Source organism: Anaerovibrio slackiae (assembly GCF_009695585.1).
Classification (GTDB): Bacteria; Bacillota; Negativicutes; order Selenomonadales; family Selenomonadaceae; genus Anaerovibrio; species Anaerovibrio slackiae.
The window spans coordinates 1-57,671 of sequence record NZ_VUNR01000011.1 but is presented as its reverse complement, the minus strand read 5'-3'; the positions used below and the strand labels follow the sequence as shown (position 1 = coordinate 57,671).

At 46.4% G+C, this 57,671-nt stretch carries 54 protein-coding genes and 1 pseudogene (1 of these 55 running past the window's edge); 7 read left to right on the top strand and 48 right to left on the bottom strand.

Annotated elements, in window-relative coordinates:
- From xerA to FYJ84_RS06895, 36 genes and pseudogenes are all read right to left on the bottom strand, one after another.
- Positions 1 to 492 carry the 5' portion of a site-specific tyrosine recombinase/integron integrase gene (gene xerA, locus FYJ84_RS07065; protein ID WP_154406893.1) on the bottom strand. The gene continues 474 nt to the left of window position 1, outside the view, so 492 of the gene's 966 nt are visible here — the first part of the coding sequence; its start codon is at positions 490 to 492; its stop codon lies off the left edge, out of view.
- 56 nt (positions 493 to 548) lie between these two features.
- Complete coding sequence (locus FYJ84_RS07060; protein ID WP_154406892.1) at positions 549 to 1,253, bottom strand: HI0074 family nucleotidyltransferase substrate-binding subunit; 705 nt, start codon at positions 1,251 to 1,253, stop codon at positions 549 to 551.
- 15 nt (positions 1,254 to 1,268) lie between these two features.
- Positions 1,269 to 2,402 (bottom strand): restriction endonuclease subunit S, encoded by a 1,134-nt coding sequence (locus FYJ84_RS07055; RefSeq protein ID WP_205764140.1) that lies wholly within the window; start codon positions 2,400 to 2,402, stop codon positions 1,269 to 1,271.
- Positions 2,403 to 2,725: 323 nt separating this feature from the next.
- The gene (locus FYJ84_RS07050; RefSeq protein WP_235901388.1) at positions 2,726 to 3,955 is read right to left on the bottom strand and encodes an HsdM family class I SAM-dependent methyltransferase; all 1,230 of its coding nucleotides are present in this window, start codon (positions 3,953 to 3,955) and stop codon (positions 2,726 to 2,728) included.
- Between the two features lie 48 nt (positions 3,956 to 4,003).
- Positions 4,004 to 4,210: pseudogene (locus FYJ84_RS14645) on the bottom strand (type I restriction-modification system subunit M N-terminal domain-containing protein); the annotation flags it as partial.
- Between the two features lie 43 nt (positions 4,211 to 4,253).
- On the bottom strand, positions 4,254 to 4,448 hold the full coding sequence (locus FYJ84_RS07045; protein WP_154406890.1) for a PBECR4 domain-containing protein: 195 nt from the start codon (positions 4,446 to 4,448) through the stop codon (positions 4,254 to 4,256).
- Positions 4,449 to 4,838: 390 nt separating this feature from the next.
- On the bottom strand, positions 4,839 to 5,594 hold the full coding sequence (gene sdhB, locus FYJ84_RS07040) for a succinate dehydrogenase iron-sulfur subunit (RefSeq protein WP_154406889.1): 756 nt from the start codon (positions 5,592 to 5,594) through the stop codon (positions 4,839 to 4,841).
- 17 nt (positions 5,595 to 5,611) lie between these two features.
- Positions 5,612 to 7,363 carry a succinate dehydrogenase flavoprotein subunit gene (gene sdhA / locus FYJ84_RS07035; protein WP_154406919.1) on the bottom strand — a complete coding sequence of 584 codons (1,752 nt, stop codon included), beginning with the start codon at positions 7,361 to 7,363 and terminating at the stop codon, positions 5,612 to 5,614.
- Between the two features lie 117 nt (positions 7,364 to 7,480).
- Positions 7,481 to 8,101, bottom strand: coding sequence for a succinate dehydrogenase (locus tag FYJ84_RS07030; RefSeq protein ID WP_154406888.1), 621 nt, complete (start codon positions 8,099 to 8,101; stop codon positions 7,481 to 7,483).
- 39 nt (positions 8,102 to 8,140) lie between these two features.
- Positions 8,141 to 8,698, bottom strand: coding sequence for a Fe-S-containing hydro-lyase (locus FYJ84_RS07025; RefSeq protein WP_154406887.1), 558 nt, complete (start codon positions 8,696 to 8,698; stop codon positions 8,141 to 8,143).
- 17 nt (positions 8,699 to 8,715) lie between these two features.
- Complete coding sequence (locus FYJ84_RS07020) at positions 8,716 to 9,558, bottom strand: fumarate hydratase (protein WP_154406886.1); 843 nt, start codon at positions 9,556 to 9,558, stop codon at positions 8,716 to 8,718.
- A gap of 186 nt (positions 9,559 to 9,744) precedes the next feature.
- Positions 9,745 to 10,299, bottom strand: coding sequence for a YfcE family phosphodiesterase (locus FYJ84_RS07015; RefSeq protein ID WP_154406885.1), 555 nt, complete (start codon positions 10,297 to 10,299; stop codon positions 9,745 to 9,747).
- Positions 10,300 to 10,379: 80 nt separating this feature from the next.
- Complete coding sequence (gene rdgB, locus FYJ84_RS07010) at positions 10,380 to 11,015, bottom strand: RdgB/HAM1 family non-canonical purine NTP pyrophosphatase (protein WP_154406884.1); 636 nt, start codon at positions 11,013 to 11,015, stop codon at positions 10,380 to 10,382.
- Entirely contained in the window at positions 11,012 to 11,788 is a 777-nt protein-coding gene (rph, locus tag FYJ84_RS07005; RefSeq protein WP_154406883.1) for a ribonuclease PH, read from the bottom strand. The genes rdgB and rph overlap by 4 nt, the downstream gene beginning before the upstream one ends.
- Positions 11,789 to 11,967: 179 nt before the next feature.
- Positions 11,968 to 12,351 carry a fluoride efflux transporter CrcB gene (crcB, locus tag FYJ84_RS07000; protein WP_154406882.1) on the bottom strand — a complete coding sequence of 128 codons (384 nt, stop codon included), beginning with the start codon at positions 12,349 to 12,351 and terminating at the stop codon, positions 11,968 to 11,970.
- Between the two features lie 2 nt (positions 12,352 to 12,353).
- Positions 12,354 to 13,019 carry a F420-0:Gamma-glutamyl ligase gene (locus tag FYJ84_RS06995; protein ID WP_154406881.1) on the bottom strand — a complete coding sequence of 222 codons (666 nt, stop codon included), beginning with the start codon at positions 13,017 to 13,019 and terminating at the stop codon, positions 12,354 to 12,356.
- A 17-nt stretch (positions 13,020 to 13,036) separates the two neighbouring features.
- Complete coding sequence (locus FYJ84_RS06990) at positions 13,037 to 13,612, bottom strand: hypothetical protein (RefSeq protein ID WP_154406880.1); 576 nt, start codon at positions 13,610 to 13,612, stop codon at positions 13,037 to 13,039.
- Between the two features lie 92 nt (positions 13,613 to 13,704).
- Positions 13,705 to 14,112 carry an acyl-CoA thioesterase gene (locus FYJ84_RS06985; protein ID WP_154406918.1) on the bottom strand — a complete coding sequence of 136 codons (408 nt, stop codon included), beginning with the start codon at positions 14,110 to 14,112 and terminating at the stop codon, positions 13,705 to 13,707.
- 569 nt (positions 14,113 to 14,681) lie between these two features.
- Entirely contained in the window at positions 14,682 to 15,326 is a 645-nt protein-coding gene (locus tag FYJ84_RS06980; RefSeq protein ID WP_205764139.1) for a CAP domain-containing protein, read from the bottom strand.
- Between the two features lie 246 nt (positions 15,327 to 15,572).
- Complete coding sequence (locus FYJ84_RS06975; RefSeq protein WP_154406878.1) at positions 15,573 to 16,139, bottom strand: hypothetical protein; 567 nt, start codon at positions 16,137 to 16,139, stop codon at positions 15,573 to 15,575.
- Positions 16,140 to 16,190: 51 nt separating this feature from the next.
- Complete coding sequence (locus FYJ84_RS06970) at positions 16,191 to 17,069, bottom strand: hypothetical protein (protein ID WP_154406877.1); 879 nt, start codon at positions 17,067 to 17,069, stop codon at positions 16,191 to 16,193.
- A gap of 606 nt (positions 17,070 to 17,675) precedes the next feature.
- Positions 17,676 to 18,389: a CsgG/HfaB family protein gene (locus FYJ84_RS06965; protein WP_154406876.1), complete on the bottom strand. Its 714-nt coding sequence runs from the start codon at positions 18,387 to 18,389 to the stop codon at positions 17,676 to 17,678.
- The gene (locus tag FYJ84_RS06960; protein ID WP_154406875.1) at positions 18,382 to 19,155 is read right to left on the bottom strand and encodes a hypothetical protein; all 774 of its coding nucleotides are present in this window, start codon (positions 19,153 to 19,155) and stop codon (positions 18,382 to 18,384) included. The genes FYJ84_RS06965 and FYJ84_RS06960 overlap by 8 nt, the downstream gene beginning before the upstream one ends.
- Before the next feature lie 19 nt (positions 19,156 to 19,174).
- Entirely contained in the window at positions 19,175 to 20,041 is an 867-nt protein-coding gene (locus FYJ84_RS06955; RefSeq protein ID WP_154406874.1) for a hypothetical protein, read from the bottom strand.
- A 16-nt stretch (positions 20,042 to 20,057) separates the two neighbouring features.
- Positions 20,058 to 20,687 (bottom strand): CsgG/HfaB family protein, encoded by a 630-nt coding sequence (locus tag FYJ84_RS06950; protein ID WP_205764138.1) that lies wholly within the window; start codon positions 20,685 to 20,687, stop codon positions 20,058 to 20,060.
- A 5-nt stretch (positions 20,688 to 20,692) separates the two neighbouring features.
- Positions 20,693 to 21,487, bottom strand: coding sequence for a hypothetical protein (locus tag FYJ84_RS06945; RefSeq protein WP_154406872.1), 795 nt, complete (start codon positions 21,485 to 21,487; stop codon positions 20,693 to 20,695).
- Entirely contained in the window at positions 21,484 to 22,302 is an 819-nt protein-coding gene (locus FYJ84_RS06940) for a hypothetical protein (protein WP_154406871.1), read from the bottom strand. The genes FYJ84_RS06945 and FYJ84_RS06940 overlap by 4 nt, the downstream gene beginning before the upstream one ends.
- 10 nt (positions 22,303 to 22,312) lie before the next feature.
- Entirely contained in the window at positions 22,313 to 23,269 is a 957-nt protein-coding gene (locus tag FYJ84_RS06935; RefSeq protein WP_205764137.1) for a hypothetical protein, read from the bottom strand.
- A gap of 100 nt (positions 23,270 to 23,369) precedes the next feature.
- Positions 23,370 to 23,924 carry a CsgG/HfaB family protein gene (locus tag FYJ84_RS06930; RefSeq protein ID WP_205764136.1) on the bottom strand — a complete coding sequence of 185 codons (555 nt, stop codon included), beginning with the start codon at positions 23,922 to 23,924 and terminating at the stop codon, positions 23,370 to 23,372.
- 299 nt (positions 23,925 to 24,223) lie between these two features.
- Positions 24,224 to 24,691, bottom strand: a complete 468-nt coding sequence (locus FYJ84_RS06925) for a hypothetical protein (protein ID WP_205764135.1) — start codon at positions 24,689 to 24,691, stop codon at positions 24,224 to 24,226.
- A 352-nt stretch (positions 24,692 to 25,043) separates the two neighbouring features.
- A complete protein-coding gene (locus tag FYJ84_RS06920; protein WP_154406867.1) occupies positions 25,044 to 25,997 on the bottom strand; it encodes a hypothetical protein in 954 nt (317 codons plus the stop codon).
- 102 nt (positions 25,998 to 26,099) lie between these two features.
- The gene (locus tag FYJ84_RS06915) at positions 26,100 to 27,140 is read right to left on the bottom strand and encodes an autotransporter outer membrane beta-barrel domain-containing protein (RefSeq protein ID WP_154406866.1); all 1,041 of its coding nucleotides are present in this window, start codon (positions 27,138 to 27,140) and stop codon (positions 26,100 to 26,102) included.
- A complete protein-coding gene (locus tag FYJ84_RS06910) occupies positions 27,130 to 27,777 on the bottom strand; it encodes a CsgG/HfaB family protein (RefSeq protein WP_154406865.1) in 648 nt (215 codons plus the stop codon). Before FYJ84_RS06910 ends, FYJ84_RS06915 begins: the two co-directional genes overlap by 11 nt.
- Before the next feature lie 14 nt (positions 27,778 to 27,791).
- Positions 27,792 to 29,372: a dockerin type I repeat-containing protein gene (locus FYJ84_RS14460; RefSeq protein ID WP_205764134.1), complete on the bottom strand. Its 1,581-nt coding sequence runs from the start codon at positions 29,370 to 29,372 to the stop codon at positions 27,792 to 27,794.
- A 127-nt stretch (positions 29,373 to 29,499) separates the two neighbouring features.
- Positions 29,500 to 31,269 carry a CsgG/HfaB family protein gene (locus FYJ84_RS06900; protein WP_154406864.1) on the bottom strand — a complete coding sequence of 590 codons (1,770 nt, stop codon included), beginning with the start codon at positions 31,267 to 31,269 and terminating at the stop codon, positions 29,500 to 29,502.
- 13 nt (positions 31,270 to 31,282) lie between these two features.
- A complete protein-coding gene (locus tag FYJ84_RS06895; protein ID WP_154406863.1) occupies positions 31,283 to 32,353 on the bottom strand; it encodes a hypothetical protein in 1,071 nt (356 codons plus the stop codon).
- Positions 32,354 to 32,622: 269 nt separating this feature from the next.
- Between FYJ84_RS06895 and FYJ84_RS06890 the strand changes: the two genes are divergently transcribed.
- Positions 32,623 to 34,080 carry a helix-turn-helix domain-containing protein gene (locus FYJ84_RS06890; protein WP_154406862.1) on the top strand — a complete coding sequence of 486 codons (1,458 nt, stop codon included), beginning with the start codon at positions 32,623 to 32,625 and terminating at the stop codon, positions 34,078 to 34,080.
- A 159-nt stretch (positions 34,081 to 34,239) separates the two neighbouring features.
- On the opposite strand, the gene FYJ84_RS06885 is transcribed toward FYJ84_RS06890, so the two are convergent.
- Positions 34,240 to 34,419, bottom strand: a complete 180-nt coding sequence (locus tag FYJ84_RS06885; RefSeq protein ID WP_328596349.1) for a diguanylate cyclase domain-containing protein — start codon at positions 34,417 to 34,419, stop codon at positions 34,240 to 34,242.
- An 87-nt stretch (positions 34,420 to 34,506) separates the two neighbouring features.
- Here FYJ84_RS06885 and FYJ84_RS06880 point away from each other — a divergent pair, with 87 nt between their 5' ends.
- Positions 34,507 to 35,535, top strand: coding sequence for a PDDEXK nuclease domain-containing protein (locus tag FYJ84_RS06880; protein ID WP_235901383.1), 1,029 nt, complete (start codon positions 34,507 to 34,509; stop codon positions 35,533 to 35,535).
- Positions 35,536 to 35,719: 184 nt separating this feature from the next.
- On the opposite strand, the gene FYJ84_RS06875 is transcribed toward FYJ84_RS06880, so the two are convergent.
- Positions 35,720 to 37,441: a GGDEF domain-containing protein gene (locus FYJ84_RS06875; RefSeq protein WP_205764132.1), complete on the bottom strand. Its 1,722-nt coding sequence runs from the start codon at positions 37,439 to 37,441 to the stop codon at positions 35,720 to 35,722.
- A 219-nt stretch (positions 37,442 to 37,660) separates the two neighbouring features.
- Between FYJ84_RS06875 and murQ the strand changes: the two genes are divergently transcribed.
- From murQ to FYJ84_RS06860, 3 genes are all read left to right on the top strand, one after another.
- Positions 37,661 to 38,569 carry an N-acetylmuramic acid 6-phosphate etherase gene (gene murQ / locus FYJ84_RS06870; RefSeq protein WP_154406858.1) on the top strand — a complete coding sequence of 303 codons (909 nt, stop codon included), beginning with the start codon at positions 37,661 to 37,663 and terminating at the stop codon, positions 38,567 to 38,569.
- Positions 38,570 to 38,583: 14 nt separating this feature from the next.
- Positions 38,584 to 40,005, top strand: coding sequence for a PTS transporter subunit EIIC (locus tag FYJ84_RS06865; RefSeq protein WP_154406857.1), 1,422 nt, complete (start codon positions 38,584 to 38,586; stop codon positions 40,003 to 40,005).
- A gap of 71 nt (positions 40,006 to 40,076) precedes the next feature.
- Positions 40,077 to 41,198 carry a DUF871 domain-containing protein gene (locus tag FYJ84_RS06860; protein ID WP_154406856.1) on the top strand — a complete coding sequence of 374 codons (1,122 nt, stop codon included), beginning with the start codon at positions 40,077 to 40,079 and terminating at the stop codon, positions 41,196 to 41,198.
- A 131-nt stretch (positions 41,199 to 41,329) separates the two neighbouring features.
- Here the strand turns inward: FYJ84_RS06860 and phnD are convergent, their stop codons facing one another.
- The 5 genes from phnD to lepA form a co-directional block, all read right to left on the bottom strand.
- Complete coding sequence (gene phnD, locus FYJ84_RS06855) at positions 41,330 to 43,291, bottom strand: phosphate/phosphite/phosphonate ABC transporter substrate-binding protein (protein ID WP_154406855.1); 1,962 nt, start codon at positions 43,289 to 43,291, stop codon at positions 41,330 to 41,332.
- Between the two features lie 43 nt (positions 43,292 to 43,334).
- Positions 43,335 to 44,537, bottom strand: a complete 1,203-nt coding sequence (locus FYJ84_RS06850) for a DUF445 domain-containing protein (RefSeq protein ID WP_154406854.1) — start codon at positions 44,535 to 44,537, stop codon at positions 43,335 to 43,337.
- Positions 44,534 to 45,760: a DUF445 domain-containing protein gene (locus FYJ84_RS06845; protein ID WP_154406853.1), complete on the bottom strand. Its 1,227-nt coding sequence runs from the start codon at positions 45,758 to 45,760 to the stop codon at positions 44,534 to 44,536. Before FYJ84_RS06845 ends, FYJ84_RS06850 begins: the two co-directional genes overlap by 4 nt.
- A gap of 12 nt (positions 45,761 to 45,772) precedes the next feature.
- The gene (locus tag FYJ84_RS06840; RefSeq protein WP_154406852.1) at positions 45,773 to 50,017 is read right to left on the bottom strand and encodes an acyl-CoA dehydratase activase-related protein; all 4,245 of its coding nucleotides are present in this window, start codon (positions 50,015 to 50,017) and stop codon (positions 45,773 to 45,775) included.
- Positions 50,018 to 50,249: 232 nt separating this feature from the next.
- The gene (lepA, locus tag FYJ84_RS06835) at positions 50,250 to 52,046 is read right to left on the bottom strand and encodes a translation elongation factor 4 (RefSeq protein WP_154406916.1); all 1,797 of its coding nucleotides are present in this window, start codon (positions 52,044 to 52,046) and stop codon (positions 50,250 to 50,252) included.
- A gap of 239 nt (positions 52,047 to 52,285) precedes the next feature.
- On the opposite strand from lepA, the gene rpsT reads away from it, so the two are divergent.
- Both rpsT and FYJ84_RS06825 read left to right on the top strand, forming a co-directional pair.
- Complete coding sequence (rpsT, locus tag FYJ84_RS06830) at positions 52,286 to 52,552, top strand: 30S ribosomal protein S20 (RefSeq protein ID WP_154406851.1); 267 nt, start codon at positions 52,286 to 52,288, stop codon at positions 52,550 to 52,552.
- Between the two features lie 201 nt (positions 52,553 to 52,753).
- Complete coding sequence (locus FYJ84_RS06825; RefSeq protein WP_154406850.1) at positions 52,754 to 53,986, top strand: NAD(P)-dependent oxidoreductase; 1,233 nt, start codon at positions 52,754 to 52,756, stop codon at positions 53,984 to 53,986.
- 137 nt (positions 53,987 to 54,123) lie between these two features.
- On the opposite strand, the gene FYJ84_RS06820 is transcribed toward FYJ84_RS06825, so the two are convergent.
- The 5 genes from FYJ84_RS06820 to FYJ84_RS06800 all read right to left on the bottom strand — a co-directional run bounded on the left by FYJ84_RS06820 (position 54,124) and on the right by FYJ84_RS06800 (position 57,545).
- Entirely contained in the window at positions 54,124 to 54,834 is a 711-nt protein-coding gene (locus FYJ84_RS06820) for a hypothetical protein (protein ID WP_154406849.1), read from the bottom strand.
- On the bottom strand, positions 54,822 to 55,223 hold the full coding sequence (locus FYJ84_RS06815; protein ID WP_154406848.1) for an HI0074 family nucleotidyltransferase substrate-binding subunit: 402 nt from the start codon (positions 55,221 to 55,223) through the stop codon (positions 54,822 to 54,824). The genes FYJ84_RS06820 and FYJ84_RS06815 overlap by 13 nt, the downstream gene beginning before the upstream one ends.
- Entirely contained in the window at positions 55,211 to 55,498 is a 288-nt protein-coding gene (locus FYJ84_RS06810; protein WP_154406847.1) for a nucleotidyltransferase family protein, read from the bottom strand. Before FYJ84_RS06810 ends, FYJ84_RS06815 begins: the two co-directional genes overlap by 13 nt.
- A gap of 205 nt (positions 55,499 to 55,703) precedes the next feature.
- Positions 55,704 to 56,936 (bottom strand): NAD(P)-dependent malic enzyme, encoded by a 1,233-nt coding sequence (locus FYJ84_RS06805; RefSeq protein ID WP_154406846.1) that lies wholly within the window; start codon positions 56,934 to 56,936, stop codon positions 55,704 to 55,706.
- A gap of 390 nt (positions 56,937 to 57,326) precedes the next feature.
- The gene (locus tag FYJ84_RS06800; protein WP_154406845.1) at positions 57,327 to 57,545 is read right to left on the bottom strand and encodes a nuclease; all 219 of its coding nucleotides are present in this window, start codon (positions 57,543 to 57,545) and stop codon (positions 57,327 to 57,329) included.
- Positions 57,546 to 57,671 lie beyond the last annotated feature (126 nt).

The following is a 57,671-nucleotide window of genomic DNA, read 5'->3' as shown; positions in this document are numbered from 1 at the left end:
TTTGTTGCAATTATCGCGTAAAATCTCTATTTCCTCATCAGAAATAATAGCCTTCACCTGCTTTTTTGTTTTTATCCGATGAATACGCTTCATAGGTGTCTTGAGAATATAGTCTTCTTCCTCAAGCCATGAGAAAAAACTAGATATATTCCTACGTATGTTATCAATAGTGACATTGCCACAATTGTTTATTTTTTGATATGCTACCAAATATCCTCTAATATCATCCGTAGAAATTCTACGCACTGGAATATTTATCTGAGAAAGCATCTTTGCAATAGTCACTCTGTAATATTGAATTGTTCTCTCAGAACAACCCTCGATTTTTTTAGCAGCTAAAAATGCCTTTAAATAATAGTCATTATCCTCTGACTTCTTGATTGAAAGGTTTTCTGATAATGAGTTGATGAGCACCTCTTGCAGCTTTTTCAGCTGTCCTACATCCAAATATTCTTCCATACTCTCAAGTATGCTAACAATCTTATCTTCCATGCTGGTATGCTCCTTTCTGTACATACCAGCCATCCATCCGGTTTCCCCATTGATTTTTATATACGTTCTTTTATTTTATTTTCCAAGGCAGATAATAAATCTAAATACTCACCAATTATACAATTATATACATCCATCGCTGTCGTTTCATTATAAGTATGAGATGACAGATTTCGCTTTTCCAGCATATCCAGCCATTTCTCTGCACTATCAATCAAGCCCTGCTTCCAGCCCTCACGAATACTGCTTCGCGGACTGCTCGCTTCAATACCTTCATACGCCAAAGCAGACTTCATCAGTTTCCATGCCAGTTCAAAGCAAAACTCAAACCGCTGTATCGTAGCATCCAAATACATGTTGTCAGCATCACGTTCCCACTTTACTGCAATTCTCAATGAGTCCATAGCCCTATGATAATCTTCCCACTTTAACCTTAACTGTGTATCGGTCATAATACTTCTACCCCCTTTCACGGAAAAAAGCAATTTTCCATCTCTATCTATTTCTTTTTTTAAATTCTCATTAGATTGCCTGTCATAGTCAATAATATCAAATGTATACGGCAGGCTGCTGTCTTCAAATGCTTCAATCAAAGACAATGTAGCCCCATCTTTAACTGACACAGCCAAATCCACATCTGATGTAACTCTGCCATCGCCTCTAGCCCTGGAACCAAATAGTTTTACCCAATTAATCAAGTCCTTATGCCGCAGAAAAATGCTAAATATCACTTTCCATTGTTGAGAAGATATTCCGTACATAATAGTTCCCCCTTCTCAACCAAAATACTTCTGCATCAAACTATCAAACAAAATCTGAGTCTCATCCAATGATTTCTGTACCACAGATTTGTGTTTATCGACTTGTGCGACGAAATCGGCGAATTGGTTTTGGAGGTAGATTGGTGGAACTATGGTTTTTATAGCTCCAATGCCATCTTGACTTATTGTATATTGACCAGCAGATGTTTTAATTTTATTTCGCATTTCGTCTTTACCATATTCGCTATTTAATATTGTGCTAGCGAAAACACCATTAACCATACTATCGTCAAAATGTACCCTAATAATATGATCATTATGATATACTGCCTCTCCAATTGAATGGAAAACAGCACACCTACCAACATTTAATGGATTACCATTTACTCTGGCAAAAAGGAAATCGTTTTCTTGCAATAAGTATTTTTCTTTTTCCTTTTCAGTCAGTAAAATTCTATTTGGCTTACTATAATCAATAATGCCTTCTTGAAGTTCTACTAATCTTAGGACAATAGACCCATTTTCGTCATTACCTCTTCTAGCCATACCATTGTTAGCTTTCGAAATAATTTGTGATAATGGTATTTTCCTCCATTCTTTGGGGTTTGTCTTAGGATCACCAAACATCTCGATAAATAAAGATTTAGTTAATGTGTCATAATGTTGAATTTGGTTTTTACGCATTTTTATTAAGTTTTCTATTTTTAATAGCATATTAGAAATACGTTTTTGTTCATTTAAATCCGGAAGTGATATAGTTATATTTTCAAAATCACTCTTTATGATATGCTTCATAGTAGCACCATGAGTTTTCAAACTCATTTCATTTAATTTTTCTTTGACTGCGAACAAAAAATAGTGTTTATCAATGTCTTTTTTATCAAATACAACTTTAAATATATGCTGATTTAATAATGCTTTTCCACCATTCCAAAGGAATATTCCTAAACTACCAGACCACGAAATTAATATGTCACCATTGTTTATTTCAATTTTTTTAGGATATATACCGTCATAAAAACCTAAATCATAGCTGTTGCCAGTTAAATCTTGGATTCTAATTATTGGTAGTCCTTTTAAACCTCTATCTGCTGGCTTAAATGCGTAACCATTAATATATGTGGCTATATCGCCTAATTTTTGCATCATAATTTACCTCATATTTATAATCTAGCTAATAAGATTATCATGTAATTATTTGGGACGGTATGTTAGAGCAGAGAATTGATGGGGGGATGGGGCGGTGCCAATGCAAGGCACTGAGACGCGCCTCGGTGCTTAGCGATTTGCAAGCCGTAGGCGCAGCAAGAGCTTAGCATCCGCTAGGCGTGGATAGTAGCGCGAGCGTGCCTGCATTGGCATTGCTCCTCCACCCATTGGAACAGTTGCTGTTTGCTATTTACGATACTGTAATGTAGCACTTTTGATACTAGAAATTGTAATTTGTCACAAATAATAAAAGAAAAAACAACCTATTCTTTAAGCATATCTTTCAACTCTGCCAGATTTTTCTGAATCTCCAACTCCAAAGCTTCAATATTAGCAATAATTTCCTCAGAAGGCGGATATTCTACAGGCACATATTCAATCTCTTTGTACTTATTAATTGACAAATCATACCCATTATCAATGATTTCCTGCTTTGGCACAAAGAAAGACTGCTCTGTACGCTTGCGCTCTTTTTCTCCATCCAAATGATGAAACCGCTCAATAATATCAGGAATATCATTCTCCTGGACTTCACTGCGCTTATCATCTAAACTAAATCCATCAGCTTGCATATCATAAAACCACACATCTTCCGTACCGCCAGCACCTGTCTTTATGAACACCAAAATAGCTGTAGATACACCGGCATAAGGCTTGAATACACCTGACGGCATAGAAATAACCGCCTGCAAAGTATGATTTTCCACTAATTCCTTGCGCATAGCCTTATGTGCCTTGGAACTGCCAAACAACACACCATCAGGCACAATACAGGCACAGCGTCCGCCTTTTTTCAGCATACGTAAAAAGAGTGCAATAAAAAGCAGCTCCGTCTTTTTTGTATTGGTAACAGCCTTCAAACTTGTACTAATAGTTTCAACATCAACAGTACCCTTAAATGGCGGATTAGCCAGGCATACAGTATATTCACTATCAATCGTGTTTTTCTCTGAAACACTATTCTTATAATCAATCACAGGATGAGTAATTCCATGCAGCATTAAATTCATGGCACTGATACGAAGCATGGTCATATCAGTATCAAAGCCCGAAAAAGCTGTGCTTTGGAAATGTGCCCATTGCTCATCACTCATATTATGCTCGAACTTGCCACGAATGTATTCAGCGGCAGAAATCAAAAAGCCTGCCGTACCACATGCAGGGTCACAGATACTATCATCAGGCGTAGGAGCCAATAGCTCTACCATCATGTCACGGATGTGCTTCGGGGTACGGAACTGTCCATTAGTGCCAGATGAAGCAGCTTTGCCCAGCATATACTCATAAATGTCTCCCTGCATATCCTGGTCTTCAATATCATGCTGATACAAATCTTCCAAACCGGTAATAACTTTTGTAACAACCTCGGCAGTAGGCAATTCAAACAGCGCATCCTTCATAAATCTAGAAAAAGCACTTTGCACTCCATTTTCTTTGGCCGGATCATCAGCAATCACTGCCACCTCGCCATTTTCATCAAAATCCGGCAACATGCCATATTTCATTTCCTTGATAGCCGGAAATACTTTTACACGCAGGGTATTGAATATTACATCTGGATCAGCATCCTTGAACCTGCTCCAGCGCATACTCTGCCCTGCCTCGCTGGCAGGAAAAATCATATCTACCTGCGACTTGATACCACGCCGTTTAAACATAACGGCTTTTTTCTCATTATTAATTTCTTTTTGATCCAAGGAACGGATAAACATCAGATATGTAATCTGCTCAATAACCTTAAATGGCATGGTCAAACCGCCAGCCCATATATCAGTCCAGATTTTATCAATTTTATTTTTTATCACACCAGTAATCATTAAAAATCCCCTCCATTTTCCACATCATAATGTGCATATAAAAATTGTCTGGCAAAAAAGCTATGTCCAACACTTTTTGTTTCCCTTTTCTCCCCAGGACAATACGATACTCTATACTCAAAAGTTTTTGATAAGCTATAGCTGCCGATTTCAATATATCTTTCTCCATAACAACCCTTCCAAATACAACAAAACGGATGCTACAGAGAAGATAGCACCCGTCTTGCAATTTCCGTTTTTTATGTCTATACAACAAGGTACATAGGTCAGATGGAGTTTTCAACGACAAGCCCTACAAAAAGCTATTCCAAGCCCCGCTATATGACACGTTTCCCGTCTTCAAAGCTTTTACTGGCACTCAACACACCGTTGCCAGCTTTATAATATTAGACTACCCTTTTTTTAACACCTTGTCAATAAAAAATTCTTGCGTATTATCACATACGAAAAAGGCTGCTGCCGGATGAACAATCATCCTGACAGCAGCCTCTGCAAGCTGAAATCTTACAATATCACAATACTACAGTATTACAATACCATCACGCTACAATATCACAGCTTACTTATTGAAAATGTTCTTCAAGGCCTGCTTGTTCACATCGCGGTTCAGCTGAGCCAGGTAAGTGGTCAGCTTGATGTTCTTAGGGCAAACCTCTACGCAGTTCTGGGAGTTGCCGCAACCGGTGATACCGCCCTTGCCCATGAGAGCATTAAGACGCTTCTCCTTGTCGAATTTTCCCAGCGGATGCAGGTTGAACAGATAAGCCTGTACAGTAGGGGAAGCACCGATGAAGTCGGACTGAGGGCCAACATTCGGGCAAGCCTCCAGGCAGCAGCCGCAGGTCATGCAGTGAGAAATCTCATAAGCGGTGGTAGCGGTGTAAGGATTCTGGATAGGAGCATCCTTAACTTCCCAGGTACCATCAATCTCAACCCATGCCTGTACGCGCTTCAGGCTCTCGAACATTACGGAACGGTCGATGAGCAGGTCGCGGATTACAGGGAAGGTTCTGGCAGGAGCAAGGCGGATTGGCTGCTCCAGCTCATCAATCAGGGCACAGCAGGCCTGACGAGCCTTGCCGTTGATAACCATCATGCAGGCGCCGCATACCTTCTCCAAGCAGTTGCACTCCCAGGTAACAGGAGCAACACGCTTGCCATCCTTGGTTACAGGATTCTTCTGGATTTCCATAAGGGAGGCAACGACGTTCAGTGCAGGACGATATGGAATTTCAAATTCCTGAGTGTAAGGGGCACTGTTCGGGCCGTCCTGACGCTCAATAATAAAAGTAACTGTTTTCTTCTGTTCTGCCATTCTGATTTATCCTCCTCTTATTCCTTCTTCGCAACAGCATAGTTACGAGGACGAGCCTTAATCAGAGAATGCTCGAACTCCTCATAATTTACGATTGGCTCCTCGGTCTTAGGATCGTAGGTAACAACAGTGGTCTTCATGAACTTCTCGTCGTTACGAGGCATGAATACCAGCTCCTCGCCATCCATCTTACGGTTGCCGTTAGCATCCAGCTCAATCTTGGCATGAGCACCACGGGACTCATCACGGCAGCGGGCAGCCTTGGTAATAGCCATTGCATAGAGGATCATGTTGCGGAGCTGACGAACAAACATGGCCTCCTGGTTAGCCCAGTTGCCATGGTCAGTCAGGCCGATGTTATCCCAGCGCTTCAGGATTTCCTTCAGCTTTACAAGGCACTTGTCCAAGCCGATGTTATCACGCTCGATGGATACATACTCATACATGATCTCGCCCATTTCCTGATGCAGCTTGTGAGCATTCTCAGGACCATTCATCTGACGAATCTTGTCATACTCAGCCTGAACCTCCTGACGGGCTGCTTCCAGCTCGGCATCGGTCAGAGCTGCGCCCTGCTTGCCTTCCTTGCAGTACTTCATAGCCTCAGGGCCGGAAACAGTACCGGAGTAAGCAGCGGACAGCAGGGAGTTAGCACCCAGACGGTTTGCACCGTGATACTGATGGTCGCACTCACCGGAAGCCATCAGGCCAGGAATAGTGGTGAAGTGCTTCCTGTCTACATAGATACCGCCCATGGAATAATGAACGGAAGGGAAAATCTCCATTGGAACCTTGCGAGGATCCTTGCCTACGAACTCGGTGTAAATCTCGATGATACCGCCCAGCTTGCGCTCCAGGTAATCAGCCGGAATGTGGGACAGGTCGAGATATACGCGGCGGTCGCCATCAATGCCCAGGCCCATGTGAACGCATACCTTGAAGATAGCACGGGATGCAACGTCACGAGGAACCAGGTTGCCGTATGCAGGATACATATCCTCCAGGAAGTACCAAGGCTTGCCATCACGGTATACCCATACACGGCCACCCTCACCGCGGCATGCCTCGGACATCAGACGGTTCTTGTCAGAGCCAGGGATAGCGGTTGGATGAATCTGGATGAACTCAGGGTTGCCGATAGCAGCACCCTGCTGGTAAACAGCAGATACAGCGGAGCCGTTGCAGATAGTGGAAGCGGTGCAGCGGCCAAATACCTGGCCAGGGCCACCGGTTGCCAGAATAACAACATCGGCAGGGAATGCCTTAATCTCCATGGAGTTCATGCTCTGGGCAACAATACCGCGGCAGATGCCGTCCTTGTTCTTAATAATCTTGATGAATTCCCAGAACTCATACTTGGTTACGCCGCCCTTAACTTCCCAGCGGCGAACCTGCTCGTCAAGAGCATACAAAAGCTGCTGACCGGTAGTGGAACCGGCAAAGCAGGTACGCTTATTCTTCTGGCCACCGAAGTTACGGAGGTCAAGAACACCCTCAGGGGTACGGGTGAAAGGTACACCCATGCGGTCGAACATCTTGATGAGCTTCGGAGCAGCCTCAACCATGCCCTTTACAGCCAGCTGGTCTGCCAGGAAGTCACCGCCGTATACGGTATCATCAAAATGCTCATAAATGGAGTCATGCTCACCCTTGGTGTCCATGCAGGCATTGATGCCGCCCTGGGCGCAGAGGGAGTGAGAACGCTTTACCGGACAGTAAGAGAACAGGTCTACTTCGCCGCCAGCCTCGCAAATTTTAAGGGTAGCCATCAAGCCAGAAAGACCGCCACCAACTACAATAATCTTATTTTTAGCCACGCAGTTTCTCTCCTTATACAATATTTTTAACTACGACAAATTCTCCAAACAGGTTATGCAATCCTGAGATTACATGAAGTAAGAGAACATAAATGCCAGAGTCAAGAGGCACATCAGAGCGCACAGGCCCATAGCCATCTTGTCAACAACGCACTGTGCGCGAGGGCCCTTGGCAATACCCCAGGTCATGCAGAAGGTAGTAATACCGTTGCAGAAATGGAAAATGGCAGCAAACATACCGAGAGCGTAGAGAACAAAGACAATCGGGTTGGACAGAACGCTCTGTACCAGCTCATAGCTGATATGAACGCCGCTCAGGCCCTTGAGATAAATACGGAGATAGCCCACATGCCAGATGAGGAATGCTACCAGGTACCATGCAGTGTAACGCTGCAGGGCAAACTTCAGGTTGCGGGAATAGCCATAGGCACCAGGGTTGTTCTTTGCATCCAAAGCGATAAAAATACCATAAATTGCATGGAACAAAATTGGCACTGCATACATGCAGATTTCAATAGCCAGGAAAATTGGTGGTGGAATGAGCTCCATCATAGCCAATCCCTGATTGAACACCTCAGGGCCACCCATAGCTGAAGCATTTGTCAGCAAATGCTCAACCAGCACACCGCCCAGTAAAATCAGACCGCAGAGGGAATGCAGACGGCGAAGATAAAAAGATACGTTAATCATTCTAGACCTCCTAAATATATTCTTTCCTTGGGAAAGTAATTATAACTTACGATATGGAGCCTGACCCATCTCGTAGAAGTTATTGCCTTCAGAGTCGATTACAACGATAGCAGGGAAATCCTCAACCTCCAGAGCTGCCACAGCCTCCGGACCCAGCTCAGGATAAGCCAGAACGGTGTAGCTCTTTACGGACTTTGAAATCAGGGCAGCAGCACCGCCCACAGCAGCAAAATAGGTTACGCCATGCTTCTTCATGGACTCGATAACCTCAGGTGCGCGGGAGCCCTTGCCGATCATGCCCTTGATGCCCTGGTCCAGCATAGTAGGAGTGTAGGCATCCATACGACCTGAAGTAGTAGGACCGCAGGAACCGATAGGATTGCCAGGCTTGGCAGGAGTAGGGCCGAGATAATAAACAATCTGGTTAGTCCAGTCAATCGGCAGCTTCTCGCCACGAGCCAGAGCCTCGGTCATAGCCTTGTGGGCAGCATCACGGGCGCTATAGATGGTACCGCTAATCAGCACGCTGTCACCAGCACGCAGGGTGCGGGATACTTCCTCAGTCAAAGGTGTAGTAATGCGAATCTTTTCAGCCATTATCTTTCTTCCTCCTCTTATAATACACGCTCAGAATGGCGCATTGCATGACAGCAGATGGTCACAGCAACAGGCAGTCCGGCAATGTGGGTAGGACCCCACTCGATATTTACAGCCAGGGCAGAAGTAGTGCCGCCCAGCTGAGGCCCGATACCGGTCTTGTTGATCATCTCGAGGAGCTCGCCCTCCAGGTTGGCATAGTCAGGATGCGCATTACGGACATTGGTAGGACGCATCAGGGCGCGCTTGGACAGGTATGCAGCCTGATCCATGGTTCCGCCGATGCCTACGCCTACAACCATCGGAGGACAAGGGTTGCAGCTTGCATGCTGGATAATGTCCAGAACAGCCTTCTTCACACCCTCAACACCGTCAGCAGGCACCAGCATCTTGATGCCGGACTTGTTCTCGCTGCCGAAGCCCTTCAGGGTAACCTCAATCTTCAGCTTGTCACCATCTACAATCTTGGTGTAGATGATAGCAGGAGTATTGTTCTGAGTGTTCACGCGGTTGAACAGAGGCTCAGCTACAACGGACTTACGCAAATACCCCTCAACGTAGCCCTTCGCAACACCTGCATTGATGGCATCGGTCAGATTGCCGCCCTCAATGTGCAGATCCTGGCCGATCTCAAGGAAGACGATGGTCATGCCGGTATCCTGGCAGATAGGACGATCCTCTGCCCGGGCAATCTCGGAATTGCGGATGATCTGATCCAGAACATCGCAGCCAACAGGAGACTCCTCGGTTTCCCTGCCCTTCTTCAATGCCTCATATACATCCTGAGGCAAATAATAGGCAGCTTCCTTGCACATCTGCGCTACTTCAGCAGTAATCTGCTCTACATTAATTGTACGCAAAGTAAACCCTCCCTAAATATATAATAAAATCACATTCACTACTTTATAATAGCATATTTTTAAATTGCTTTCAACCTAATAACGGCAAGGGTTTTAGAGAAAATAAAGTGAACCTAATTCATCTTTTTGTATTGGTTTATCATAGTTATAATCGGGAATTTGTATAATAAATTATATACATATTGTTCAAAACAATCCGAACCATTTTTCACGTTTTTTCCCTTTACCCTCCTTGGCGGACTTATCCTCCTTCCGCCTGTCCTCAAGGTGATAGTGATAAATCTCCGGCTCTGCCCCCTCATGCAGCTCCAGCACCATAAAGGACTGGCCGCCCCCATCCCGGGGATAAGCCAGGCTGCCGGGATTGATGAGCAGCACCCCGTCAATCTTTTCCTTGAAGGCTACATGGCTGTGGCCGAAGACAGCTATATCTGCTCCGTTTTCCTCTGCCGCCTGCACCATGCCATAGGGGGAGCCCTTTACGCCGTAGATATGGCCGTGGGTCAGGAAAATCCTGTGGCCTTCCGCCTCCACCACTTCCTCCTCCGGCACGCTGCGGTTGCCCCAGTCACAGTTCCCTGCCACGTTTACCACCTTGGCATCATAGGCCATATCCAGATATTCGGCATCATGAATCATATCCCCTGCATGAAGCCACAAATCTATCTCCCCTGCCAGCTCCACCGCCTGGTCAATAGCCGCGGTATTGCCGTGGGTATCGCTTATCAATCCGATTTTCATCTCAAACGCACCTCAACATATCAAAAAACTGGAAATCCGGGAAGCTCCTGCAAAGCCTCCCTGCTATGCCGGTACATCAGTCAGCACCCTGCAAAATAATCCTGCAAAAGCACTGCCATCTCCCTCAATGCCGCGCCCCGGTGGCTGATGGCCTGCTTTTCCGCCAGGCTCATCTCCGCCATGGTCACATCACCTACATAAAAGTACGGGTCATAGCCAAAGCCGTTCTCGCCTCTTGCCTGAAGGCGGATTTCTCCACGGCAGAACCCCTTGGCCGTCAGAACCCTGCCCTCGGCATCCATAAAGGTCAAAGCGCACTGATAGGCCGCCGGTGATGACTCCCTGCCCAATTTCTTCAGCTCCTGCTGTAATTTTGCGTTGTTGTCTGCATCACTGGCATTTTCCCCGGCAAAGCGGGCAGAATATACTCCCGGAGCACCACCCAAAGCCTCCACCTCCAGCCCCGAATCATCAGCCAGGCATGCCATGCCGGTCTGCTTCTGGTAATACCCAGCCTTAAGCAGGGAATTTGCCGCAAAGGTATCCCCGTCCTCCACCGGCTCCTGGAACCTTTCAGCCAGGTCAGCCAAAGACACCAGCTCTACAGGCAGCCCCTGAAAAGCATTAATCATCTCCCGCACCTTGCCCTGATTTTTCGTGGCAATCACAATTTTCAGTTTTGACTTTTCATTTGCTGCCATCTGCACATCTTTCATTCGCGGCCTACCCTCCATACCAGCACATTGCCCAATACATCCTTTTCATAGGAAATCAACTCATCAATTCCCTTTTCCGCCAGCTCCAGCAGCCTGTTCATTTCCTCTCGGCTGAAAGGCCGCCCCTCGCCGGTGCCCTGCACCTCCACGAACTGACCCTCGCCGGTCATGACCACGTTCATATCCACCACCCCGGCAGAATCCTCCTCATAGCAGAGGTCAAGAAGGGGCTCCCCGGCAGGGGAAATCCCCACGCTGATAGCCGCCAAAAAATCCTTTACCGGAAAAGGCTTCTTCTCATCATAAAAGCTGTTGCATGCCTCCACCAGGGCGATAAAAGCTCCCGTAATAGAAGCAGTCCGGGTACCGCCATCTGCCTGAATCACATCGCAATCGATGATGATAGTCCGCTCCCCCAGAGCCTTCATATCCATGACGGAGCGCAGGCTCCTGCCTATGAGCCGCTGAATTTCCTGTGTACGTCCTGTCTGCCTGCCCCTTGCCGCCTCTCTTGGCGTCCTGGTATTGGTAGCACTGGGCAGCAGGGAATACTCCGCTGTCAGCCAGCCCTCCCCGGTGCCCCGCAAAAAATTCGGCACCCTTTCCTCAATGGTAGCGGCGCAGATGACCTTGGTATTGCCCATCTCAATCAGCACCGAACCGGCTGGATGCTTCTGAAAAAAACGATTTATCCGATAGCGACGCAGCTGGTCAGCCTGCCGCCCGTCAGGGCGTCCCTCCGGCTGCGCCTTGCGCCCGTTTTTACGCTCCATAAAATTCCTCCTTGCAAAACCTTACTATATATATGATACCATAAAAACGCAAAAAAATACTGCCAGCCACAAAAACCGGCAGTAAAATTTTGCAAATACTTTCATAGCACAGCTACCCCAAGGCAGCCCCACCCAAAATTACACAACAGGCTGTGTACAGCAAAGCACCGCTAACGTTGTCAGCTCAGCCAGTTAGCTGCAAACATGCCCATCAGCACCGCTCCGATGCCCAGGCTGACATTGCCCACCACGTTCAGCATAGAAGACATGACATGCTGATTCTGCATCAGGCTGACTGTTTCCATGCTGAAAGAGGAAAAAGTAGTAAAGCCGCCCATGAAGCCAACCAAAAGAAGCAACCTAAGGTGCTCAGGCACAGGAAGGCTCTTATTGATAAAATAAAACATCACTGCGCCCATGCAGAAGCTTCCTATGATATTCGCGGCAAAAGTGCCATAGGGAAAGCTGCCACCCACATGATTGCCCATAAAGGTAGTCACCAGATAACGGCTGACAGCCCCCAGGCCGCCGCCTACAAAAACCAGCATAGCATTGAACAGCATAATTATTGCCCTTGTTCCTGCAGCTTGCGGAAATTCTTGATAATAACAATCGGCGTCTTCTGGGAAGCGTTGCCGAAAGGATTGTCAATCAGAAGCCTTGCCGCCCTCTCGCCATCCAGGCCGGCAGAAGCACCAACTACACGGGAACGCTTCAGGTCATTAACATCGGCAATCAGGCCGCCAAAACAGCCCAAACGCTGCTTCAGCTGCTCCACCACCTTGTCAGGGTCCTTAGGGCCATAGACAATATGCTTGTCAAAAGGCGGCATAGTGCCGGTAACATCGTCAATCAGAGCCGTCTGCTCGCCGCCCCACTTGTAAAACAATCCGTTCATGCCTACCAGCTTGCCCAGGAAGCCCATAACAAGGGCACCGGCAACGCGCCACTTGCCCTCCACATCCATCAGGGACTGCATGCCATGAGGGCTGGCCAGGGAGCCGTAGTCAGGAATAAAGCGGCAGCAAAGCTGTGCTACCCTGGTAATCTTCAAATTCTCTGGACGGATTGCCCTGCCCTGGGTAATAGCCACCACGCTCTCAGCCACGGAGATAACGTCATCCGGGCCAATCTTGCCCTTGGTATAGCGTTCTACCACATCAATAATATTATCCTTGTCGGTCAGAATCCTTGTCGGAATCGGCACCAAATCTATCTTAATCTCGCTCATCTCAACAACCTCCCTGCTCAGTCCTCTGCCAGCTTCGTACCAGCCAGGGCAGCTACCTCTGCTGCCGGTACCTCAATGCGCACCTGGCGGTAATGGCAAGGTGTACGGCCTGTCTCCAGCCAAATCAGCTGGAAGTTAAAGTCAGGCATGTGGGAAACAGCTTCCTTGAGGGACATGCCCTTTCTGGCAATCAGCTTCACCTGGCACTTGATAGAGGCCTTGTCCAGGCCACCCTTGTAACCCTTCTTCTGAATGATATACGCCTCAAAATAATCATCCTCGCGAGGTGCAGTCACCAGCTCCGCATGGCCGCGGGTTTCCAGGCCGTCATACTGCTCATAAGGAAGCTGCGGACGCACCAGTGCATCCATGATGGTAGCGCACTGCTTGCCATCATTGACAAACTCAATCACCGTACTGATAGTCAGACTATCCTCAGTCTGCTCATCCACAGCCAGCCTGCTGCGGCTCTCCACCTGCGGCACAATAATCTCCGTGCCTGCATGGCACAGGTACAGCTTCACCAGCCCTGCCAGCAATACCACAACCGCCACCAGACACAGCAGCCCATCAAAAAAAGTAAATGAACACATACAATTTCCTCCCAATATATTACAGCAGATTACAATATATTAAATATATAAATGCACCGAAGTAATACATGCACCGACTTCCATAAATGTCATCAGTCCAGCATAACCTTCAGCTTATCATAGTATTTGTCCGGCAGGCGGGTAATCTTCCCCGTTGCCCTGCTGGTAAACACATTCTGGGTAAAGCCGGTCACCAGCACCGTATCATCACAGGCACGCAGCACCCGGTAGCTGAACGCCATCTTCGCCTTGGTCAGCGCCACCGGCGTAGTCTCAATGATGAGCTCATCATCAAAATAGCCTGAGTTCATGTATTTGGCACTAACCTCGGTAATAGGAAAAACATAGCCGTCATCCATCAGCTCTGTCAGGGTAATCCCCGCCTGGCGGAGAAATTCCACCCTGCCAATCTCAAACCAGCGTATATAATTGGAGTGATGTACCACCGCCATAGCATCAGTATCATAAAAATTAACCTTGTGCGCCACAGTCGTAACCATCATTCTGCCTCCTTTAATCAGCTACACAAATAAACCAAAAATTCAACTTATTCACTATAAAACTATTATGGAAAAAAGTCAAGGCAGTAATGCAAAACACCCCGCCTTTGGCAAAAATCCCTACTGCCAAACACGGGGTGTACATCTAACAAAGGCTATACTGACCAGCAGATATCAATGAGGAAAAAAACCACCCCTCACGTTTACCAAAAATCTTTATTATTATTTGATGCTCTTGCCAGCACATACCTGCAACAGGCAATATTAAGCCACACTACGCCATTGCCAAATTTAACAAAGATATCAGTTCATTTCTCAATATATATTGTTATTAATTATCTACTTACTCCTGCTCGCTCTCTATAGGATGGACATACTGGATATAATTTTTGCCTAGTGCTAGATTTTGTGCAATAGCCAAATATCTGCAACTGATAGAGTAAATACAAGAGAAGTACCTAAACATTACACAACACTACGGAAAAGCTGATTAACTTGGGACAACTGACACGCTCTACTGATAAACGAAAAATCCTGCTTAGAACTGTGAAATAGTATTTTCGTAAAATTTAATGTCTGACTGGCATAGGATGCCTGAATAGCTGCACCCAGTAATGCCTCTGCCCGGAATTTTCATTATACATATATCCAACACCCAACTCACTATAATCGCTCCGCAATATATTGGCACGATGCCCTGGACTGTTCATCCAAAGCTCAACCACTCTAGCTGCTGTCGAACTTCCACATGCAATGTTTTCTCCTAACGTATATTTTCCATCAGGCAGCACAGTGCTAAACTTCGTTCCATCAGGCCTGGTATGAGAATATTTCCTCGTCAGCTCCTCCGCCCTGATAGCAGCTGCTGACTGCAACTCTGCTGAAAATCTCAAAGGTGTAACGCCTGCCTTGCACCTCTCCTCATTCACCAGATCCAGCACCTGTCGGGCAATATCATCTGCCCTCTGCTTAGAAGCATCATCCGCCTCTTTTTTTATGATAAAATGATAAATAAATTCATATCCGCTGCGATAGTGAATAGCTAAATATCCATCTCCTTCTCCATGCAGATTCAGTTCTACCGTGCGGCCATCCTGCTGGACAATCTCCACCTGGTCAGGCGTAAGGCTCTCAAAAACAGCTGGCGCATTTGCATCTATCTTATAGCCATTTAACGGATTTATCTGCACCGTCCGTTCATTGCTGTTAGCCATCACTGTACTCGAACACATCACTACAAAAGCCAGAACCATCGCCCAGCATAACACTAAGTATTTTTTATTCATCCCTAACCACTCACTCCCCTGAAGATAATTCAATTTATTGTCGATAATTAGACATTTTCCACTTTTAAGTAATTTCATACTGAAATTGAAAAGCAAGTACGACAGAAATCGCCATACTTGCTCATACTAATTCATAAATCGTAAAATATCAGCAACAGATAAGGACAACGAGAACTATATATACTCTTTCATGGCCTCCGCCAATGCTTTTCTGTTGATGTCAACACGCACCTCCACGGAAACATTATCCGCTGTGGCTTCCTTGATACGGACATTACAGGCCAATACAAATCTATCATATCGGTAACATAAGGCAAACACCTCAGACTTGTACTCCTGCCCGGAATTTTCTTCCTGCAAATATTGAATAGCACGAGTGACAGCCTTTTTCTTTGCCAGAGCAACAGCCTGCTCCTTTGTGCTGCCATCTCCCTTGATGACCACACGCAGGGGCGAAACAATCTCCTCGGCTGCTTGCACTACTGCTCCAGCTACAGGCTCACCATGCGCTTCAGCAGTGGCTGTAGCATCTTGTGCTGCCGAAGGCTTTTCCCCATCAACTTCATGCCCACCAGCATCTTTCGCGTTATCCAGGGAATTTACATCCCCTGGCGTCTCTGCCACAACATCAACAGATGTATGGTGACCGCTATTTTTCTGAGATTCTTCTGCCTCACAGGACGGATAGGCACACATAAAAAGCATAGCTGCAATACCCAGACCTGACAAGTATCTTTTCATATCTGGACACCTCTATTTCTCTAAGCCACTACCACATTTACTAACAGAAAATCACTTTACAAAAACTACATTGCCGGTAGACAGGAAGCCATTCACCTGATTTTCTGCCAAAATTTTTGCTGCATCGTCCTTAGAAATAACAGGATTGAAGAAATGCTCAACACTCTGAGCCTTAACGACCATCGGATTGCTGCCTGCACGCTGCACGCCAGAAGCAGCACTATTGGAATAGCCTACATAGCCGCGGCTGATTACCTGATCATGAGAGAAGTTCTCCAAGCCATAGACAACCTTCTTGCCATCAGTATAAACAGCAGGAGCCATAGCAGTCTGCAAGCCCAAACCGCTGCAATCAACAATCAAGCCGGTATACTGGCCGGTAGCCCCATAGAGATTGCCTACGGTTGCCTGGTTTGTATTAGCAGACTGACCTGCATCAGCAGCCTTATTGGCAGTATCAGCAACCACTGACTCAGACGGCTTGGTATCTACAGGAACAATATCAGATGGTGGCAAGAAGTCCTGCTGAGGCACATTTGGAATAACGGCAGCTGCCAGAGAATTTGCCCCGCCAAACACAGGCAATTCCAATATTACATGTACATAACCGTATTCATCAGTGGTGCAGGATACCTCCCTGGCCCCCTTTACAATGCCGGAAACACTTGCATTAATCACATCGCTGGTAACAATGGCGTTCTCTACTGTGGTCTTGGAATCAATCTGCACTCCATGCACATGCTCTGCTAATATTCTCTGTGCATCCACCTTGGCAGCAATCCTCTTTAAAGCAAAAGATTGCCCATTATTGCTGACGCCCTCTACACGAACTACACCATCAGTAATGTCCGTAGCAGCCATAGCTACACTAGATAGTGCCAGCACGCAAACAGCCAGCAAAACACTAAATAATCTTCTCATGGATTTCATAACAATTCCCCCTTGATAAAAAAAATTATAATATCCGGCTTCAGCCCACCTCTTTTTTCCCACAAAGAGGGCATCCAGCCGTCTTTGTCATTGAACCGGCATTGCCTGTTCAATAACATTTAACACGATACTTAACGACTTGAGCAGATATCCCGGCAGCTTATCGCATTCCTCTAAAAATTCCCTGCTCATATTTTTTATACATCCTTTATGCATCTCTATATTAATACTTTCAGCCTCGATATACAAGACTTTCAACCTATTTTAATTTAATTCTAATATTATGCAACTTTTCTAATAATATTCTAATCTGCACAGCAAGTGTCACACTTTTCCCAGCCTGAAACTCTGGCACCATGTCCCATAAATGCGCAGTTACAGCACCTTCTCCTGTAAGTATATACTCTTATATCTCCAATCTCAATATGTGACAACCAGTGTGACAGAGTTTTTTATTGTTTAACTTTAGTTCTGAGCAATATGTAGTATTTCATCTTATATGGCAGATATATTAATTGAACGCTCTTTGCTCAATCAATCTGCATAATACATGTATTTATACAACAAAAGCCTTACTTTTACTGAACAATCACATCCGCTTTTTAATCACCATTTTCTTTCTAACACTTTTTGAATCAGCTTATCCACAGTTTTCTCCATAGCGCCATAGTACATATTCGTATTTACTTTATCTTGCCCCAGCTTCAAGGCACCAGCACCCAAGGCTTGATTTTTCGCACTGGCACTTTCTTTAGACTTAAAGATTACTTTGCCCGTAGCCGCCTCAACTATCCGCAATGTTAATACCGCGTACAAACCACTCTCGCTAAAACTATAACTGATGCCAAATAACAGCCCGCTATCGCAGTCTGACATACGGCCTAATGCGTTCACTGTACCATATACCAGATAGTCAGCGCCATATTTCTGCCCGATGGCATTTGTTAACTCGCTATCCAAAATATCTCCTTCATTAGCATTGCATAGCCTCACACCTGCCACATTGCTTCCCGTTTGCAAGAAATAGCCAAAATCCATATCCAGTTCATCTGGCACTTCCCGGGTATCTCCAATCAGCTGTGCTTCTTCTGGGCTGGATTGCCCTTCTACAAAAACATATCCCCTATCTACCATCTTCTCTAAAACAATACTCGACATTATTTCAGCAGAATCAATATCCTTGTATATAGTTTCATCAGCATATTCCAGCATCACAAATACGGGAGATGCTGCTGCCCTGCCTGGCAAAACAGCAGCAAGACAAACTACCGCCATCAAGATATATAGATACCCAAACACCGGTCGCCTGCAATCAATCATAAGAAATACTCCCTTCTGTACCTATCTGATGATTCCCTATAACAACAGCTCTAACTTCTATTTGCTTGATATTTTCAGGTATCGTCAGCAAGGACTCATCTACTTCCGGTATAAATTGCTTAAAAGTAATGATATTCCTGTTGTTAATTTTTTTGCCTTCAAGCTCAAAGCTCTGAATTGCTATAAAAGCTACCAGCTTGCCCTGATCAAAATAATACCTGCCTCTTTGAGGAATCATATTGTTTTCTGGAACATATTCCTCATATTGCAATAACTTGCCGCGTATATTCTCTTCGCCACTACCTGAATATACTATACAGGAACCAATGGTATTAGTTTGAAACAACGCTCCTAGAAAATAAGCTGTAATTGTATTAGAAAACCTAAACGGACTCCCCGTTATATACTCTATCTTCTTGCTAAAGAATTTCCTTTTTCCTTTTTCCATCGTGGAATAATGTGATAAGTCATATCGCTTATCGCCTATATACAACACTTCATATGCAAACTCATTGCCATTGAAATTATTAAATCTTTTCTCATATACACTATCCCCAGATACCACATAAACATCGTGCGTGCTAGTTTTTTGCCCATTATTATCTTGCTCATGTACAATATCCAACGTATACAGCTTATTGTTCATCATATCCACATAAGTTTGCAGCAATGGCCCGGCAGCCGCCTCACCATGACCGCAGCTGTACAAACCAAAAGAGCAAAAGCCCATAAAAACCGCTAGCAAGGTAAACAAACACCTAATCATAAACATCCCCCTTATTGCATCAATACTCTTCCACTACCAGCGGCTTAGTATTTGTCAGGCTTGAAATCCCCATCTGTCCCCCTTGATAGATTGTTGTACCAGGTGGAATAACAAATTCACTTGCTGCAACTTCTGTATCAAAAGCAATAACCTCTTGCAAGCCAAATCTATCTTCGACAAATGACAATCTGCCATTGCTAAAATAAAATATGAGTTTACTGTCATATTCACCCATTTTGAATTGCTCTTTCACATCATACGTTTCACTCTGATGCAAAACACCTCCTATTTCCTTTTCACCACTGCCAATAAAATCCCAGTTTCTAACCATATCCTCATTCAAAATCAGATGAAATTCATGTACATCATACCATTCCTTCAGCAAATGGGCATTGGGATTTTCCTGTTCTATCGGTATCACAGTGCCTACCAGCTTATTGCTTTTCTTCTTGGAGGAAGGATACACGGGAGGCATCCCTGGAATATAGACACCATCTCCCAAGCTATAATGCTTACCATCTTTCCATATATTTATAGTGCAGCTATCCGAAATCTCTCCGTGATACGTAGAATGAGATACTCTTTTACAGCATCTGCTAACACCATCTGTAACATATGTTGTTTCGTCAAAAGATTCTTTTGCCTGTGCTAAAAGTTTTGCCTGCTTTTTTCCCTCATAAAACTGTTTTATCATGCCCATCATATCACGATTCCTGTCACCACGCTGTCGCAATATTATATGGTATTTTCCGCCATGCATAATTGCCTCATAAGGCTTCAGCAACGGTCCTGCCACTCCCGCCAATGCCCTGCCTGGTGCCTGACATGCCAGCAATACTCCTATAGCCAGAAAAACCGATAACGATGTTTTTAATATCCGCTTCATAAAAGCACATCCCCTCTCATAAAACAAGTTTTTTCATAACCAGCTTATCTACGGCATCAAATGCCGCTTTCCTGACAGCATTATGCACAGCATCCATAGAAACCTGTATATTGCCAAGCCTTATGGAGGCATTACGTGTAACCTTGGCTTTGACATAAGCGGCAGAAGACTCCCCTTTGCCTTTGACTACAGCTAATATCTTACCCGTTCTAGTATCCATAAGGCGCAAATTGATATGTGAAATAATTGTATTATTATCCAATCCAATCCCGGAATAACTGCCACCAGTACTGTCCAGACTGACATCAACAACATTTCCATAAATTATGTACGGCACGCCCAGTAACTCGCCAATACGCTTTGCAGAATCAGCATCTATGATGCCGGAAACAGATAGTTGCTCATCAGCTATCTTGTCTTCAATAAACATCTTATCCACTACATCAAATCTTTTAGATTCCACCAGCCTGGTGATAATATATGCACTGGCAGACTCACCATCATACACCGTCATGGATTCTGCCGCAGTACCCTGATAAATGCCAAAATCCATAACAGCCAACGCTGGGGCAGCCAGCACACTGCCGCACATGCTGCCCCACACCACAGCTAATATGGTCAGGCATTTTGCCACAACCGCTTTCACTGCCATCACACTCCCATATCAATAGGTAACTTATGCATCTGTAAATCTTCCAGGAATGTAGCTGATAATTTCTCTGCTACCTTATCCATAGCATCATAATACATTTTACTATTCATTTCATCAGTACCTACTGATAGCTTACCTATATCAACACTGGTAACAGATGCCTGCTCGTACATTTTCTTTAACCAAACTACTTTGCCTGTTTCTGCTTCAATTACACGCATAGTGCAAGACACACCTAATATAGATTCATCAGAGGATAACCCAAAAATAGGTATACCAGTCAGCATAGTAGCCACCATAGAAGCTGTTCCCAAACCATCTGCACCTTTACCTGTGCCATAGTTATCAATAGTACCTTGAATAAGATACTTTACACCACTCTCCCTGCCAATCTGCTGTACAAGTTCCGGCTCTACAATATCGCCCTCTACAGCTAAATCCACAGAACGTGCATAAGCTGTATCAAACTGTCTACCCTCAAAGACAGGATTATAATTTCCTGTTGCCCGGCATTGATTGATGATTTTATACATCTTGCCATCCTCATCATAAAGCTGCATAACAGAATCACCTGTTAACGGTTTAGTCTCCTTGAAAGATAGCTTCCCAGAAGCTACCAGCTTTTCCAGCACTAAATCCGATAACATACCCGCTCCACCAATTTTATAAAACCGTGTATTGTCGCTAAAGGTCAACATAGCACAAGTCGCTTCTGCACTCACCCTTGGCAATGGCACAATAAATGCTGCAAAAACTATCGCCAACACAATTTTTTTTAAAGCTCTATGAATCATTTTGCCTTGCCCTCCCCATACTTAGTAACATCCTTCAATTTATCAGGCAAATTCAAATAACTTTCATCAGGAACATTGGAAAATTCATTTATTTTAACCACATAATGCTTACCCTTGACACGGCCATCAGCCAATTTCACATAATGCACTGAAGCTATTTTCACCAGATTACCATTATCAAAATAGTATCTGATTAAGTCCACATCACCATTCGCGCCTGCCCACTGATAATCCTCACAATTAATCCCATTAGTAAGTGTTGCAGAACCTGCCAGCCAATAAATCTTTCCCGGCCGCAGTGCTTCCGTTTCCGGGCGAATGACACGCATCATTTCAGTTATCTCGTCATTGCCATAATACTGACCATAGCGAAGCATACTTAGGGCATTAATCGGATGCCCTTCTACTCTATTTTGTCCACCACCAAAAAATCCACCGCCTAAAACATTCCCAAAATATTTACTTCCTTCTTCACTTTCAAACCGCTGATACGGATACACATAGCCATTTTTTGTAATTTCACAGTAATGTCTGCCATATTCTCCCATTTCGATGTAGGAAGCATCACCTTTCAGAACTATGACACCCGGGAAATTTTTCTTCATATTTGCAGAATATTTTTCATTCAACTTCATTACTTGCAAATCCATATCATCTGTATAGTTTTGACGTTCATCCTGATAGATAAACTCATACTTTATAATACAACTGCGATTATTCAGCATCTCACGATATTTGTCCAGATTGCCTGCACTTGCCAGCTGCAATCCCATGAATATTGTAAGCAAAATAGTCAATAAAGCTACTCTTTTCATTTCCAATCACCTACTTATTATCTTCCACCAAAATTTGCTTTTTTATTAAATCCGTAATACTGCCAGTGTCTGCAGCATAAATTTTACTTTTTGGCATATTAATAGCTTTTTCCGGCAAAATATCAGTAATAGTCACAACTTCCAATTCATCTATAGGGATATCTTTACCGGCAATACGGCATATTTTAGTAATTTTCCGCAAATTGCCCTTATCATCATATATGGCAGTATAATGCATCTCGGCTTTAACCTTGCCATTGCTATCCTTCAGCGGAGATACATATTTGTCACATACATAAGATTTTCCATCATCTTCAACCTGTCCACTCTCCACAAAGCTAGGCTCAGTTTCTCCATATTCCTTGCTCATATACTTATCATTCCAAGCAAAAATCTTCAAAGAACTTGGCAGAGACAAATGCGATTTCACCAATTCCCAATGCGCATCAGGATCCAAGGCTGGATTATTCATCTGGCTTTCATCTAACACTTTGCCTGTAGTGTTTTTCGGCAAATCATTATGCTGCCCATATATACCACCACCAAAAAAACCACCTGCTCCTACAGAACTAACGGTTCTTCTACCAGCACTAAAAGAATTATCCAGCCCCACGGAATCCTGATAAGACTCATAATGCGTATATGCATGATAATTCTGATTTGCTATCTCCATCTGCCGCTTAACAGTTCCCTTATTACAAAATTGATAATATTTGCCGTTGTCATACCTATACGCTGGATAGGTAGTTGTGCCAAATAACTTTTCCAGCTTGTATCCCGACATGCGCACACCATTCTGTGCCACCACATAATCACGCATGCCCCAACCCTTAGGTCCGTACTCTACATAAAAAGTACCATTTTGAAACATAGCCCTGTACTTTTCAGCAGCAGGCTGCTCCGCAAGTGCATTACCAGCAGATAGTAGCATATTAAATGCCAATACTGCCGCTATCTTCTTTCCCATCCTCATAAATATTCCTCACTTTCATTACCTATAACAAAATACACCATTAACCCTTCTATACAATTAGCCATATAAAACAACATTGCCAATAGATTTTGACTTATAACTCTATTACACCACCCTCTATATCCTTAAACAATAAATTTACAATATTTGCCGCTGCATTTTCCAAGGCATAATTGAAAATCATCGTATTGTTGGCAAATGTCCCCACTTTGATATTTTTAGCACTTACACCGCTATCTTTAGAAATTCCCACAGCCCTTTTGCACCAGAGCACTTCTCCTGTTGCTGCTTTAATGACTCGCAATTCGCACTCTATACCGATAGCATTTTTTTGCGAATTAATATTGCCGATGTACGATACAAAATATCTATCAGACGATATGTCACTGCTCATATTTGTTATCGTGCCATGAATAATGTACTCAGCTGCATTTTCCCTGCCAATGCGGCTCATAATATCCGGCCGGATAAATTGCCCGGCTTGCGCTGTAGCAAGAGAGGCAGCCGCTCCCCCCTTGAACACAGGACTTTCAAAAAATCCTCCCAAAAATCCCTGCTCAATCAAAGGATGCATGGCAGCTAATTCCTGCACTTCAGCTTCATAAAGCTGCCGCCTCATGCTCTGGGGTATGGTATAACGTTCCTTCATGACCAGGCGTTTGCTGTCCATCAGTCTCTCTAAAACCAAATCAGATAAAGGCTCCTCTACCTGGATTTTCTTGTACTTGGTTACATTGTCAAATTTCAGCAAGATACAGCTGCTTCTGCCTGCCGTACCGGCCTCCCCGGTAACTGCATAAGCAAAGTTTGCTAGCAGCTGGACAGCCAAAAATACAGCAATCTGACAATATACTTTACATAATTTGTTTTTCTTCATCTTACTCCGCCTGCCATTCTCTGCTCACGCTTTTACTGCCTTAACTGATTTGCTACTCTCTGCTGATTTCTTTACTGATTTTGCTTATGAACCAATGCTGCCGGTACTGCAAAATCAGCTTCAGCAGGAGCACCAGTAAACTTATCTATATTAACATTGGTTTTTTTATAGTTTTTTATGCTGCCATCAGGCATAAAGTCATATTTTACCTCTGCGATTTGCACAAAATCATTCTGCCTAAAATAATAACGCATAATGTCCCAATGATTTTGCGCATGGCAGATATAGTCCTCATAATACAAGTCCCCCTCTACCAGCCCTTCGCCTACCAGCTGGAATCCAGGCAAATCCTTTCTTTTTTTATTATCAGGCAAAATAGGACTCAACAAGTAATCCATGATATTATCCAGAAAATATCTTTTATAAGCGGTATTGTTCATTAACGGCTGTTCAGTGATTTTATTCTTTTGTAATATATATCCCCCCTTGCCATCTGAAACCTGACCATAAAACTCTTTTTCCTGATCAGGCTTGGTCAAAATGCTGAACACGTACCGCAAGCCCTGCTTTTCCAACTGGCACTCTGACACATGTCCATAATTACTTTCCCGGTAGAAATTTTCTCCATCTGAGGCAATTACCTGCTTGCCCGGCTTCCCCTTCACCAGCTTCTCTAAATTCTTCTTCTCTAAGTAATCACTGTATCTTTCTTTTTGAAAAATCCGCAATTCCTTATTATTACCCTCTGCCTCGATCTGATTACTGTAAATCAGGCAGAACCTGCCTGTATGAAGCATATCTCTATACATATCGCTCCTGGCTGCTTCTACATTGCAACCCGTGACAATACAGATATAATATGCGGCACACAGCAGCAGCATAATGTGCAATCTACCTCTTAGCATCTTCTGCCTCCGTTGCATCAATTACCTCCACAAATACTTCATTCTGCCCATTTAAGAGCGCCGCCATATCATCACCACCAATCCTATATACTGCAATCGGCAGGGTGTTGCCTGCATCCGCCCTGGTCACTTTATCAGAAATTTCTTCATACTTGCACTCGGACTTCATGATTTCGCCATTTTGCACAGAATACTTGCGGCTCATAGCCAAATTGCCATCCAGGTACAGCAAATCATAAGCAATCTCATCAATCAAATTCCCTGCATCATCTGTACACACAGTTATGTATCTATCACATGTGTAATTTTTCCCCTTAATCGTTTTTTCTGATGATTCCACATATTGTGGCATTTCAACATGGTATTTGTTATTTGCCAACGGATCCGCATAAAAAACAGAAAGTTCCTCTGGCAATGGCAATGCTTCATGAGCTGAATTCAGCCCTTTTACCCATTTTATATTTTTATTTTTGACATCTGCCTTGTTAATGTCAAATGTTGCAAAATCCTCGGCTGTCATCATAATAGCCTTCAACATCTTGTAATTTTTCCCTGCCGTATTCAGCCCCGGCAGCAGGCTCATGGCATCCTTTTTTTCCTTGTAGCCGCCAATAAAGTAATAATTGCCATTCATATAACGGAAAGGCTTGGCATATTTCTTGGTATTGCCGGCAAACCTGCCATCCCAATCATCAGTCCCTGTACGTACACCATCATACGCATAAATATAACGTTTGGTTTCAAAATCACCTATAATAGGTACTTTTATAAACTTGCCTTTGTCATCACAAGGCTTATAGGTGTATCGTAAATAAAACCTGCCACTCTGCAAAAGAGACCGATAATAATCCGCTGCCTGATTTTCCGCAAAGCTTATGCTTTGGCAGCTAATCAGCAAGATAATACTCACTAGAAAGACTTTTGCAATCTTTTGCATCACAAACTCATTCCCCTCTAAAAAACAAGAGGCCGCCTGTTATCAGACGACCTCTCTTGATATCACCATGAGAAATCGAATCTGCAAATTCTTATCTTTCTCAAATTAGAAGCTGAAACTAAGATTAGCACTAGCACCCAGACCACGCCTGTCACCTACATAGCCCTGAGCCTTGGCAGTAAACATGAACGCATTATTGGCACCAAATTTATTTTCATAGCACAGTTCAATAACGCCTGTAGTGCTAGAACCATTGCTCTTGCTGATTCTATAGTCATAAATGCTTCCACTCTGTCTATTTGACAATTCCTGTTCCAAAGCCACATTAGCATACCATTTATAATTATTGCTTTCCATATAGTCCCATGTAAACTTGCTCCCAATACGAAAACGATGATTTTCAAAAACATCAAAGTTAATTGGCATTTCATATATATCATTATTATAGGCAGTGGTGCTATGGCTAGGTATCCTGTTATAAAAATATTTAATATAGGTATCCATTTGTAAATTAGGCGTAAGCTGAATAAACTGTCCATATCCTAAATTACCACTAACATATATATCACTATTACTATACTTCACAGTACCAATACCATCTGCAACAGCATTATAATCTGTTTCCAATGTACCAGCACGCAGATAAGCATCATAATAATGCCGATCAAACATCACCTTGCGTATCAAGACACCAATCCCATTCTTTTTTCCTTTACTATTTCCATACATATTACCTAGCGCATTATGCACATCACCAGAAAAAGTACTGTCACCATGCTCAAAAAAGACACCTCTCGTCAAAGTATTAGCTTGGTCTTTTTCACCACCAATAGTAGAAGCAATTCCCCATAATGCATTTGCTCCTCTAAGCTTGGTATCATCTTGTTCTGTAATATCAGCATAACTATATTCTACAAAGGTAGTTGGAGCCGAACTATGCTTAGATGCCTGATACGCCGTATCAACAACATCCACCTTATCGTAGGTCATAAAAACTTCTGATGCACGTGCTTCCATCAGATTCTCAGACTGAGATTCAGACAAACCGTCATTGACAACATGAGGACTTGCTTCTGTTACATTACCATAAGTTTCAATCACTAAAGCTAATACAATTATTTTACAATATCGATTATTATTTTTCATAACGATACTCCTCCATTTTTAAATATTTTTCCTTAAAAATTTTAATCACATTAACGGCAGCTTTTTGTATTGCATTATAAGCACTGATACTTGACACCAGACTGGTTCCAAATTTCAGGCCATAGTCTTTATTAACACCTACCTTCACATTAGAACTTTCAGATTTCCCTTCGCCACTTACCACCAGCAAAATATCACCTGTCTGTACATCCAGCATCCGCAAGGTAACCTTTGCCTTTACATTATGCAGGTCAACGCCTATTCCGATGATACCGTTTTCATTGGTATCATTGCCAAGCTCAGTAACGTTGCCGTAAATGATATAGCGCACATTCATAATTTTGCCAATTTTTCTGGCAGATTCCTGGTCAATGATGCCGACAGTCCTGACATTTTCATCTACCAGCTGCGCTGAATATAAAGCTTTATCAACAAGATTAAATCGCTTATCTGTTAGCAACTCCTTGATGATGAAATCTCCTACCCCGGTATAACTACCATCTACAGCCAATTCAGTAGAAGAAATCCCTTGGGGCAAGGCAAAATCCATGACGGCCACTGGAACAGGCTCTTTCGCCAAAGCACACGGCACATTCATCATCAGCAATAAACATATGAGAAGACATATCTTTTTCATATCAAGCTCCTATACTACTGGATAAGATAATTCTTTGTGCCATCCATTACCTCAGTACCGCCCCATTCTACCAGAGCAAAGCCTTTGCGCTGAGTTTTTGCTAATTTTTGTTCCTTGATATCTACGAAATTATCAGCTTTCTTCCATGCCATGAAAACTCTAATCATCGTATCAGGTCGTGGCGAAACCTCAAGCTGTGCAGCCTTAAGATAATTATCCGTCTGAAAGGAAATCACATTATATGGATTCTCCTGCATACGAGGCAGCCAGAATACCATAAAATCGTTAATCTCCTTATCATTAAGCCCCAGATAAGCTAACTTCTCCAGCAAAAATGCCTCTGTATCCTTGCCTGATACACAAAATCCCTCATTAAATTCCATCGGCACCTTGGTATCACCTTCCCAAAATAGGTAACTATATTTTCTACCATTGTTATCGGTCAGGGTGCCATCAGGCTCAGCAACTACCTTCCATCCATCATTTATCTTCGGATAGGTACAAGTAAAAGTACCATCAAAATCTAAATTAACAAATACATTTGTCTTCTTAGTCGGATATAGATATATTACAGGCTTATATAATGTCATACCAGCAAAAGGATTCTCTTCTACGATAATAAAATCATTTATAGGAATCCTCTCACCTATGCCCGGAGAACAATCTTTTCCTTTTACATAATTAAGGATATTAACAGCATCCATTATATTGATAGTATTATCCTTATTTACATCAGCAACACTTAAATCCAAATCCTCACAAGCAATCTTTTCGCCGATGTAATCAACCAACAATTCGGCATCTGCCTGGGTCACTTTGCCATCCGAATTAACATCGCCTAAGATTTTATTGCTATAGACAACCTCATCTTTTTTCGACGGGGTGCTTCCTCCATTATTGTCATTGTTAGTAATATCATTGTCATTGCTATTGGTATTATCGTTATCATTGATATTGGTATTACTATTGGTGTTATCGTTGTCATTATTATTAGTATTTTTGTTTGTGTTAATATTATTATTTTCGTTTCTCACATCATTTTCATTACTGTTAAGATTGTTATTTGTATTTTCGTTATTTACATCGTTATCTACTCTGTTATCAACATTATTTTCAACATTGTTATTGACATCATTATTAACATCATTGTCCACATTGACATTATTGTTAATGGTAATATTGATATCCTGCTTATCGTCCTCGTCATCCCTGGAATATATAACTGTATCAGTATCTTTGCGATTAGCTGACTCCCTGTTGTACTCATCCTCTACTTTATTCTCTTTATTCACTTCCTTGATATTTTCCTGTCTATTTACCTCATAGAACGAATCACGGCTTTCCTCCCTATGAGTAGCATGTTCTCTCTCATCGGTTCTTTCCTGCTCATGCCTGACCTCACGTGGCTGACGTTCCGTTCTATTTTGCCCTGTTTTTCCTACCTCGTCACGTGAAGGCCTGGCCGGACGTTCATGCTGTATTCTAGCCTCCGAACTGCGTGTACTACTCGCATCAGTAATTGCAGGAATCGTCACCCCAAAAGCAGCAGCCGAGGCCAATGCGACAAACTTGACTAACTTCTTATTATTCAACATAACTCTCACCCTTTATGCAAACATCACACACATACGAAAACAAAATTTACCTAAATATCAAAGAAACTGCTATAGCAATGCCAAAACGGAAGTGACATTGCTATAGCATAATCAGTACCGACCTTAATCAAAATCCTGTTTTGATTTTTAATTGCTTGCCGTCATTTAATACTGTCAATAGACCTGTCTTGCCATAGAAAGCATCCCGGATTGCCTTGCTGATAGCATTCAATACCTGAATTTCAGAAACCTGCTGCGTACCTATGGTAATAGAATATACATCCTGCTCTTTAACATAGGTATAAACAGTTCTGTCTCCGTTAACAGTATCAGTTACCTTGGAATTGAAGGTATTGTTATCTTTGGTTGTCACGTTGGAACTACTGCTTCCTGACTGATTATCCTTGGAATTGTAATTTTCATTATATGACTGATTGTCATTATATTTGTCATCGCTATGCTCGTTATAGTCGTTGCCATAAGATGAGCTGCTGCCACTGCTTGCCTGATTTTCATGCTCACCATTGGCATTGGCAAATGTCCTGTTGGTACTGCTAACATCAGCGTGGGAATTAGATTCCGCCTTAAAGCTGTCATCCATATTTCGTGAGCTTTCAGAATCACTAAAGCCGCTGGAAGTCTGGTTAGAATCCTGATGTTTCTCACTATTTATATCATCATCATACCTTCTGTTTGAATTATTATTATAGGATGAATTTGCGTTTTCATTGGAATCATATCTATATACGTCAGAATATGCCCTAGAATTACCATGTGCCTCATCGTATATCATGTCACCATAATGCCTGCCATCATTGTATTGAGTGGTACGGCTTCCATCTGTCAGATGTCCGTCCCAACCTATCTCAGAACCGCCCTGATACCTATCCACATCTACATTACGATTGCTGCTTGAAGAGCCGCCATTCTGGGAACTATCGGTGATATCCCTGTTATAATTATAGTTTTCATCAAAATCCTGATGGGCATTTTCTCCATGCCGATTTGAAGAGCTGGATGTATCATTCAGATTTCTGTCAGCTGAGGCACTGGAATTTGCATTTGCCTCCGACCTGCTGTCACTACCGGCATTGAATTCACTGTTATAGCTACCACTGCTTTTCTCAAAACTGCCACTCTGGGCATTTTCCCTCTCACTGGCACCGAAATTAGCTTCGCTGGAGCCATTCTGATTGCCCTGATTGCCATAATTTTCATCATAGGTATGAACATCATTGTATTCGTCAGAGGTATTTTTATTCTTTGTTCTATTGTCGACTTCATCAATTACTGTGGTGGCTACATCATTGTTCACATAACGCTTGGTGGCTCTTTCCACCCATTTGTCTTTGATAAAGCCGATTTCTATATTGGTGCTGGTAGAGCTGCCCCTGCCCATGCCAGCTCCCATGATTCTTCCTGTCTTGATGTCCACAATACGGACTGTCACATTGGCATTAACCACATGTTCTCCTACACCGGCTTTTGCCCCTTTGGCCTGAAGATTGACACCATTTTCCTTTAAGGTCAAGCCAGTCACATTGCCTACGATCATGTACTCTGCCCCGGCAAACTGTCCCATTGCTACAATAGTTCCAGGGTCTACCAGACCGGAGTTATTAATATTGTGCATCTGCGCAATAGTATTCAGCTGCTCATAGTCAATCAGGTCAAACCAGCCTGAAGCGGACAGCTGATAAATGGCATATTCTGTTGCCATAGCAAAATCCTGATCTCTAAAGCCCCTACTGGTAATAGCTTTATTGCCAAAATTCATGATTGCTACCCTCGGATAATCCTTGAGGCTGGTTGCTTCTGTCAAAGGAGAAAACAGCATTAACGCTGCACTAGAAACAACCATCGTTTTCTTGATATTTTTGAGTATCTTCTTTAACATTTCAGCCACTTCCTTAATTAATACTCAGTTCCAACGTATCATCAGCCAAATTCTCTACTCGCACTGTGCCATCGTATCTTTCAGCTATCCTTCGGTATAACGCCTGAGAAGACAATGATGTATTCATGCCTATCAAAGCCTTGCCGTCCTTATATTCCCTGGTTACAGCACCTTCCACACCATCCAATGACTTCACTATCTGAAGCAGGTTATCCAGCTTGCTGTAGTCAGCTACCCGTACTTTTAAGACCTTATCATCCCCCACTACAGCAGAACGACGGTTAAATATCTCCCATATCTTATCCCCAGCCTTTAAAGTTACATCCCTGACTGCCGTACTTCTCGCTCTGGCATTGTCGCTGTCCATAGCAGTTGAATTCAACGTAAACTGGCCTACCATTTCGTTAGTATCCGCATCTACTACCCGCAACTCCATAGCCGCGTTAACATTCAACAATCCTGTTTCATGCCGGGTAGACTCACCACCCTTACCAGCACTCATATCCTGATAGGACTGCAATTTAATTGGCTTAGTGGTTGTAACCAAGGTAATAATAGCCTTGTATTCACAGTCAGCATTACGATTGCCAGCCACTACGTTAGTCATGCCCTTCTCGACCAGATAATTGGCTATCATTCCTTCGCAGCTGATACCATCAAAGCTGACTTTGTTATAGCTGCCATTTTCATTTATAAACACGCTAATTCTAGGATTATTAAGTTCATTTACTACATCCAAGCTGCTGCGCAATGTATTCTCAAACTCCTTGCCACCTTCCATTTGCGCAACTATATGATAACCATTATTATTTTCTTCTTTGATAATTTTCACTAAACGTATATACCCGGCAGTTCTAGCAAAAATATCATCACTGATAACATAGCCATTTTTTACCAACGTATTTGATTTTATTAATGTACCCGCTAAAATTGATGCTGCATTTCTTTTGGCATCTTTCATGGCACTTTCTTTATCATCACCATATCCATCTACTTCTACAATCTGGGCTGAAGCTGCTAGCGGAAACATAAAAAACATCATGACAATCAAAAGCAGCCTCATTAATGCAACCGATTTATTCATATTCATCCCTCATTCCTTATATTTTATTATTCTTTAAACCTATTACCCTACTCATCAGCAGTGCAATACCACATATTATCAAAAATAGTCATAAACTCCTATACATCTTAGATAATACATCCTATAAACCACTTTCTCAATATGTGACAATTAGTGTGACAAGGTTTTTTCATGTACTTTCATGTATTTTTCATACAAATTATTGCGCTTGCCGTCAAAGCATGTAATAATTTTCTTAAAATACTCCACTTAGCAAAGGATGAATGATTATGTCAAGTTTTGCCCAAAAACTAAAATACTATGTTGAAAAAAGCGGACAGACAATTTATTCAGTAGCTGTTACCTCCGGCGTAGAGCGTACCATGGTGCACAAAATGATAAAAGGTGACCGGATTCCTTCCAACAAGGATATTGTGCTTGCCATTGCCCGCACACTCCTGCTCTCCCCTTCTGATACGGATGAATTGATAACGGCTTATGAAATCAGCCTGCGTGGCGAATCAGCCTACCACCAGCTGCAATATGTACAAAAGCTGCTTTTAAACTGTGCAAAACCGTCACTTTTTAAAATCGATTCCACCCCCCCGAAAATCAGTTCTAAAAATATTCAAAGTATACTTTCCCAGCAGGAATTAATACCGCAAATTATCACAGAGCGGCCGCAGATAAACCAGCTGGTCCGCACCCTGCTGGAAATGGAGCTGCAAAAGCCAAATGGCCATGTTTATCTGATTGCCCAGCCGGATTATCAGTATCTCTATGAGCTTCTTGCCTCCCTGACCTGCTTTGCACCAGGAGCCAAGGTGGACAATATCATCTGCTTTGATCAGGCCAATGACGATGATGACTGCTACAACCTACGTTGCCTGGAAAAGCTGATGCCAACCTTGCTATCCTGTCCAGCATTTGAGGCTCACTGCTATTATGACCATGTGGACAGCCTTTTCAACGAATGGTCACTGTTGCCATGCATGCTGCTGACCAGCGAGTACTCCCTCTGTTTTTCCGCGGATGCCGGGCAGGCACTGTTTTTTGACTCCCCGGAAATCAACAAATTCATGAAGCAATTTTTTCACAAAAAAATGATCTGCACATCGCCCATCTGCCATTCCCTTACCACCTCATTTTCCAATTATCTTGAAAAGGTCATCATGTCCGGCAAGGCCGCAGACCTGGCACCGCAAATCTATACCATCCTCTATCAGCCTTGCCTGACACCTTTTATTGATGAGGACATTATCGGCAGACATCTGAAGATGGAGTATTTTTCTGAGGACATGCTTAGGCGCATCGCTACCCACTTCGCTGTAGTAAAGCGTACCATCATCAATTCCTGCTTTACCCAGGAAGGATTAGAGCTTTTCCTGAATACAGGACGAATTACAGAAATTCCTGATATGTTTTATAAACCGCTGGATGTAGAAAGCCGCAGGAGAGTATTAAAAAACATGCTGCGTGCTGTCGATACCGGTTTTCTGGTACCTCGCATCATAAATACAGCTAAGCTGAACCTGCCTGTTGCCCTGAATGTAGAGGCACTATCACCTACCAGAATCATCCTGTATTTGCGACTGGAGAACGATACCACATTTTCCCTGACACTCAAGGAGCCAAGCCTGCTTCATGCCTTTTATGGGTTTATGGAATACATACAAAGCAGCCGCCTGGTATATTCACAGACAGAAACCCTCAATATTTTGCACGACCTGGAAAAAACTTATCTTTAAACACAAAAAATCTCTAAACACGAAGTTCTTTAAACACAAAAAATGCACAACAAAAACACCCTTCTGGGCAGTGCTATCCCGCACCGCCCAGGAGGGTGTTTTGCCTTCTATCACTTATCTATCCTCCCCACTTATCTATCCTATCTCTTATCCTGCTGCTTATCCTATTCCTTCCCTATATTCCACTGCCGTATTCTTGCCATGGTGCTTTGCCTCATACAGAGCCTTGTCAGCCAGCCCTGCCAACACGGCAACATCATCCCCAAAATCCGGGTGCAACACATAGCCAAGGGAAGCAGTCACGCCAATATCAGGACACTCCGCCCGGCATTTATTCACAAAAAACAAAGTACAGATAGATGCTAGAAAAATTAACACCTTTGTGCTATACTGATCATGCATATTACCATGAAAGGGACGATAGGTTTGAGTGAGTTAAAATGTACTACATCTATGCTGCATGAAATCAGGGAATTATTAATAAACGCCCGTCAACGCGTGGCTGTAAAAGTAAATACAGAACTTTTGTCTACTTATTGGAAAATAGGCAAGATTATTATCAATAATGAACAGAAAAACAAGGAACGTGCCGATTATGGAAAACAGACCTTAAAGCAACTTTCAAAGTACTTAACAGCAGAATTCGGAAAAGGCTTTTCTGTTTCCAATCTCTATAATATGCGTCTTTTCTATATGCAGTATCAAAAATTCCAGACAGTGTCTGGAAAATTGTCATGGTCGCATTATTGTGAGCTTTTTGTTATATCAGACCAAAACAAACGTAGTTTTTACGAAAAGGAAGCGATCAATTCCGGATGGTCGATACGGGAATTGAAACGCCAAATCTCCACGTCATTGTATGAAAGGTTGCTACTGTCAGAGGGAAAAACTAACAAAGAAACAGTGCTTGCCCTTGCAAAAAAAGGTATTGAAATGACTACTCCAAGTGACATTATAAAAGACCCATATGTGTTTGAATTTTTGGGTGTGCCAGAAAACAAGCCAATGCTTGAAAGTGATCTTGAAAAAGCCTTAGTCGCACAAATTGAAAAATTCTTGCTGGAATTAGGGCATGGCTTTATGTTCGTTGGTACGCAGCAACGCATTACTTTAAACAATACCCACTACTATGTCGACATGGTTTTCTATAATAAAATTCTCCGAGCTTATATACTTATTGAATTGAAAACAACCAAGCTCACACCGGAAGCTGCTGGACAGCTTAATATGTATCTGAATTATTACGCCGCAGAGATAAACGATGAACATGATAATCCGCCAATCGGCATTATCCTTTGCACAGACAAAGACAGTATCACCGCTGAATATGCCCTTGGCGGTCTATCCAATAATATCTTTGCCTCCCGTTATGTTTATTACATTCCTAACAAAGAACAGTTAATCGCACAAGTGAAAGCTGTTTTGAATGAATGGCACAAACAGGAAAACGAATAACAATAATCTAGCAAATTGATCAGGTACCCTTCCCCTTTTTAATGCGCCCATGCTGGGCGCAAAAAAAAACACCCTCCTGGGCAGTGCTATCCCGCACCGCCCAGGAGGGTGTTTTGCCTTCTATCACTTATCCTATCACTTATCTATCCTACCCACTTATCTATCCCATCTCTTATCCTGCTGCTTATCCTATTCCTTCCCTATACTCCACCGCCGTGTTCTTGCCATGATGCTTCGCCTCGTACAAGGCCTTGTCAGCCAGCTCTGCCAGCGCGGCAACATCATCCCCAAAATCCGGGTGCAGCACATAGCCAAGAGAGGCAGTCACGCCTATATCAGGGCACTTCGCCCGGCACTTGTCTCCCACATAATTCACGAAATCGCTCATCATCTGCCCCACATAGCTCTTGTCGGCATTCAGGTACATCATGATAAACTCGTCACCGCCGATCCGCCCCAGCACGGCATCCTTGCCAAAATAGCTGCGCATGGCGTTGGCAACGCAAATCAGCAGGCTGTCACCGGCAGCATGCCCCAGCGTATCATTCACGCTCTTGAAGTTATCCAGGTCCATGTACATGACAGCCGTCGGAATATCCTCATGCTCCCTGATATACTGCTCCATCAGCTCCAGGGAATGGCTGCGGTTGTACAGCCCTGTCAGGGCATCTGTTGCCGCCATCCGCTCCAGCACCAGCTCACGCTGCTTGCTGGCATCAATATCATAGACAAGGGCATACATCCACTTGTCAGAAAACTCATCCAGGCAAAAGGTATTGATAGTTACCTTGAACCAATTCATTTTGCCATTGTACTTCCGCTGATACTCAATGGAGAAATTCTCATCCTCAGGCAGTCCGCGCAAGGTATCCAGGTCAAAGAAATCCAGCAGTTTCTGGCGGTCGCTCTTGATGACGCGCTCATTGACCAGCTCCCTGATAGCCTGGTCATAGTAAGGGGAAAACACCCTGGTTTCCTCCATCCACTTCTCCAGGCTGTTATCTGCCACAAAAAAATTCTTGTTCAGGTTCACCGTAATGTCATACAGGGACTCCTTCACCAATGTCCCCATCAGATAATTGTTGTGCTGCTGCTGCTGCTCATTCACCTTCTGATCCGTGATGTTCTTCCAGGTTCCCATGACATATTCCGGCGTATGCTTCGCATCCCGGACAATCTGCCCCGTGAAGCTCACCCATATCAGCCTGCCATCATCTGTCTCCAGTGCCAGCTCCAGGGACAAATCCCCGGACTGATCCCTGGACAGAAGCTTTTTGACAAAATCCATGAACTGAGTACGATACTCCCCGGCAAAATTAAGGACATCCACCATGCCCTGCGGGAAATTCTCAAAAGATACACATTCCTCATTCATGAAGGGAATCCCCGCATAAGGCTGCTCCGGCAAATCCGTGTTAAAAAACATGATTGAGCCCTGGCTCATATCCCAATACCAGCAGTTCACCCTGCTCTGGCGCAATGCCTCCGTAAACAGAGCTTCCTTGATTTGCGCCTGCTTGTTATAGCTGGCACGCAGCACAAACCTGGCAGTGCTCTGAGATGAGGATATGCAGCACACATGCACATGGCACCTGATAATGGCTCCCATAAGTGTCCTAAAGTGAATATTATCCGAAAACTCAACAAAGACCTTGCGGCTTGCCCTGTCCAGCATATTGCCAAATTTATCAAGAGCCTCCGGCGGCAGCAGATGTGCGGCATCCATGCCCTGGCTCCACTGATAATTCGTCCAGCCCAGCAGCTTTTCAAAGACGGCATTGGCACCTTGAAACTTAATATGCCCATCCTGCCTTACGACAAATGCCATCGCCCCAAGCACCTTGTCAATCTCGCACTCATAGGCTATATGCTCTTTTTCCAGCCATGAAATCAATCCATTTTTCATCATTTCTACCACCATTACAGCAGATTAGCAAACTGCAAATTTCTTATTTGCATCCATATCAAACTTGCAATTACACAATATATATTTTATCATAACTAATAGGTAATACGCTATAAAAATACAAAAAAACTAATTAAATTTCACAAGCTTCTAAAAATGAAACAAGCAGGCAAATCAGATATCCTGCTTGCAAGACCTATTATAAAAGGAGATGATGCTATGCTGAAGCTTGAACAGCTTGCTACTGAGAAAATAAATCCCCTTACACGCCATATTGACACCCTGAACACGCTGGAGCTTGCCGCCCTCATCAATCAGGAGGATGCGAAGGTTGCCCCTGCTGTAGCCAGGGAGCTGCCTGCCATCGCTGCTGCCATCGACGTTATCACGGACAGGCTGCGCCGGGGCGGACGGCTTTTCTATGCCGGAGCCGGTACTTCCGGCAGGCTGGGCGTGCTGGATGCCGCTGAATGTCCCCCTACCTTCGGCACTGCACCGGAGCTGGTGCAGGGGCTGATTGCAGGAGGACAGGCTGCCATGTTTACCGCCCAGGAAGGAGCTGAAGACTCGGAGCAGCTGGCAGCTGATGACCTGGCCGCAGCCAGACTGAATGAAAAAGATGCCCTTGTGGCACTGGCAGCCTCCGGCAGGACTCCCTACAGCATCGGTGCCCTGAAATACGCCCGTGCCAGGGGGGCTGCCGCCATTGCCCTGGTGTGCAGCCCTGACTCGCCTATGTCCAGGGAAGCAGAGCTTACCATCTGCCCTCTGCCGGGGCCTGAGGTCATCACCGGCTCCACCCGGCTAAAGGCAGGCACTGCCCAGAAGCTGGTACTGAACATGCTGTCCACCGGCACCATGATCAAGCTGGGCAAAGTCTATGGCAACCTGATGGTTGACCTGAAGGCCACCAATCAAAAGCTGGCAGAACGTTCCCTACGGATTGTCATGGAAGCCACTGGCTGTGGCAGGCAGGAAGCAGCAGCAGCCCTTGACAGCACCGGCGGACATGCCAAGCTTGCCATCTTCACCCTGCTCTCAGGGCTGGATGCAGAGTCCGCCCGGCAGAAGCTGGCAGCGGCAGATGGCTATGTAGCCAGGGCACTGACTGATTTAAAGCAAGATTAAGGAGCAAATTATCTATGGATTACAAATCACTAGCAAAGAAAATTTTTGACATAACAGGCCCTGAGAAAAACATTCTCCATACCGCCAACTGCATGACCAGGCTCAGGCTGCAGCTGGCACAGGCTGCACCGGAAACAGCGGCACAGCTAAAAGCCCTTGAAGGAGTTATCGGCGTCAATCAGACAGACACGGAGCTGCAGGTTATCCTGGGCCCCGGGGCAGCCGAGCAGACAGCAGTTGCCTTCCAGCAGCAGCTGCAGGCAGCACGGGCACAGGCTCAGGCTCAGGGCAAAGAAAAAGCCCAGCCAGCACCGTCCGGGCAAAACAGCCAAAATCAGGAGAATGATATTCGCCAAAAATACAGCATTGGCGATGGCAAAAAACTTCACGCGGATATAAAGGCCAAAAACGCCACCCCCTTCAAGCTGCTGCTGAAAAAAATCTCCGGCATCTTCATCCCCCTCATTCCAGGCTTCATTGCCTGCGGCCTGATTACGGGGCTTTTAAACCTGCTTCTGAAATCCGAGCCGGCTCTTGCGGATATGGCATGGATAAAAATGCTTGCCATCATGGGCAATGCCATCTTCTACGGCATGAACCTGTTTGTCGGCTTCAATGCCGCCAAGGAATTCGGCGGTTCCCCCATCCTGGGCGGCATACTGGCGGCAGTCATCACCCACCCGGCCCTCAAGGACATCATGCTGGGCAGTGAGCAGCTGCAGCCCGGCCGGGGCGGCATTATTGCCGTGCTGCTGGTGACAGCCTTCGGTGCCTGGCTGGAGCTGCGCCTCAGGAAAATCATTCCCACCATGCTGGATTTGCTTCTGACACCGCTGCTTACCATCCTGATTGCAGGCTTTGCCGCCATCTTTATCCTTCAGCCCATAGGCGGCATGATCGCCACCGCCATCGGTGACGGTGTAACTATTGCCATCCATGAAGGCGGTGCCATGACCGGCTTTATCCTGGGAGGGCTCTGGCTGCCTATTGTCATGCTGGGCATCCATCAGGCCATGACACCCATCCATGTGCAGCTTATTCAAGAATACGGCGTTACCCTGCTGCTGCCCATCCTTGCCATGGCTGGCTGCGGCCAGATAGGTGCCTGCCTTGCCGTATATTTCAAGACCAAGAACAAATTCCTGAAAAAGACCATCCTCTCCGCCCTGCCCGTAGGCATCATGGGCATCGGTGAACCGCTGATTTACGGCGTTACCCTGCCCCTGGGCAGGCCCTTCATCACCGCCTGCATCGGCGGTGCCTTTGGCGGTGCCGTGCAGGCAGCCTTCTCCATCGGCTCCTCCGCCATCGGCATTTCAGGCCTCCCCCTGACTACCGTCACTAGCCAGCCCCTGATTTACCTGCTGGGCATCCTGACGTCATACATAGCAGGCTTTGCCCTTACCTGGCTGGCAGGCTTCGACGAGCCCGAGTAACCACAGGCATCATAATGTATTGAATATGTATACTATCATATTATACTGTCCATAATAGGAGCTGGAAAATCATGAAAAAAGGCATCTCAATCTATCCCGGCCTGGATAATACACCGGAAGAAAATATTGCCCTCATCCAGTCTGCCGCCCGGCTGGGCATAACCAGAATTTTTACCTCCCTGCAAATCCCGGAGACCAGCAAGGAATCCTTTGCCAGGCAGCTGCAGGAGCTTTTGCAGCTGGCAGATAAGCTGGACATGGATGTCATCTCGGACATTTCCCCCGCCAGCCTGGAGCTTCTTGGCATAGAGGAATTCTCCCTGCCCCGGCTTTATCAGAAGGGACTGCGCACCTTGCGGCTGGATGATGGCTTTACGGCTGCACAGATTGCAAAGCTCAGCCAAAACGGCATGGGCATCAGCTTGCAGCTCAACGCCTCTGTTTTAAACGAAGGCACCCTTGAGAAATTGCAGCAGCAGGGCTGCTGCCTGGACAGGCTGGAAGCCCTCCACAACTTTTTTCCCCGGGAAAACACAGGGCTTTCCGAAGCTTTCACCCTGACAAAGACACATCTCCTGCAATGCCATGGCATAAAGACAGGTGCCTTTGTGCCAAGCTTTGCCCGCCCCCGCAGCCCCTTGAAGGCAGGACTTCCTACCCTGGAGCTGCACCGGGAAACCAGCTTCAGCTTTGCCATCCGTCACCTGGCGGCCATGGGCATGGACTGCATCTTCATCGCTGACTCCCTGCCAGCGGAGCAGGAGCTTTCCGCACTGGCAGAACTTGATGGCTCATCCATTGCATTACAACCTGAATGGCTGCCTGAGCTAACTCCTTTAGAAAAGGAACTGTGCAGCAATGTCTTCACTGCCCGCCCGGATGAGGCACGGGATGTACTGCGCACCGTGGAAAGCCGCCACCTGACCGCCGAGCTGCTAAAAAAGCAGCAAAACGCAGCAGGTCAGCCAGCCAGTACTGCTGCTATTGCGCCCCGGCAGAAACCAGCCCTGCCACGGCCTGCCGGAACCATCACCCTTGACAATCAGCTATACCAGCGTTATCAGGGTGAGCTGCAGATTACCAAAACAGACCTGCCCCCTGACCGGCGCATCAACGTGCTGGGACATCTCCCGCCCCTTGAGCAAAGGCTGCTAAAATACATCACCCCCGGCAAAAAATTCCGCTTCATTTAAAAATTAAAAGCATTCAGCAGCAAAATCAAATCCATAGCAAGCAAAAAAGAGACTGCCCCAGGCCAGGGACAATCTCTTTTTATTTTTATATAACGTGAAAACTTCACTGCCTGCCATGGCAGAGCCATATATCAGGTCAGGGACAATGCCTTTCTTACCACGTCATAGTTGGCATCATCTGACTCCACAAAGCCATTGATCTTGGCTGCCTGCATGGCCTGGCCGCCGGCACCTACACCCTCCCGGATGTTCTCAAAGGCCTTGGTCAGAAGCTGGGCAACCTCATCCGGCACGCCCGGTGCGACAGCAATAACATCCTTCGGTATAGGCTCCGTCCGGAAGATAATTTCCAGATTGTCAGCTGCCTTTGCTCCTGCTGCCTCAAAGGCATCAGAATAAGTGGCACCTGCCTGCACCTCGCCGCTGAGCACCGCATCAATCACCTTGTTGTGGCTGCCCATAAAGCTGGTGGAGGAAAAATATGTCTCAGGGTTCTTGCCGTTTTCCAGAAGCGCTGCCTTCGGATATACATAGCCGGAAGCTGACTTCTTGTCCACAAAGGCAAAGCTCCTGCCGGCCAAATCATCCAGTGACTTAATGCCACTGCCCTTCTTGGCAATGATATAGCCGGTATAGGAGGTAGCATTGTTCATCTTTGGCGTTACCAGCGGCTTGATGTTCAGCTGATTCCTGGTGGATACGTAGGCAGCCGGTGAGAACCAGCCAATATCTGCCGTGCCATTTTTCAAAGCCGTTCCAAGGGCATCATAGTCGTTTACGATAATGGTCCTGGCCCGGTAACCAATCTGCTTGCCCACCTCTATCAGGATAGGCATATAATCCTGCCGGATTTTCTCCGGGGCAGTAAACGGATTGATAGCAAAAATCAGCTCATTCGGCTTCTTGAATACCACAGCAGATTCCTGCAACCGTTCTGCCACCACCAAAAGGGACTGGGCATACTCATGAATAGCCTCCATGTTATTCATCTGATGCCCCACGCTGTCATTGGTCTCACGGGTATGAGCCGCAATATCCACAGTAGCCTGGCCGATGGTCTCAATAACCTTCGCCATCTCATCCGTAGTATCACGCTGCTTGCTGGACATGCTGCTGAGATTGTCCACCACATTCTCAATAGTATGGATATTGCTTACCATCTCGGACATGGCCGCAGCAGACTCATCCGCCATGGTCTCCACGGACAAAAGACTGGTGCTGCCCTCCTGCATCCGCTTGGTCACACCGGCAGTAGTGCCCGTAATCTCGTTGACAATCTCCTCTATTTCCTTGGTAGTCTCCTCACTCTCTGCCGCCAGCTTGCGCACTTCCTCCGCTACCACGGCAAATCCCTTGCCATGCTCCCCGGCACGGGCAGCCTCAATGGCGGCATTCAGTGCCAAAAGGTTGGTCTGGCTGGCAATGCCACGGATTTTCTCAACGAAATTGGCAATCTTCTCAGAGGCATTGTTCAGCTCATTGATTTCAACCACAGCCTTCTGAACCACGCCGCCCACGTTCTTGATGGCACGGCTGACCTCGTTAATCTCCCTCTGGTACTTCTCCACCAGATTGGTGGAGGACTGGCACTGGGCCAGGCTGGACTGGGCTGTTTCGGATATATCGCTGGCTGCCGTAGCAATCTCCATGACCCCTGCCGATGCTTCCTCCAGGCTGCTGGCATTGCCCTCGGACTGGGCACTGATATTGTTGGCCAGCTCCCCCAGCTTGTTCAGGGCAGTCTGAAACTGGCCGATGCCCCATACCAGCTGCTGGGAGGCAAAGGCCATCTCCTCGGAAAGCCCCAGCATATCCACCTTCAGCTCAGGCACGGAAACGCCCCCGGATGCTGCCGGTGATGCGGCTTTTTCCACCGCCGTGCTCTTTGCTGCCGGTTTCAGCACAGGCTGCATGGACGGCATCGGCTCATCCTCCGCCACGACCTTGCTGATGCCAATACTCCCCAGCACACCTGCCACTACAATCGCCAAAACTGCACCGCCAAACACCCCGATGCCGGATGCAGCCACCCCACCGGCAATACAGCCTATTGCCGTGCAGAGCACATGACACAAAATTAATTTCCCTTTCATTTTTGATACCCCCGCCTTTTCTTACCTTTTACCTTGTAAAACTTTAAATAAATTGCATTACTGCAAATATCACAAGGCCGATAGCCGCTCCCACTATGGAACCATTCATGCGTATCCACAGCAAATCAGGCTCCGCCTTGTCATAGACCAAACGATTAATCTGCTCATCCGTCATGGTGCCCAGCACATCCCCGGCAATACTGCCCAGCATCTCCTGAGCCTGCATGACACCACGGGCTGCCAGCTGGTAACAGATACCGCTGACCTCCCTTTGCAGTGAGCTATTTTCCCGAAGCATCCCATATACCACCTGCACAATGCTCCCGGCCAGCTCCTGCAACTGACCATCTAATATATCTCTTTCATCAGTTGCATTGAACAAATATTCATTTAAATTTAACCTTTGTACAGAATTCAACACAGCATGGTCTAATTCCTGCCTGGCTGCAAAATTTTTTTGTAAAAAACAGGAAATTTTTTCTGCCATGGCCTGAAGCTGTTCCGCTTCCTCAGACTCCTCCTGCTGCACCCTTTCCAGGAACAGGATGCACCTGTCCTTGATCAAGCCGGCAGCTTCCTCTGTATTCAGCACATTCACGGACTGGGCAAAGCCAGCCATCATCATGGCCATAGGCCCCTGCAGCTTGGAGCTGATGTATCCATCAAGGCCTGCCTCTATTTTTGCCGAAAATTCCGGCTGTCTGGCCACGGTCTCCAGCTCCTTCGCCCCATACAGAAGGAAGCTCCTTATCCTCTCCGGTGTCATGCTGCCTGCTGCCAAATCCCCCAGCCTGGCAGCAAGCACGCCTGACAAGCTAGTGCCATCCTGCGCCTCCAGCCAGTTCCTGCCCCGGTCAGCCAGCCATTTCGCCACCAGCAGCCTGCTCTCCGGCCTTTCCAGCCAGCCCAGGAGCTTGCCGGCAAAATCTATCCTCTTTACCTTGGCTACCAAAGCTTTCTTGCCAAAAAACTCCCTCTGCAACATCCTGCCTGTTGCCTCAATAAAGGACTGCCGCCTGCGAGGCAAAATTGCCGTATGCCAGGGAAAGCCAAGAGGCTTCTCGAAAAGTGCCGTTACCGCAAACCAATCGGCAATACCCCCCACCAGTGCCGCCTCGGCACAGAACAAAAAACCTGCGGCAAACGTATTGCCCGGATACTGCACCTGCAGGCAAAGGGCAAACAGAAAAATAACCGCTGCTGCCAGAAGCGTCCTGTCAGCCTTGTTCCAATTCTGCCATATCATACTCCCAACACCTGCCCTGCTGCATATATTACGGCATAAAGTGCCATACCTGCTATCGCTCCCACCACTGAGCCGTTAATGCGTATCATTTGCAGGTCATCTGCCACCTTTTCCTCCGTAAACTCAACCAGCTCCTTGTCAGATAGCCTGCTGAGCCGTTCCTCTATCATGCCCGCAATTACATCGTGGTGCCCCTGAAGCTCTGACTCCAGCCAGTCCTTAAGCATGGCATCAGCCCTCTGCTGCATCTGGCTGTTTTCAATAAACTGCTTCATGGCAGACTCTGCCATGCCATGCAGCCAGCCTGCCAGCCTGTCACCTGCCAAAAGCTCCGCCAGCACCTGCTCCAGCATACCTGCCAGCTTTTCCTGCGCCTGCAAGTCCTCCAGCACATTCATCAGCCCGTCAACTACAGCAGGCGTTTCTGCCAGCTCACTGAGCCGGTCCCCCAGCCAGGCTGCCGCCCTTTCCTCCGCTGCCGGATTTTCCGCCAGCTCCTTCAAAAAGCCTCTGCCCTTTTCCAGCAGCATGTCCGCAATCCGCTCACCGGTCATGCCCATCAGCCCGATAAGAAACGACCTGCCGCCGGATGCATCGCCATACTCCGTCAGCACATCATCTGCATAGCGTACCAAAAGCTGCCGCAGCTCCTCATCTTCAAGAAGCTCCTCTGCCGAGGCTGCCAAAAGGTGCAGGATATGACCTGCACTTTCCTGCCTTGACAGGCCTGCTAAAAAATCGGCTGCCAGCCTGTCCAGCTGCACCCTGCCCAGCATATCCCCCAGCCCCGGTGCCAGCTCCCTGGCCAGCACCTTGGGGCTGAGCCCCTGCTGAAGCTGCAGCGCCATCCTGTCCACCGCAGGCAGCAGCATGGCTTCGCCATTCTTAACCAGGAATTCCTTCATAAATACTGCCGTGTCCTGCTGGCGGACAAACTTCATCACATTATCCGCTCCCAGCAGGTCATTGCCGGCAAAATCCACCACTGCCTGCATGATGCGCTGGCGGTTCCTGATAATAATCTCCGTGCGGTAGGAAATGCCCAAGGGCTTCCTGAACAGAGCGGTTACAGCAAACCAGTCAGCCATGCCGCCGATGGTGGCAGCCAGAAAGCCGTTGTGGAGCATGCCGCCCCAGAAGCCTGCCTTAGCCAGCCCTGCGGTGCCCGCCGCCCCTGCCACGCTGATGGCAAGGGCAATCGTCGCCTTATATTTTTTCTTCATAATGCTCGTCCATCACGCTTTCTTCTGTCCCCGGCCGGCAGAATGCAGCTGGGGATTTTTCTCCTTGGCCACTGACAGCATAAGCTTGATGCGATTCAGCTGATTCACCTCGCTGGCACCGGCATCGCAGTCAATGGCCAGGATATTTGCTTCCTTGTAGTGGTTGCGCAGGCTATGGATAACCCCCTTGCCGGTGATATGGTTCGGCAGGCAGCCAAAAGGCTGCAGGCACACCACATTTGGTACCCCGTGCCTGATGAGCTTCACCATCTCGCCGGTAAGGAACCAGCCCTCGCCAGCCATATTGCCCAAAGAAACGTGCTCCTTTGCCAGCCTTGCAATCTCCCCGATGGTATGCGGCGGCAGATACCGCTTGCTATGCTTCATGGCACTGCGCACCGGACGGCGGTAGAACTCCATGAGATGAATGAACATCTGCGCCATGAGCTTGCTCTTGAGGCTGCCGTCCAAAAGCTCCCTCTTTACCACAGCATCATAGGCACTGTACATGAAGAAGTCCACGAAATCAGGCATTACCACCTCGGCACCTTCCTCAAAAAGCACCCTTTCAATATGATTATTCGCCACAGGATGGTACTTGGCAAGGATTTCACCTACGATACCCACCTTTGGCTTCCACAGGTTTTCGTCAATAGGAATAGCTTCAAAATCCCGCACCATGGCGTGGATATTATTGGCAAACCGCTTGTAGCCGCTCTTTTCCCTGGAAAGCTCCTCCTTGCATTTTGCCATCCACTTGTCATAGACAGCCTGGGTTTCTCCCTTGTTCAGCTCATAAGGCATGGTGCGGTTCTTAACATTCATCAGCACATCGCCATAAACCGCTGCCTTGATTGCCTCAGTAAGGCTGTCCCTGTCCAGCTTGAAGGCATCTGTCTCCAAGCCCCAGACTGCAAAAACAGGAATCTGAGGATAACCTGCATCCTTCAATGCCATGCGCAGCACATTCATATAGTTGGTGGCACGGCAGGCACCGCAGGTCTGGAACAGCATAATAGATGTGTTGTCCGGATCGCAGATACCGCTCTGAATGGCATTAATCAGCTGCCCGATAACCACGATGGCAGGGTAGCACATATCGTTGTGGACATATTTCAGTCCCACATCCACCGCAGACCGCGGCATCGGCGGTACAATTACGTTATAGCCGAATTTTTTCAGCACCGGCCCGAACAGCTCGAAGTGAATCGGTGCCATCTGGGGTGCCAGGATGGTGTGCCTGTGCTTGCATTCCTCAGTAAAATGAGGACGCTCCGCAATCTCCAATGCCTGGAACTTCACCGGCCTGCGCCTTGCCAGTGCCGCCATCAAGGAACGCAGGCGGATGCGTGCCGCCCCCAGATTGCTCACATCGTCCAGCTTAATCATGGTATAAATCCGTTCATGGTCCTCAAGAATGGACTTCACCTGCCCCGTAGTGATGGCATCCAGGCCGCAGCCGAAGGAGCTGAACTGAATCATGGTCACATTAGCATGCTCCGCCACATAATGAGCCGCATGGTAAAGCCGTGCATGATAGCTCCACTGATTTACAATCTTCAATGGCTCAGACTGCACAGGCATATGGTATACCGCATCCTCGGAAATAATCGGCAAGTCGTAGGACTGAATCATCTCCGGGATGCCGTGATTGATTTCCGGGTCCATGTGATAAGGGCGACCAGCCAGCAAAATCACATGCCTGCCATCCCTCTCTGCCTCCTGCAAAATCTCCTGCCCCTTCCGGCGCACCTCCTGACGGTAGGCCTCCAGCTCGGCATAGGCTGCCTCGCAGGCAGACTTAATCTCAGATTTGCTGATGCCCTCACGGCCACCCAGCTCCTGGCAGAGCCTCTTTACCATGTGCTTCGGGCTGTGAATCGGCAGGAAAGGCTGAATGAAATCAACATTATTTTCCTGCAAAATATCCATATTGCCCCGGATATTTTCTGCATAGGAAGCCACTACAGGGCAGTTGAAATGATTATCTGACTTGTTTTCCTCGTCCTCCATATTGTAGGGCAGGCAAGGATAGAAAATCTTTTTCAGTCCCTTTTCCACCAAATCCATAATATGGCCGTGAGCCAGCTTGGCAGGATAGCAGAGGGAGTCGGATGGCACAGTGTCCATGCCCTTGTAATACATGTGGGCGGAGGACTCACCGGACAGCACCACCTCATAGCCCAGCCTGGTCAAAAGGGTGAACCAGAATGGATAATCCTCGTACATGTTAAGCACCCGGGGAATACCGATTTTGCCCCGTGGCGCAGCCTGCAAAGGCTGATAATAGTTAAACAGCCTGTCATATTTGAAGCGGTAGATATTCTGCACCTTTGCCGCCTGCTTTTCCTTGCCTGCACCCCGCTCGCAGCGGTTGCCGGTAAAATAGCGTCCCCCGTCAGGGAAATTCTGTACCGTTACCAGGCAGGCATTGCCGCAGCCATGGCAGCGGAAGGATTTTGTCTTGACGGAAAAGCTTTCCAGCTGCTCCGGTGGCAAAAGCTCAGACCTGATGCCGCCGGACTCCAATGCCAGGATAGCCGCACCATAAGCCCCCATCAGCCCTGCAATATCAGGACGGATGACATGCTTGCCCAAAAGCAGCTCCATGGAGCGCAGCACCGCATCGTTGTAGAAGGTTCCCCCCTGCACCACGATATGGTCACCCAGGGTGCTCACATCCTTCAGCTGCATTACCTTGAACAGGGCGTTCTTGATAACAGACAGGGCAATACCGGCAGAGATGTCGCCAACCTCCGCCCCATCCTTCTGAGCCTGCTTTACCTTGGAATTCATGAACACCGTGCAACGGGTGCCCAGGTCTACCGGTGCCTTGGACTCCAGTGCCTTGGCAGCGAATTCCCCGGCAGTCAGCTTCAGGCTCTGGGCAAAATTCTCAATAAAGGAGCCGCAGCCTGCCGAGCATGCCTCGTTCAGGATAATGCTGCCGATGCTGCCCTTGTGAACATAAAAGCACTTCATGTCCTGGCCGCCAATGTCCAGCACAAAGGACACTTCTGGGCAGAATTCCTGTGCCGCCCGAAGATGGGCAAAGGTCTCCACCTCGCCATCATCAGCATGAAGGGCGGCCTTGACTATCGCCTCTCCATAGCCGGTGGTAAAGGTGGAAGCGATATAGGTGTCCTTGTTCATGGCACCGTACAGCTCCCTCAGTTCCCTGACTACCGTCTGCAAGGGAGAGCCCTGATTGCTTCCATAAGAAGTATACAAAAGCTCCTTGTTCCTGCCGATAACAGCCAGCTTGGTGGTAGTTGAGCCTGCATCTATGCCCAGATACACAGGCCCCTTGTAGGTGCTCAGGTCAGCACGGGGAACCCTGTCCCTGTCGTGCCGCGCCTTAAACTCCTCATAATCAGCAGGCTTTTCAAACAGCACAAAATCTGCCTGCCGTTCCTCGGCAGCCATAACCTGTTCCGTCTTTGCCACGCTTTCATTAACCTGCTCCATGGTGACAGGCCGGGCTTCCTCAGAAATCGCCGCCCCTACTGCCACAAAGTAGTTGCCGTCCTCTACATCTACAATATGTTCCGGTGTCAGCTTTAAAGTTTCAATAAAGCGTTTTTTCAGCTCCGGCAGGAAATGCAGAGGACCGCCCAAAAATGCCACATTGCCATCAATAGGCCTTCCCTGTGCCAGATTGCCAATGGTCTGATTCACCACTGCCTGAAAAATAGACAGGGCAATATCAGCCTTTTCCGCACCATCATTCATCAACGCCTGAATATCCGTCTTGGCAAAAACGCCGCAGCGGGAAGCTATAGTATAAATCTGCCTGCCCTTCTCCGCCAAAGCATTCAGGCCCGGCGCATCAGTTGAGAGCAGGGATGCCATCTGGTCAATAAAGGAGCCGGTTCCTCCAGCGCATACGCCGTTCATCCTCTGCTCCGGAGCCTCACCAAAATATGTCACCTTGGCGTCTTCGCCTCCCAGCTCCACTACTGTATCCGTATGGGGAATGAGCTCCTTTACGGCAGCAGCGCAAGCAATTACCTCCTGCACGAAAGGCAGCCCGATACGCTCGGCAATGCCCATTCCCGCAGAACCTGTCAGGGCCAGAGAGAATTTCTTTCCCTCCACCACATGGCCCAAAGCCGCCAAATTCTCTTTGAGTACAGCGTTGATCTCAGAAAAATGCCGTGCATATTTCTTGTAGACCAACTTTCTTTCCTTGTTTAGAACTACGACTTTAATCGTGGTTGAACCGACATCGATTCCTACACGCAAAAGCGAATTCATTTTGTCACCACCTGAAAAAACTATAAAACGCCGTGCCGCTACAGATGGCGAAACCGCCCTTCCGTGCCGCACTGCACAATTAAAGATAAATATCCTTATATATTATACCAAAATCAACGAAAAAACACAAAAAGAGACCGTTGCAAAATTGCATTTTTTACAACGGCCTTCCTTCATTCAGCTGCCATATAGCTGTTATATAGAATTCAGCAAATGGTTATGCATTTTCCCATCAGTCAATCTTGAGAATAGCCATAAATGCTTCCTGAGGCACTTCCACCCGGCCTACGGACTTCATGCGCTTCTTGCCTTCCTTCTGCTTTTCCAAAAGCTTTCTCTTTCGGGAAATATCGCCGCCGTAGCATTTTGCCAGCACATCCTTGCGCATGGCGCGGACATTTTCCCGGGCAATAATCTTGTTGCCGATAGCCGCCTGAATCGGGATTTCAAACATCTGCTGAGGAATGATTTCCTTCAGCTTGGCAGCCAGCTGCCTGCCCCGGGCCGCCGCGCTGTCAGTATGCACAATGGTGGAAAGGGCATCCACCGGCTCCCCGTTCAGGAGAATGTCCAGCTTCACCAGCTTGGCCTGCTGATAGTCTGCCAGCTCATAGTCCAGGGAGGCATAGCCCCGGGTGGAGGACTTCAGCTTATCAAAATAATCATAGATAATCTCGCTCAGAGGAATGTGGTACACAATCATGACGCGGTTCACATCCAGGTAATCCATGCCCTTGAACTCTCCCCGCTTGTTCTGGGAAATTTCCATGACAGCCCCTACGAAATCGTTTGGCACGATAACCGTTGCCTTTACATAAGGCTCTTCAATGTACTGTATGGTAGTCGGGTCCGGCAGGTCGGAAGGGTTATCCACCGCAATCATCTCACCGTCAGTCTTGTGCACATGGTAAATAACGCTTGGCGCCGTAGTAATCAGCTTCAGGTTGTACTCACGCTCCAGACGCTCCTGAATAACATCCATGTGCAGAAGCCCCAAGAAGCCACAGCGATAACCAAAGCCCAAGGCAATAGAAGTCTCCGGCTCAAACACTAATGCCGCATCATTGAGCTGCAGCTTTTCCAAGGCATCCTTCAGATTGTCATAATCCGCACTGTCCACAGGATACAGGCCGCAGTACACCATCGGCGTTACGCCGCGGTAGCCAGGCAACGGCTCCGGTGCAGGCTTCAGGGCACTGGTGATGGTATCGCCCACCCGCACATCAGCCACCTGCTTCAAGGAACCTGCCACATAGCCTACAGCCCCCGGTCCCAGGGACTGCAGCTCCATCAGAGCCGGGCGGAAGCAGCCCAGCTCCGTCACCTCAAAGGTCTTGCCGGTGGCCATAAGCTTCAGCTGGCTGCCCTTTTTGATTTCCCCGTCCATAACGCGGATATGGGCGATAGCCCCCTTGTAGGCATCGAAATAGGAGTCAAAAATCAGCGCCTGCAACGGCTTTGCCCTGTCACCTGCCGGTGCCGGAATCCTCTCCACGATGGCATCAAGAATTTCCTCAATGCCCTGTCCCGTCTTGGCAGAGGCAAGGATGGCGTCAGAGGCATCCAGCCCGATTACATCCTCAATCTCCTGCTTTACCCTGTCAGGGTCCGCACTAGGCAGGTCAATCTTGTTGATGACAGGGATAATCTCCAAATCATGCTCCAAAGCCATATACACATTGGCCAGGGTCTGCGCCTCTACCCCCTGGGCCGCATCCACAATCAGAAGGGCACCCTCGCAGGCAGCCAGGCTCCTGGAAACCTCATAGGTAAAGTCCACATGGCCCGGGGTATCAATCAGGTTCAGGCAGTACATCTCCCCGTCCTTGCCCCTGTAATCAAGGCGTACAGTCTGCGCCTTGATGGTGATGCCCCGCTCACGCTCCAGGTCCATGTTGTCCAGCACCTGTGCCGACATTTCACGCTTGGACAGGGTACCTGTGTATTCAATCAGCCTGTCGGCAATAGTTGACTTGCCGTGGTCTATATGGGCGATAATAGAAAAATTGCGAATTTTCTTAGTATCCATCTTGTTGTCCATTCATTTCTTCCTCTCAAGCTTACATACATATTCACACTATTATAACATGCCAGCCGTTTTTCCTGCAATATCCCCAAAACCGCCCCCATATTTCCCGGCTGTCCCTGCAATATGCCTTTCATTCATTAGCCAAATAGCAAATACCCGTTATAGTGAAAAAAAAGTTGCATTTTTTGCGGCTTCATGCTAAAATAGGCAGGTACTGAAATTTCAAGGGGGTGAATTAATTGCCAAATATTAAATCTTCTATTTTGAGTGTAAAGACTGATGCAAAGCGCCATGCAAAGAATCTGGCTGAGAAGTCCCGTGTTCGCACTGCTTCCCGCAAGGTATTGGACGCTGTTGAGGCTGGCAACGCTGATGAAGCAAAAGCCCTCCTTACTGTCGCTTGCAAGACTATCGATCAGGCTGCTGCAAACCATGTATATCACAAGAATGCTGCAAACCGCAAGAAGTCTCGTTTAGCTCGCAAAGTAAATGCTTTGGCTAAATAATTTGCATGAGAAATAAAGGCTCGTTCTCGTTAGAGAACGGGCCTTATTACATTTCAAAAAGCCATGTTTATTGAAATTGAAATTTTTTATTTTTGCTATTAATTATATGCATTTTTTATTGACTATAGCACTCTCCATAAATATAATAAAAGAATGAGAAGTATCCAGCGTTATAAAGAAAGAAATAGGTGATAAAAAGACATGGCTGTTCACGTTATCAATGAAGCCCGCCGCTGCTTGCAGTGCAAAAAACCTCAGTGCCAGATTAATGGCTGTCCTGCCCACACCAACATCCCGGAAATGATACGCCTTTTTCTGGACGGAAAAATCAATCAGGCAGGTGCCATGCTGTTTGAAAATAACCCTATGAGCGTTATCTGTTCCCTGGTCTGCGACCATGAGGCCCAGTGCGAGGGCCACTGCATTCAAGGTATCAAGGGCTCCTCTGTGCAGATTTCCAGCATTGAGCAATACATCTCCGATGCTTATCTGGACAAGGTTGTCATGGAGCACGAACCTCCAAAGGGGCAGAATGTAGCCATTATCGGCTCCGGTCCTGCCGGCCTCACCGTGGCTGTCAAGCTGGCCCAGCGTGGCTACAATGTAACTATTTTTGAGCGCATGGAGCACCTAGGGGGCATGATGCGCTACGGCATACCTGACTTCCGCCTGCCTCAGAGCATCCTGAACCGCTACACCCAGAAGCTCAGGGAGCTGGGCATCCACATCCGCCCGAACACCACTATCGGCGGTGCGCTCAATCTGGACATCCTGTTCCGTGATGGCTATGATGCCATCTTCATCGGCTCCGGCGTATGGCGTCCGAGAGCACTGGGCGTAAAGGGCGAAAGCCTGGGCAACTGCCACTTTGCTGTTGACTACCTGCAAAACCCTGACTGCTACGACCTGGGCGAGCGTGTAGCCGTTATCGGCTCCGGCAACTCCGCCATGGATGTGGCCCGTACTGCCATCCGCAAGGGAAGCCGCTTCGTTACAGTCTATGCCCGCCGCAACAAGGTATCTGCCAGCGTGAAGGAGTTCGAATATTCCCAGGCGGACGGCGTAGTATTCGAGTTCGGCAAGTCCCCTGTAGAGATTACCCCGGATGGCCCGCTGATGGTAGACACCTCCTACGATGAGAACGGCAATCTGGTAACAGAGGGCGCAGAGCTTTGCCCGGCAGACAGCACCATCGTGGCAGTGAGCCAGGTGCCAAAGGACAAGATTGTCCGCACCACCACCGGCGTGGAAGTCAACGAGCGCGGCTTGATTGAGGTTGACGAAAACGGCCAGACCACCCGAGAGGGCGTATTCTCCGGCGGCGATGTAGTCATGGGGCCATTCAACGTAGTGCTGGCTGTAAAGGATGCCAAGCATGTGGCTGAGTCCATGGATGCTTATCTTCAGCAGAAAAAAGCGGCGGAAAACAGCTAAAATCTTGAAGCTTAAATCTACAACTAAAATTCACCCATAAATTTCCAGCAAATTTTATGGAGCAAAATAAAAAAGGTTTGCAGCACTGCTTTTACGGCAGCTTCTGCAAGCCTTTTGTGTTTTGTGATATTAAATTATTAGTCATCATCATGGCTATAATCATAGCCATAGTCATCGGCATATGTGCTGTAAGAATCCCGGTCATCAGCATCAGGCTCATAATCATCCCCATATGATCCGTCATCAGCAGATTCGTCAGGGAATTCATATTCATACTCATCCCCATACTGTTCAGCATCAGCATATTCATCAAAGAATTCATACTCGGAGCCATACTCATGCAGGGCTTCCTCATAATAATTCCACACGTCCTCATACTCCGCCCAGTATCTCTCCGCCACAGCATAGCCCATGAAGGCGCACCAGGCAGCAAATTCCGGCGAAGCCATGCTGCTTCCCCTGCTGAAATTCTTCTGCCCGTGCCAGTCACCTGCTGATACCTTCACCGTATCATGGCTGCTGCCATAACAGCCGCAGCCTGGGAAAAATCCGGCACAGCCGCCTATATTCATGCACCCTGCACATATAGGAAGCCTTCCTGCATACTGCCGTCTAATAGGCATGCTGGCAGGCTCACCGCCACACTGCACATCCTGCAAATTCTGCAAATGCTGTGTATTCCGGATATTCTGAGTATTAAGCATGTTCTTCGCGTTTGTTATATTTTTCGCATTTTCCCTATTAAGTTTATTCTGTTCCTGCTGCCTGTCCTGCTTTGCAGATTTTTCCTGCTGTTTGCCATTATTGCCTGTTATGGCTGCCCACAGCCTGCCCATTACCTCAAACATAATTCCTCCATAATACGTTCTAACCATGTATGCAAAAAAACAGCATAGTCACTTATTCTTCCAGCTAACACCTCGGCAAACGCTTCATCATAAGTATGAACAGTCAAATTTCTGTCATCAGACATCTGCAAGGCAAGCTTCACTTCCTGCTCATCAAGAATGCCAACCTCCCTGCAATCCCTGATTACACGCCTTGGCGAAGCCGAATCTATCCCATCATGAACACGCAAATAATCTTTAGCACACTTCCAAATCAACTCATAGGAAAACTCAAATCTCTGTATCAGGGCATCACGCTCTATCTCTGTATAATCCTTCTTGCAGGACAATTCCAGCAGCTTACCGATAGCCTTTTGCGCTAGTCCCACTCGCTGCATCAGTCTTTCCATACTATCCCTTCTTCCCTGATTTTTTTGCAAAGCGATTCCGCTGCAAAATTCATATCCACCACATCTACATTATACACAATACAGGAATTTTCCAATGCTTCACGAAATTCACCTATTAGGAATGACATATCCTCCCTTGACTCAATGGCAATATCCACATCTGAGCTACGCTTTGCTCCCCCCCTTGCCCATGAACCAAAAAGATATATGCGCACAGGCTGATTCTGCCAAAATTTCCGCGTGAACTCCTTTACCTCAAGAACATACTCATTCATCCGTCATAACTCCTACATATGGCCTTTCATTAGCAAAAAAGGAGCCAGACCGCTCCAACTCCCCCAGGTATATGCACACAAACACACAACCTATTTCAGTCAACAGTATACAACAAATCCGGCATATCTGCAATCAAAAAGCCCCAATACACTGCTCTATATCGGGGCTTTCAAGTATCTTTATAAAATGATGTACAACACCGGCTCAGGCACCCAGCATCTCCATGGTATGCTCAGCCACCAGCTCCGCCGTCATGCCATCCCTGGTAGCCACGCCAGTATCAATAGCAGCCTGTGCCACCGCAGCAGCCACCCTCGGGGCTACCCGCTTGTCAAACGGGCTGATAATAATATTATCTTCCCTGAGCTCATCATCAGGTATCAGGGATGCAATGGCAGTAGCTGCAGCAATCTTCATCTCGGTATTGATATCCGTAGCCCTAACATCCAAAGCACCACGGAAAATACCAGGAAAGGCCAGCAGATTATTCACCTGATTTGGGAAATCAGAGCGGCCGGTGCAGATAATACGGGCACCAGCTTTTTTAGCCAGCTCCGGCATAATTTCAGGCTCCGGATTCGCCATAGCCATAATGATGGCATCCCTGTTCATGGACTGCACCATTTCCTCAGTTACGCATTTTGCCACAGAAACACCGATAAATACATCGGCTCCCTTAATTACATCAGCCAGGGCACCGGCTTCCCTCCGCCTGTTGGTGATTCTGGCAATATCCTCCTTGTAAGGGTTCATGCCCTCGGCACGGCCCTCATAAATAGCCCCCTTGGTATCACAGAGAATGATATGCCTGGTTCCTACAGCCTGCAAGAGACGGGTAATAGCCATGCCAGCAGCACCGGCACCATTTACAACAACCTTGGCATCGCGGAACCGCTTGCCAATCAGCTTGAAGCCATTCATCAATGCAGATACAGCAACCACAGCAGTGCCATGCTGGTCATCATGGAAAACAGGTATATTCATGGTTTCCTTCAGGCGGTTCTCAATATCAAAGCACTCAGGTGCCTTGATATCCTCCAGGTTAATGCCGCCAAAGCCAGGCTCCAGCATCTCCACAGTATGACAAATATCATCCACATTGCGGGAGTTCAAGCAAAGAGGCACGGCATCCACACCGGCAAAACTCTTGAAAAGAACCGCTTTTCCCTCCATAACCGGCAGTCCGGCACCTGCTCCAATATTGCCCAGCCCCAGCACAGCAGTGCCATTGGTTACCACAGCCACCATATTGGATTTGGTAGTATAATCATAAATCTTGTTATAATCTTCCTTTATTTCCAAGCACGGTGCCGCAACACCAGGCGTATATGCCAAGGTCAAATCCTTGGAGGAACCCAGATCCACCTTGCTGACAATTTCCAGCTTACCCTGATTTTCCTTATGCAATTCCAACGCTGCCTTATCTACGTTACTCATACTTACCACACCTTTCCTGAATTCTATAATCCCTATATTTTTTCTGTATGAGCTATATGATTCATATCAAATATTGATACTTCATATATATTGGTTGCTATAATACTACACTTTTGTAATCTTGTCCAGCATTTTTTTGCAATTGTAAAATCTTTCAGTCAAATCCTCTATTTGTAGACATTTGTATAACAAATTGATTTTTAGGTGATTATCGTGTCTGTTTTGAAACAAATAAATTTATGTAAGCAAAATAGCGAAAATTATTATGCAAAATAACAAAGCGCACCAATCACAGGTACGCTTAACTTTTGTATTTAGCTATAAAAATTTTTCTAAAAATAATAATGCACATACATTATTGCATTATTAACACTTGTTGAAAAAACTCTATCAAGGCTTGCAGACACCGCAGGGCTGATACCCCTGGGCAATAGCCTCCTCACGGCTTTCTACCGGCACAAACTTTGCCGAATTTGGATGCTTGATAGTGCGGCAGCTTGCATAATGGAACTTGCCGCTCTGGGTATTCAGCAGATACCCGGAAGCATATGCCGCCCCCATGCCTGCCAGCATCAGCATAACAGTAAATACAATGACCAGTTTTTTCATGTTGAATTACTCCCTCCTAACGCCTAGGCGTTTGAGGAGGGAGATTCCCACTTCTACGAGAACAGCCTTCTGCCTTGGCAAAAGGACTTACACACTCTCCGTGGGCGTTAATTTCCGTAATTCCTA

What these genes read in the sequence shown, in the direction of transcription:
- FYJ84_RS06805 (WP_154406846.1), bottom strand. Translation starts at nt 56,936, where the DNA reads ATGAGTAACGTAGATAAGGCAGCGTTGGAATTGCATAAGGAAAATCAG.
- FYJ84_RS06865 (WP_154406857.1), top strand. Translation starts at nt 38,584, where the DNA reads ATGGATTACAAATCACTAGCAAAGAAAATTTTTGACATAACAGGCCCT.
- FYJ84_RS07025 (WP_154406887.1), bottom strand. Translation starts at nt 8,698, where the DNA reads ATGGCTGAAAAGATTCGCATTACTACACCTTTGACTGAGGAAGTATCC.
- FYJ84_RS07060 (WP_154406892.1), bottom strand. Translation starts at nt 1,253, where the DNA reads ATGTACGGAATATCTTCTCAACAATGGAAAGTGATATTTAGCATTTTT.
- FYJ84_RS07045 (WP_154406890.1), bottom strand. Translation starts at nt 4,448, where the DNA reads ATGGAGAAAGATATATTGAAATCGGCAGCTATAGCTTATCAAAAACTT.
- FYJ84_RS06985 (WP_154406918.1), bottom strand. Translation starts at nt 14,112, where the DNA reads ATGGTTACGACTGTGGCGCACAAGGTTAATTTTTATGATACTGATGCT.
- FYJ84_RS06910 (WP_154406865.1), bottom strand. Translation starts at nt 27,777, where the DNA reads ATGAAAAAGATATGTCTTCTCATATGTTTATTGCTGATGATGAATGTG.
- FYJ84_RS06890 (WP_154406862.1), top strand. Translation starts at nt 32,623, where the DNA reads ATGTCAAGTTTTGCCCAAAAACTAAAATACTATGTTGAAAAAAGCGGA.
- FYJ84_RS06815 (WP_154406848.1), bottom strand. Translation starts at nt 55,223, where the DNA reads ATGGAAAGACTGATGCAGCGAGTGGGACTAGCGCAAAAGGCTATCGGT.
- rdgB (WP_154406884.1), bottom strand. Translation starts at nt 11,015, where the DNA reads ATGAAAGATGTGCAGATGGCAGCAAATGAAAAGTCAAAACTGAAAATT.
- FYJ84_RS06935 (WP_205764137.1), bottom strand. Translation starts at nt 23,269, where the DNA reads ATGGGAAAGAAGATAGCGGCAGTATTGGCATTTAATATGCTACTATCT.
- FYJ84_RS06915 (WP_154406866.1), bottom strand. Translation starts at nt 27,140, where the DNA reads ATGAAAAATAATAATCGATATTGTAAAATAATTGTATTAGCTTTAGTG.
- FYJ84_RS06960 (WP_154406875.1), bottom strand. Translation starts at nt 19,155, where the DNA reads ATGATTAGGTGTTTGTTTACCTTGCTAGCGGTTTTTATGGGCTTTTGC.
- FYJ84_RS07055 (WP_205764140.1), bottom strand. Translation starts at nt 2,402, where the DNA reads ATGATGCAAAAATTAGGCGATATAGCCACATATATTAATGGTTACGCA.
- FYJ84_RS06875 (WP_205764132.1), bottom strand. Translation starts at nt 37,441, where the DNA reads ATGAAAAATGGATTGATTTCATGGCTGGAAAAAGAGCATATAGCCTAT.
- FYJ84_RS06895 (WP_154406863.1), bottom strand. Translation starts at nt 32,353, where the DNA reads ATGAATAAATCGGTTGCATTAATGAGGCTGCTTTTGATTGTCATGATG.
- FYJ84_RS06990 (WP_154406880.1), bottom strand. Translation starts at nt 13,612, where the DNA reads ATGTGTTCATTTACTTTTTTTGATGGGCTGCTGTGTCTGGTGGCGGTT.
- FYJ84_RS06975 (WP_154406878.1), bottom strand. Translation starts at nt 16,139, where the DNA reads ATGAAAAGATACTTGTCAGGTCTGGGTATTGCAGCTATGCTTTTTATG.
- FYJ84_RS06980 (WP_205764139.1), bottom strand. Translation starts at nt 15,326, where the DNA reads ATGGCTAACAGCAATGAACGGACGGTGCAGATAAATCCGTTAAATGGC.
- FYJ84_RS06995 (WP_154406881.1), bottom strand. Translation starts at nt 13,019, where the DNA reads ATGAGCGAGATTAAGATAGATTTGGTGCCGATTCCGACAAGGATTCTG.
- FYJ84_RS06840 (WP_154406852.1), bottom strand. Translation starts at nt 50,017, where the DNA reads ATGAATTCGCTTTTGCGTGTAGGAATCGATGTCGGTTCAACCACGATT.
- FYJ84_RS06955 (WP_154406874.1), bottom strand. Translation starts at nt 20,041, where the DNA reads ATGAAGCGGATATTAAAAACATCGTTATCGGTTTTTCTGGCTATAGGA.
- FYJ84_RS06820 (WP_154406849.1), bottom strand. Translation starts at nt 54,834, where the DNA reads ATGTTTGAGGTAATGGGCAGGCTGTGGGCAGCCATAACAGGCAATAAT.
- murQ (WP_154406858.1), top strand. Translation starts at nt 37,661, where the DNA reads ATGCTGAAGCTTGAACAGCTTGCTACTGAGAAAATAAATCCCCTTACA.
- lepA (WP_154406916.1), bottom strand. Translation starts at nt 52,046, where the DNA reads ATGGATACTAAGAAAATTCGCAATTTTTCTATTATCGCCCATATAGAC.
- FYJ84_RS06860 (WP_154406856.1), top strand. Translation starts at nt 40,077, where the DNA reads ATGAAAAAAGGCATCTCAATCTATCCCGGCCTGGATAATACACCGGAA.
- FYJ84_RS06850 (WP_154406854.1), bottom strand. Translation starts at nt 44,537, where the DNA reads ATGATATGGCAGAATTGGAACAAGGCTGACAGGACGCTTCTGGCAGCA.
- sdhB (WP_154406889.1), bottom strand. Translation starts at nt 5,594, where the DNA reads ATGGCAGAACAGAAGAAAACAGTTACTTTTATTATTGAGCGTCAGGAC.
- FYJ84_RS06965 (WP_154406876.1), bottom strand. Translation starts at nt 18,389, where the DNA reads ATGATTGATTGCAGGCGACCGGTGTTTGGGTATCTATATATCTTGATG.
- FYJ84_RS06825 (WP_154406850.1), top strand. Translation starts at nt 52,754, where the DNA reads ATGGCTGTTCACGTTATCAATGAAGCCCGCCGCTGCTTGCAGTGCAAA.
- FYJ84_RS06810 (WP_154406847.1), bottom strand. Translation starts at nt 55,498, where the DNA reads ATGAATGAGTATGTTCTTGAGGTAAAGGAGTTCACGCGGAAATTTTGG.
- FYJ84_RS06800 (WP_154406845.1), bottom strand. Translation starts at nt 57,545, where the DNA reads ATGAAAAAACTGGTCATTGTATTTACTGTTATGCTGATGCTGGCAGGC.
- sdhA (WP_154406919.1), bottom strand. Translation starts at nt 7,363, where the DNA reads ATGGCTACCCTTAAAATTTGCGAGGCTGGCGGCGAAGTAGACCTGTTC.
- FYJ84_RS07050 (WP_235901388.1), bottom strand. Translation starts at nt 3,955, where the DNA reads ATGTTGCCGGATTTTGATGAAAATGGCGAGGTGGCAGTGATTGCTGAT.
- FYJ84_RS07030 (WP_154406888.1), bottom strand. Translation starts at nt 8,101, where the DNA reads ATGATTAACGTATCTTTTTATCTTCGCCGTCTGCATTCCCTCTGCGGT.
- phnD (WP_154406855.1), bottom strand. Translation starts at nt 43,291, where the DNA reads ATGAAAGGGAAATTAATTTTGTGTCATGTGCTCTGCACGGCAATAGGC.
- rph (WP_154406883.1), bottom strand. Translation starts at nt 11,788, where the DNA reads ATGGAGCGTAAAAACGGGCGCAAGGCGCAGCCGGAGGGACGCCCTGAC.
- FYJ84_RS06940 (WP_154406871.1), bottom strand. Translation starts at nt 22,302, where the DNA reads ATGAAAAGAGTAGCTTTATTGACTATTTTGCTTACAATATTCATGGGA.
- FYJ84_RS06930 (WP_205764136.1), bottom strand. Translation starts at nt 23,924, where the DNA reads ATGAAGGAACGTTATACCATACCCCAGAGCATGAGGCGGCAGCTTTAT.
- FYJ84_RS06970 (WP_154406877.1), bottom strand. Translation starts at nt 17,069, where the DNA reads ATGAAATCCATGAGAAGATTATTTAGTGTTTTGCTGGCTGTTTGCGTG.
- FYJ84_RS06900 (WP_154406864.1), bottom strand. Translation starts at nt 31,269, where the DNA reads ATGTTAAAGAAGATACTCAAAAATATCAAGAAAACGATGGTTGTTTCT.
- FYJ84_RS07015 (WP_154406885.1), bottom strand. Translation starts at nt 10,299, where the DNA reads ATGAAAATCGGATTGATAAGCGATACCCACGGCAATACCGCGGCTATT.
- FYJ84_RS06845 (WP_154406853.1), bottom strand. Translation starts at nt 45,760, where the DNA reads ATGAAGAAAAAATATAAGGCGACGATTGCCCTTGCCATCAGCGTGGCA.
- FYJ84_RS06945 (WP_154406872.1), bottom strand. Translation starts at nt 21,487, where the DNA reads ATGATTCATAGAGCTTTAAAAAAAATTGTGTTGGCGATAGTTTTTGCA.
- FYJ84_RS14460 (WP_205764134.1), bottom strand. Translation starts at nt 29,372, where the DNA reads ATGTTGAATAATAAGAAGTTAGTCAAGTTTGTCGCATTGGCCTCGGCT.
- crcB (WP_154406882.1), bottom strand. Translation starts at nt 12,351, where the DNA reads ATGCTGTTCAATGCTATGCTGGTTTTTGTAGGCGGCGGCCTGGGGGCT.